This window comes from Arthrobacter sp. NtRootA1 (assembly GCF_019976975.1).
GTDB lineage: Bacteria > Actinomycetota > Actinomycetes > Actinomycetales > Micrococcaceae > Arthrobacter > Arthrobacter aromaticivorans.
This window is the reverse complement of the sequence record NZ_AP024630.1, coordinates 1,950,945-2,008,615: the sequence shown is the minus strand read 5'-3', so window position 1 is coordinate 2,008,615 and position 57,671 is coordinate 1,950,945. Positions and strand designations below refer to the sequence as shown.

Below are 57,671 nucleotides of genomic sequence, written 5' to 3'. Positions count from 1 at the left end.
GTAGATTGCATCACCTGCGACGACCAGCTCGATGGATGGCACCCAAAGTGCCGTGGTGCCGTCCGTGTCTGTGTGGCCCAAATGGATCGGCTCCAGCCTCTCTCCTTCCAGCTCCAACCCAACTTCGGGGACCACTTCTGCAACCAGTGATGCCGGAGGGACTAACCCTGGTAGTGCCGGGTCCCACACCGCCGCGCGGCCCTCGACTACCTCTGTGGCCATCTTTGCCAGAGTGCTCTCCGTCGCGTAAACGGCTGTGTCCGGAAAGGCTTTGAGAAGCTCCTCCACGCCGAGCCAGTGATCCCCATGGCCGTGGGTGATGTACACAAAGGCCAGTCGCTTGCCGGAATCCTTGATCCAGTTGCGAGTCCGTTCGATTTGGCCATAGGTGTATGGCGCATCCACGAGCACAGCGTCACGTTCACCGGTGATGAGAGTCAACGTCAGCGGAGACGTGACGAAAGACTCGCCGGACGGAAGCCGCCCATCCCCTGCCCTCGGAGTGCCATCCAGCACAAGCGTCTCGTAATGCAGTTGCGTCATCGACTTGCTCCTAGCTCAATTGATGAATCAAATTGTGACATAAGCATAGCATTTATGCTTGCATCATCGGGGGGCTTTGAATGTACCAGACTCCGATCCAAGGCGGACTCCGGTTCCTCCGGACGGCCATGGAAGGAGGACCTAGCTTGCCGCATTAACGGTACGAGAAGGCAGCCCTCATAGGGCTTGCCTTCTCGCCCTCGGAATCAGCTGGAAACGCTCGTCCTGCGGCGCCCCGACCACCGCAGTGCGGCAATAGCGATCGCGCCGAGTATCAACGGGAATCCGAGCGTGAAGTAGATCTGTCCGATACCCCAGCCAGCGGCAAGCATCGTGCCTCCGAAGAATCCGCTGACGATTGATCCGGCTTTCCCGAAACCGTGCATCCAGGACACGCCGGTGGCGCGGCTTTCGACAGGGAATACCTCGTCAGCAGTGCTGAAGGCGTTCATGCCGCTGTTCAGACCTACGACTGTGAAACCGATGATGGCGCTGACTCCGATGAGCACCCCTGCCGCAAGGCTCACCGACGCCATCACCCATACCGTTGTGGCGGCCAGCGTGAAGTACAACCCGATGACAAGGTGCCTCCCGAACTTCGACATGAGGTACCCGATCGATAGGGCGCCCACGACCCCGAGGATGCCCATCAGCGCAACCGCGAGTCCGGCGACGGCTGCGCTCGCTCCGATTGCGCTGGCGATCAAGGGCAGGTAATTGAGGAAGATGTAGACCACGCCTGCAGTGACGAAGTAGCAGAACCAGACGACGATTGCATCTCTGATGTAGCGGCGGGACAACAGCGTTCCGATGCTGCGTGGCTGAGATACCGTGGTCACGGGCGCTATGTGGGCGAGATCTGTAGTTTTGAAGTCAGGAACGATCTTGACGAGGACCTGATCCAAACGGGTCCGGTGTCCCCTCCGCGCCAGGAACGCGACCGACTCGGGCATTCCCCATGCCAGCAGTGGGACGAGAATCAGCGCGAGGATACCGCCGACGCCCAACAGCGCACGCCAGCCCAGTGCCGGAATAAGGGCGCCAGCAAGGGCACCCGTAACGACGGTACCGAGCGGGAAACCGGCGAAAGTGATGCCGACGATGTTCGTTCTGCGTCGGGACGGCATGATCTCGGCGACAAGGGTGATCACCAGGGGCATGACCGCTCCGAGGCCCAGACAGGCGATAGTCCGGGTAGTCCCGAGCATCAACTCATTGGTTGCCAGCGCACCACCGAGCGTCGCCAGACCGAACGCTGCGGCCCCCACAACAACGATGGGCTTGCGTCCGAGGCGGTCGGCGAGCGGGCCAGCGACCATTGCGCCGAGGGTCAGCGCGACCACGCCGACGGTCACGATGGTGGTGATGGTGGTCAGCGAGGTGCCCCACTCGGCGATGATCTGCGGGTAAACGAAACCCCACATCTGTACTTCGATGCCTTCGAGCATCATGGCGAGGAACGCGAGGACGAAAATAATTACGCGCCGCCGTCCGAATGGTGCGGCATCAAGGAGAGACTGGACGGAGGTGGGAGTGTCAGCATCAGGAGTGCCGATTTTCGCATCGGTATTGGACATGGGGGTATCACCAATCTCGGCGTTGAGCCGGTGAAGAGTCGTACGGCACCATTGCCGTACTCCACGTGGGTTTGAAGAACTTAAAACTGGTCCCCCCGCGCCTGGCGCGGGGGGACCTGGCGGCGAGCGGTGGTAGTGCCTGTTCCTCCTTCGGCGTCGAGACCGCTGTTGTGTCTAGTCCCCGGCGACGGCGCCTGAAGCAGACCAGGCGGCCGAGTCGACGGCGGCGAAGTCATCGCTACGGCCGTCGAGCCTGCGCATCCGTTGGCTACTGCGGCGCAGGAGTTCGTCGGGTTCCAGCGGAGGTACAAAGGTAGTGTCTGTGACGCTGAACTCTGCCGCGAGTCGACCGATGGGTGAGAGCGCTGGGATGTCTATGCGGCCGGACGGGAGATAGAGATCATCGCGCACGTAGAAGCTGACGACGTCGGCCCACACCACATTGCCGAGGCCGTCAGGGGAAGAGAATATTTGGAACACTTTGCATTCAAGCGCGATCGGCGCTTCAGCGAGGCGAGGCGGTACGACGGCGGATGAGGGCGTGGTCTCGAGTCCCAGGACTTCGAACTCGTCCACATCGGATGGGTAGTCGACAGCAGACAGCTGCACGTCTGCGGCTTGGGGGAAGGTCGCCATATTCGAGACGAACTCTCCGGTGTCGCGGATATTGATGAAGGTGTCTTTCAGGTTTACACCGTCCGCGCGGGGTTGGAACGTAAGGGAGACTCTCGGGGGTTTGCGCCCGACGACAGTGAAGAACGAGATCGGGGCCAGATTGCCGATGCCGTCTGTCGAAACGGTGCTGACCCAGGCGATGGGCCGAGGAATGACGCTTCCGATCAGCAGTTTGTAGTTCGAAGCGGCATCGAGGTCGTTGGGGTCAATGTTCATGTGGGGTTCCTCAGCATCCTTGGAAGTTCATTGCGGGACGCGGTGCGCCCGCTTGGAGGGCGGAACGGGCCGCCAGTAAGGCGCGCGAAGCGTCGTCAGTCTCGAACAGCGGCACACCGAGATCGACGAGTGCAGCGTCGGCGGCCGAAACGCCGCCGGTCTTCCACTCGCGCAGGAGTGTCTTGTGAACCCCATGGGCGCGGGTGGGGCCAGCGGCAAGACGGCGCGCGAAGGCTGTTGCCTCGGCGAGCAGTTCAGGTTCGGGGACAACTCTGTTGAGGAGCCCGGCGTCGTGCATGGTGGCAGCGCTGATCAACTCCGAGGTCATCGCCCACTCCATGGCCCGGGCGTAGCCGACGCGCTCGGCTACCCGATAGACGCCACCCAGCAGGGTCACGATTCCGATCGTCTGCTCCGGGTGCCCGAAACGTGCAGTGTCTGCGGCGAAGATGATGTCTCCGCGGATCGCGAGCTCAAGGCCGCCACCCAGGCAGTAGCCTTGGACTGCGATGACGACCGGGACATTGAGGGACTCGAACCGGTTCAGTACGGCGTTGCCGCGTCCGATGCTGGTCCTCAGCTCTGCCTGGGAGGCTTCCGGCCAGGTTGAGATCTCGCCGCCGAAGCAGAAGTCAGGGCCTTCGGAGGTGACCAGCACCGCGCGGGTGCCATTCTGGTCGAACTTGTCCAGGGCAGCAGAGAGGTCTTCGATGAGCTCGTCGTCGATGCGGTTTTGCGGTGGGTTGGAGAGGGTCAGTGTTGCTAGCCCATCTTCAAAGTCTGCGCGTAGGTGTGGCATGTTTGATCTCCTCAGGGGGTGGCGGCGTGGCCAAGATGCGTGCTGAACCACATGAGAGCTGCATCGCTGGATTCGTCAAACTGCACGTCGTAGGCGTCGAAATGACCGCCAGGCAGGAGCACCAGCTCCTTGGGCTGCAGGGCCCGCTCGTAGGCTGCCAGCTGGATGTCAGCCGGAATAACGGTTTCGGCAGTTTCCACAATCATCATGAGCGGTGTGGGCGAGACGCGTCCGATCCAAACGCCCGGCTCGTAGAGGCGGGATGCCCGGTTTGAACGGAGGGTGACAGTGTTGTTCATTTCGCCCGGGGGGACCACGTCACGGTGGAAGCGCACTGCGTCCGGGGAGGTGAACAGGGCAGCGGAACCAGGGCCGTCACCAATCGTATCCACATAGCGGGGCTCAGCGCCGGCAGCCCGCGCACGTTCATCCTCCAGTGCGGTAAGTTCAAATCCTTCGACCCGCTCGGGCGCTACCTTACGCTGCCACTGCTCAAACCCACTGATCGTGGGGACCTGCGCGACGGCGCACTTGATGCGCACATCGGTCGCGCCGAGAACGATACTGTGGCCACCGGCAAAGCTCGTCCCCCAGACGCCGATGCGTCCGGCGTCGACTTCCGGCCTTGTCTCCAAGTAGGTGATCGCGCGACGCCAGTCCGCAATCTGGCGCCATGGCTCGACGTCGTTGCGGGGAACACCGTCGCTGGCTCCAAACGAGCGATGGTCATGCACCATCACCACGAATCCGGCGTCCGCGAACTTGCGGGCGTACCGGTCCAGGCCCATTTCGCGAGTGCCGCCAAACCCATGCGCCATGGTGATCGCAGGTCGTGGGCCCGGTTGCTGGGGCAGGTAGAGCCAGGCGCGCAGCGTCAGGCCATCGTCGGTTAAGAACTCGACGTCGGTGCGTTCGGTCATGTTATTTACCTTCCGTATAAGTGAAGTAGTCAGGAGTAAGGACGCCGGCCAAGGTAGGCCCGACTTTGGAGGCGATCTGCATGACGGCACCCAGCGGACGGTGGTGGATAGCAATCTCGGCGATGAGCCCCGCTTCGTCACGCTTGAGGATGGTGATGCCCTTCATCGCGAAGCCCCCGAACGCGGCGGCCCGCCATTCGAGATAGGTGCGTTCGCCGTCCTGGACCTGGTGAACGAACTCAAGTGATTCGTAAACACCACTGACCGCTGCCATCACAGCCTTGATCTTGTCCTTACCCTGGACGGGTTTGGCCAGGGCACTGGCCTCCAGCCGGACGTCGAGCGCCAGGGCCGCGGCGAAGCCTTCTTCGCTCTTTTGTTCGAAAGCGCTCTGCCACGCCTGGGCGGGACGCTCGTTCGTGGATTCAGCGTTCACTGTGTCCGCAATCTTGGCCGCCACCACTGCCGGGTTTTCCACGTGCGGCCAGTGGCCGGCGTCGGGAATGCTGGCCTCGGTCGCGTCTTCAAAGCGAGGTGCGACGTACGAGGAGACGATTTCAGTGGTGACAAAGGGGTCGTTGGCTCCACGCAGAATGGTGACTGGACCCCGGTAGCCGCTCGGTCCACTACCGTCAGGATGCCCCTCGTTCCAAGCGGTTGCGGTCGCGGCGATGGTGGTGGGTGCTACGTTCAAGGCAACGGCGGAGAGGCGGTCCAGCTCCGCGTCCGGGAAGGACGTCGACAAGCTACGCCGAAACCCTTTTTGTCCTTCCAAGGAAAGATCGGGCTGCTGGAAAGGCGCGATCTGCTCCGCTGGCAACTGAGTGCCGGCGAGGGGAATCGGGTTGATAAGAACGAGGGCACGAACCCGATCACCCAAGCGCGCGGCGGCAAGCTCGGCGATCTGGCTGCCCATGCTGTGCCCGACCAGGACAACCTCACCGTCGACTGTGTTGAGCTGGGCTGTCAGATCATCTGCCCAGCGGTTCAAGGTGTAGGGCCCTGCGTCAGTGGTGCGGTCGCCCATTCCGGCAAGCGAAAGAGCTAGGGCGGGGATGGACCGCTCCTCGAGTCCGGTTCGGACATCGGCCCAGATTTCGCCGTCGTCCATGTAGCCGTGGACCAAAACGACTGTCTGCGGATGGCTGGCAGGGGTACTCATAATATGTCTCCTTTGACAATGGCGTTGCGTGAATCGAGTGCGGGTCGATGTGTGTCAGCTTCCATCCGCTCGTTCATGTGACATAAGCATAGGCTGCTTGCCCATGTCACGCAAGGCGATTTTGTGATGTCGCCTACAGAGGTCGCGGGGTTTATCGCAAGAAGAAGTTCAGAAGGGCATCGGCGCGCCTGCCGAAGGGTGCGCGCAGGAGATTGAGGGCACTCCAGCGGCCTTGTACAAAAATGCCCTTGGGGTGGCTGAGCGCCCGGAAACCTTCAATCCCGTGATACCTGCCCATGCCGCTGTCGCCGACACCACCGAAGGGAAGGTCATCCTGCGCCACGTGCATCAGGGTTCCGTTGACCGTGACGTTGCCGGACGTCGTGCGCTCCAGGACCTTGCGCCGGTCTGCGTCATCCCGGCCGAAGTAGTAAAGCGCGAGCGGGCGCGGCCGGTCGTTCACGTAGTCAATGGCTTCATCGATGGTCCCGTAGGAGAACACCGGGAGGATGGGGCCGAAAATTTCTTCCTCGGAGATCCGCATCTCATCGGTAACGCCCAGCACGATTGTGGGCGCGAGGGTATGGGGGCGGCGGGAGGCGTCGCCTGGCCGGTGCCCGACCTCGATAATCCGCGCCCCGCGAGCCCGCGCATCGTCGAGCAGCTCGAGAAGATCAGAATATTGCTGCTCATTGACGATTGAGGTGTAATCCTTGCTCGTCGGGCCATTAGGGTAGGCCGCCTTCACCAGCCGATCGTAGCTGCTAACAAAGGTGTCGACGTCGGTTGCGTGCACCATCGCGTAGTCAGGGGCAATGCACGTCTGCCCGCCGCTGAGTAGCTTCCCGAAAACTATGGAGGAAACCGTCGAGTCCTGGACGCGGCCCTTCGCGACGATCGTTGGCGACTTTCCGCCAAGTTCCAGCGTGACCGGGACAAGGTTCTCGCTCGCCGCCTTCATCACTGCCTTCCCGACCGCCGTGCTCCCGGTAAAGACCAGATGGTCGAATGGCAAGGACGAGAACGCCGCTCCGTCACCTGAGACCACAGCCACCTGGTCCTCCGGGAAGTTCTCGCCGATCATCGACTCCAGGAGGGCATTTGTCGCCGGGGTGAACTTCGAAGGCTTGAGCATTACACGGTTGCCGGCTGCGATCGCGGTGACCACGGGCATAAGCGAGAGGTTGACAGGGTAGTTCCATGGCGAGATGACCCCGACGACGCCGAGCGGCTGGTACTCGATGTAGTTGCTTCCTGCACGCATCGACAAACTGATGTGGCGACGCGTCGGTCGCATGAAACGGGGAAGACGCCTTAGGAGGTAGTCAATTCCTTGGACGACGCCGAGCACTTCCATCATTGCTGTCTCGTGTCGGGATCGATTGCCGAAGTCGGCGTTGATGGCGTCCTCGATGTCAGCGCGGCGGGAGATTAGCGCGGCCTTGAGCTTCCTCAGGTCGCTTCGCCTCGCAGCCAAAGACGGCGCGCCGGCGCGCAAGAATGCGGAGCGCTGAGTGCTAAGGAGCCCTGCAAAGAGTTCGCGGTCCGTGGGCGTGGTGGTCGCCGAGTTGAGTGTCATGGAAGTTCCTTCGAGCCGTTGATTAGTGTGTGGATGCCAGTTGCCGGCGTGCGAGGCCGCCCATTACCCGGGCGCCATGGCGGCGCGTGAGTACCTTGGTAAGGAGGGCGAGCGGCCGGCCGTTAGTGATGACTGAAGGGGGCGCGGAGCGCCGATCCAAGGTTGCGAGGGCCTTGTTGACGACAGCCTCAGGGGTCAGACGGCTCGAGCCGAAGTCGGCCGTTTGGCTGCCGGCAGCATCGAAGAACTCGGTGTCCATTGCGCCCGGGCAAACGGCGAGAACCCTCAACCCCGTGCCCTGGGCCTCCGCCCACAGGCCTTCGGTGAAGTTGAGGACGAACGCCTTTGTTGCGCCATACACGCTCATGTAGGGCGTCGGCTGAAAGCCGAGCAGGCTTGCAACGTTGATCAACACGCCGTTTTTGGCCGCGGCCAGCGGCTCGAAGTACGCGTGACTGAGGTCGACGAGTGCCCCGACGTTCAGCGCGATCATGTCCTGAAGTCGCTCAGGGTCCTCGCTCTCGAAGGAATTGTGAGTGCCGAAACCAGCATTGTTGACCAGCCCGGTTGCGTAGATGCCCCGGGACTCGAGTTCGGCACGGAGTTCGCGGCCGGCGTTGGGGCGACCCAGGTCCCGGGCCACGGTGGTCACGGTGACGCCGTGGATGCGGGTCAGTTCCTCTGCCAGGCCCTGAAGACGGTCGGCCCGTCGGGCGACAAGCACAAGATTCGAGCCGCGACCAGCTAGCTGACGCGCAAACTCGGCGCCAAGCCCGGAGCTTGCGCCGGTGACGATGGTGGTCTGTTTGGAATAGTCGATTTTGCTCATGCCATACATCGTACGCACATTTCTGCACTCCGTGCAACTGATTGCTCACCGTAAATACCTGTACAATGAGTGCATGGTCCAGAAGTTGTCGCCCATCCGTGAACAGACGCGCACTGTAGTGCGCTCCCTATTGGCCCGTACGGCCTTCGAACTTTTTTCCGCCAAGGGATACGACGCCACCACTGTCGACGAGGTTGCGGCGGCGGCCGGAGTTTCCCGCCGCACTTTGTTCAACTACTTCCGAACCAAGGAAGATCTTGCACTTAGCGGCCTGTCCGAACAGGGCGAAATGATCGCCGCCCGGTTCGCGCAGCGCCCGGCCCGCGAGGATGCCTGGACGTCCCTGCGCGCTGCATTTCATGTGCTCGAAGAGATCGAGTCCAGCCCCGATCGACGCCTGGAGGTAGTCACACTGCTCTTCGGCAACGAATCACTGCGCGCCGGACATGCCGAAAAGCAGGCCCGCTGGCAGGACCTCCTTTCCCCCTTGGTCGAACAGCGCCTGAAAGCCTCCGACCACCGGGCATTCGAGGCGCGAGCAATCACCGCTACGGCTATCACCTGCCTGCAAGTGGCGTTTCACGAATGGGTGCAGCTGCGTGGGCGGGTCGATGTATTCGACCTTTATGACCGCGCCCTGCGTGCGGTCCGCCCATCCGCCTGATTGCACCCCCGCGATAAAATCGCCATCGGCTACTGCTGATGACAGGAGCTTGTATACTATCCCTATGTCACTACTGGCCAGCCAGCGATACACAGACCGCGTCGTCGCGAGTCCCCTCGTCTTGGTCCAAGAGATCCTGAATACCCGTTCGGCCGGCAGGCCCCTTCAGCCGGACCTGCTGTCAAGCCCTTCATCGGCAAACGCCTGGCTAGCGGCCGCGCTGAAAGAATGGGCACGACTCTCCGGTATGAATGCCCCTGTTATCGAGGTTGATACCGCCGGACTCGTTCGCCTGCAGCAACTGCGTGACAACTTACAGTTCCACCTCAACGGAGCCGGCGTACCTCCGGACTGGGCCCCCCAGGACATACGCGGGTCCCTCGCGGTGACCATGGACAAGTCGGGGGCGGTGAAGATTGTACCCAAAGGCAAGGACGTCTCTTGGGTCATCTCGGCGGCTCTCTATGAGATTAGCCGCGAAGACCAGATGGATCGCTGGCGGCGATTGAAGCTGTGCAAGAACGAGAAATGCTCTGTCGCTTTCTATGACAACACGAACAACAACAACAGCGTCTGGCACGACCTGCAGATTTGCGGTAACGCCGCCAACCTGCGTGCATCCAGGCGTCGCCGGGCGGCGATGAGCGCGTAGCGAAGAACGCTGAAGGAAGTTTCTCCCCATTCAAAGAAACCCTTCCCAGGCGAGGATCGTCCTTGTCGGTTTCGGAAGATAACTGCAGACTTCCCCATGGATCAACCGGAGCTTGGCGGCACTCCATAAGGGAGATCGCCCCGGTCGGCGCTTTGCACGGCTGGAGCCCCGGCACGGAACACGGCGGCCAGGCGGATCTCCGTGCTTAAGCCCGTTGCGGTTATACGGCGCAGGAAAGGCAGGGATGCCGTATACGCCTCAGGAGCCGTTCGACCGTTTCTGAGCTCAATCGGGATTGATTCTGGCAGCCATTTTCAACTGCCGCAAGCTCATTCGGCTCCAGGTTTGTTTCGATGTGGACGATGGGCGTCCGGTTCGCAAGGAATTCGGGTGCGGGACACAGATTTTGGCCCGCGATCACTATCCCCTCGACTCTGTGTTCCAGGAACATGGTGACGGTCTTGCCGTGTTGTTCCGGGTCTTCGCTCCATTCCCCGATCAGCACGGCGAATCGATGCTGGGTGGCGGCCCGGACAACGGCGCTTGTAATAGAACCGAAAACCGGAAAGTTCTCGATGGGGACTGCAAGGCCGATAGTCATTGTTCGCCCGCCGGCAAGTGATCTCGCAACCTTGTTGTGCTGGTAACCCACTTGCCTGATGGCTTGCTCAACGCGCCTTCTGGTTGTCGGGTTGACCGGCACTATTCCGTTCACGACGCGCGATACCGTCGCCCCGGAGACCCCAGCGACGGCCGCGACGTCATTCATGGTTGCCATGGTTTCCTCGATTTGACGGCTTCGGCATGGCCTGTTCTAGGTGCGCTACCGCGGCTAGAGCCGCGACCTCCTGAACTGACAGCAACTGGAACTGATAGCTGCGGCTGACCACCCCAATTCCAAAGCAGTGGTTCCGTCAAGGCCCTTTCCCATTTAGGGGGTGAGGGTTTGTGCATGGACACGGTTCAGGGTGTCGAGTACTTCTTTGCGCCAGGCCCGGGCTGACTGCATGACCTTGGTAAACGCGGCCGAGCTATGGATGTGTCCGGGCTGCAGCGAAGACGTTGCGGGCACTCCCGCCTGGAGGAGACGTGCGGCATATCGTTCGCCGTCATCACGCAGCGGGTCGAACTCGGCGGACATGATATGTGCCGGGGGAAGACCTGCAAGGTCAGGGGCGAGCAGCGGCGATACGTACGGCTCGGTCGCTTGGTCAGAAGAGGTCAGGTAATGACTCCTTACCATGTGGAGGACATCCCGGGTCAGGTCGTAGCCTGTGCCAAAGGTTTCTTGGGACGGGCTTGAAAAGGTGAAGTCCAGAGCGGGGACTTCGAGCAGTTGGAATGCAATGGCTGGCCCACCCTCATTACGGACCTTCAGGGTAAGGGCGGCGGCCAGGTTCGCCCCCGCGGAGCCACCCCCAACAGTGATCAAGTCAGGCCGCACACCCAGTTCCTCCGCATGTGCGCCGACCCATTGCAGGGCCTCATAGCAGTCGTTAAGCCCGGTCGGGAAGGGATGTTCGGGTGCTTTGCGGTATTCGACTGCAACGACAACGCAATCGGCTTCGACGGCACGCTCCCGGCAGATGATGTCGATGACCTTCGTATGGATTGACCCTGCGATAAATCCACCGCCGTGGATATAGATGTGTGCCGGGTGTGGTCCGTCGCTGTGGGGGTGGAAGATGTCCAGGGCGATGCTGCCGCCCTGGACCGGGATGGTCACGGTGCTTTTGGACCGGACGTCCGGTCCCGGTTCACAAAGCTGATCGGCCATTGCGTCGGCGCCGGCGTTTCCCTCCGAGCGGTAGGCAGCGAAGTTGTCGATGTGCAGCGGCGTGGGTGGAAGTGCGGCAAGGAGGGGTTCGAGGAACGGATCCAGTGGCATTTGTTTAGCCTTTTCAGATTTGGATAGGTGGTTAGAGGCAGTCACGCAGGGCACGGCAGAGGTCTTCTGCGCGGTAATCAGGTTCGCCGCCTGGACGGATGGTTTGGTATCCGAAGGCCACGCCGAGTTCGGGGTTGGCAAAGCCGAGTTGGCCGCCGGCTCCGTCGTGGCCGAAGCTTCCCGGGCCTGCCATGGCTCGAGCGGATGAATCGATCATGAATCCCGTGCCCCACCGGTGGCCTGCGTCCACCCCGACGAACGGTGCACCTTCAGAGAGGGGAAGGCGGGCGTCACTGACGGTGTCCGGTCCCAGGAGCTGTACCCCGTCGACGTCGTTGATAGTGGCGGAGTAGAGCCGTGCCAAATCGTGTGCGGTCCCGACGAGGTTCCCCGCAGGCATTTCGTAGGACAGAAAGTCCGGATGGTTGGCTGTAGTGAACAGGTTCATCCCGTCGATGGCACCGTTCATTCCCATGATCCGTTTCACCAGGTCGAGGTCTGCGGGGGCTGCCACGGCAGACGCTTGATTCGGCAGTGGGTCGCTCAGCGGAGCGAAATCTGTCGCATCGGGATCCGCGCCGAAGGTCATCGACAGCCCGAGTGGGTCGGCGATCCGGTCGCGAAGCCATTCGCTAGGGCGTTTTCCCGTGGTGCGGCGGAGCAGTTCTCCGGCAAGCCACCCGATTGTGAGTGCGTGGTAGGCGAATGAGGTACCGGGAGTCCAGAGGGGTTTCTGAGCAGCGAGGGTTTCCGTGACTGGAGTCCAGGCACGGAGGTCCTCGATGGTGAGCCGTTCCTCCGGTGCGATCAGCCCGGCCTGATGGGCCAGCAGCTGGCGAACTGTGACGGTGTCTTTGCCGTGCACCGCGAACTCTGGCCAGTACTGCGCTACTGGGGCGTCGAGGGTGAGATGCCCTTCCTCAACGGCCATAAGCAGGCAGATGGTGGTGATGCCCTTACTGACCGAAAACAGGACGCTCCGGGTGTCGCGAGTGAAGGGTCCGCGCTCGGAGCTGCCGGCCCAGAGATCCAGAACGAGCTCGCCGTGCACATAGATGGTGCAAGCGGCTCCGGTGTCTCCGCGCTTGTCGAAGTTGGCATGAAATGTGTCGGCGACTCCGCGGAAGCCGGCGGCGACATACCCATCGGCGTGGATCGTTGTCATTGTTTAGCCTTTAGTCTCTTGGTTTGCTTTGCCCGGCGGTTAGAGGATGGCCTGGCGGGTACGGGCCGGGTTGTCCAGCCCGTACCAGGGGTAGGGGTTCAGACGGCGACGTGTTCATCGTCCACTGGTGCGTCCTCGTGGTCGAACTCGTTGACGACCCTGTCGCCGCGGAAGCCCCACCAACCGATCGCCACACCCGCTGCAGCAATTACTGCCATGCCAATGAAGAAGGTCTGGGGTGATGCGGCGATGAGTGCCGGGACGGGCGCCAGGAGGAGCGCGGGAACGACGCGGGCGACGGCGAAGATGAAGCCCTGTCCGGTGGATCGAAGCATGGTGGGGAAGGCTTCGTTAGCCCACACCCGGAAGATGGGTTCCCCGCAAAACACCCCGCCTATGCCGGCCAATAGAATGGTTGTGACCAAAGACGCCAAATTGATGCCGAAGACCAGGGGTACAAGGTAGCCCGCGACGAAAAGCACACCACCGGCGAGGAAGAAGGTAAGCCGGAAGCGGCCATCAACGATCCGCATAAAGAACAGTTGCACGAGAACGGCGACAGGAAGCAGCAGAAGGATGAATCCGGAGAAGGTTTCCACCGGCACTCCGCCAAAGTTGGCACCGATGTATGCAGCGTAGGAACCAAAGAGCTGGACGGGGACGCTTACGAGTGTGAAAAACGCGATGAGGATCAGGAACGGGAACCGCAGTGGTGCCCTGAGCAGATCCTTCAGATGCGTACGCTGTGCACGGACCGTCTGGACGCCCCGGCGATGCTCGTCACGCGCTGTCTGCCAGCTGGTCGACTCGGGAATGGTCAAACGCAGCAGCAGCACTATGAGGGCGACCACAACAATCAGTCCATAAATTGCTTGACCACCAAACCTTCCCATGCCGCCGGTCAACATGGCGACCAACACGACCGCGCCGATACCGACGCCCCAGAGCAGATTCGACATCACAAGGATCTTGCCACGGTTCTGATCCGTCGCGGCTTCCGCAATCGTGGCCAAGGACACCGGAATGTCAGCACCTACCGCCAATCCGAGCACGCTCAGCCCAGCCAACAAGACCCAGAAATCCGTGCCAAAAGTCGGTGCCAGCGAGCCCAGCACGATCAGCATCATCGTGACAATGAATACGCGGCGACGGCCGAACCGGTCCCCCAACCGGCCACCGAAAAGTGCTCCGATGGCGACGCCGAAGGTCAAAACGCTGGTCAGTACGCCGATCTCTGTGGGGGTCAAGCCTAAAGCTTGCTGATAAATGACCAAGGCAAATCCATTGCCTGTCAGCGCGGCACCATCCACGAAGGACGCCATTCCCGCCACCACTCCAACCCACCAGGGGTTCACGGCCCGCTTCTGCACCGCCGTTGATTCAGTCATTGTCTTCTCCTTTGAAGGGGCCAAGGGCCCGGAACCCGCGTCCCACGTCCAGTGGAAGCGCTGTAAATCAACGGTAATCCAAATTTGTCCACTATGGCAAGTATTCATGTTGGCAAACTTTCGCGCTAAGCTGGAAAAGTTGAATCGGCGTGCCAAACGCCGCCAAGGACCAAGGAGTGCCGGTGGCAACCACGAAGCAGCAGTCAGGTACGGGCCAGGCAAAAGCCAGAGGACCCTACGCGAACGGGCAACAGCGCCGCGATGAATTCGTGAGCCGCGCCTTTGAGGTCTTCGCTACCCAAGGCTTTCAGCGGCTGTCGCTCAGAAAGATCGCCGAAGAGCTCGGCGTAAGTCACGCGGCATTGAGCTACCACTTCCCTTCCAAGGAGGACCTGCTGCAGGCCGTGTTCGAACGGCAAAGCGAACACGACCGACCCATCCTGGAAAAAGCATTGGCCGAACGCGGCCTGCTCGACCTCCTCCCGGAACTCGTGCGCGAAAACGAGGCCATCCCCGGCCTGATCCAGCTGGATGCAACGATGCAAGCCGAAGGAATCCGCCCGGACCACCCGGCCCACGCCTTTACCCTCCAGCGAATCAACCAGTTCAACAGCGACATCCAGCGCGAGCTCGAACGTGAGCGCGACATGGGCAGGATCCGGCCCGACCTCAACCTTGAAATCACAGCGCGACAGCTCACCGCCATGCTCCGCGGGCTCCAAGTGCAGTGGCTGTACGACCCGACCATCGACATGGCCGCCCATGTCACCGAATTTCAGGCCCTGCTCCGCCCCTAACAGACGTAGTCACTACAGCCACCGCAAGCCTTCCAGTCCTTAAGCCAGCCCTACCGGTGCAGGAGATTCCCGAAGCTTCCTTGATTCGACATAGGCATGAGTGATATGACTGTGTCATAGGAGTCTCCTATTTTTTTGATTCGAGGAGTGCAATGGAGCAATCAACGCTTGACTATGCAGTACATATCGCTGGCGGGATGCCGACCACCAACCCGGATGTCCCGCCGGATCTGCAGGTCCGCGACTGGTCCCCTACAACGAGCACCTTGATTTTTGGCGAGCGCCAAGCGCTCCTTGTTGATCCGCTTTTTACCCGAGCCCAGTCCGCCCGCCTGCTTGCATGGCTCTCTGAATTGGGGAAGCCTCTCACGTCGGTCTACATCACCCACGGTCACGGCGACCATTGGTTCGGCTTGGGTGACTTACTCGGCCAATACCCCTCCGCCCGTGCCGTTGCCTTGCCGGAGGTGGTTGATGAGATGCGGCAGCAATCTTCCCCGGAGGTGCTTTCGTCTTTCTGGCGGCCGCTGGTTCCCGATCAGATCTCGTCCAACATCGTCTTGGCCAATCCCCTTGCCGATGGCGAAGAGTTGAGGGTTGATGGAACCCTGGTCCTTCCTATAAGGCTTGACCACACGGATGGGGATAACACAACCTGCCTGCATGTGCCCGATCTCCAGCTTGTGGTAGCGGGAGATGCCATCTACAACAACGTTCACCTCATGCTGGCTCAGTCCGACGCCGACGGACGAAAGTCCTGGCTAAGGGCGCTCGACACAGTCGAATCCCTGAAACCCCGCCGGATCGTCGCGGGTCACAAGGACCCCGCCTCGGACGATGATCCCCAGCACATCGAACTTACGCGACAATACATCCTCGACTTCGAAGCAGGCATTCGAAGCACCGCGACAACTCTCGCTCTGTACGAATTCATGATCGAACGCCACCCCGACCGCGTGAACCGCGGAGCACTGTGGGGATCCTGCAGAGCCCATAAGGGCCAATAGGGCAATTTCGCCTCGCATCAATGGCGGCAGTGCAAAAACTAGGCGACCTCAATTCATGCCACCATCCGTCACGAGAAAGTCCGGAGCCCGGTACCGCCTAGCTCGGCGGTACCGGGCTCCTGGGACGGCCGATGGACCTCCTGTCGAAGGTGGAGCCGACTTGGCTTCACCTTCTCAGGAGGTCCCCTTGCCGGCCAACCAGACCCGGCTCAACCCGCAGCCCGACAAGACGTCTTCACCTCCAGTGTCGAGGTCTCGGACGGAGCGGAGTGGCTCAGGAAAGTCGCACACCTGGTCGAACGGAGCATTCGTATTGCCCGACAGTAACGGTTGGTCGGCTACAAAGGCTCCGAAGAAACTGGTCTCCTTTTTATCGACCACGTTTTTTGGTTGCTGCCACGATAGTGCCGGCAGCAACCGAGAGGATGAATGCTGTGGCCAACGCCAAGATGACCCACACATAAACATCCCGGCCCGGTACATTTGATGCGGTGATCCATCGGACGCCGTAGTTGGCTGTCGCGGCAACCGGGAACGTAAAGACCCAGAACAGCGGGCCGAAGCGCACTTTGCGATACTCGCCGATGAGAAGAAGTTGCATCAGCAGCATGACCACGAGTACGCCCGTGAGCATCATCTGGGGAGCGCCCATGGGTCCCGGATGCGAAATCATCCACGCAAGGCTGCCGGTGGCTGGCGCGGAAAGGTATGCCGAGAGTCCGGGCCTGGCTGGTCCCGCGATTTCGCCCGCGGTCATCAGGCGGACAGTAACGATGGTACCTACGACAAGCCAGAAGAACGCGCCCACGCCAAAGGCCGCCAATGCTGCATCATGGGCGTTCGCACTTGAGAAACCGATGCTGGCAACGAAAGGTCCCGCCACGACCGGCAGTAGGTATCCGGGATGTATTGACTGCATCGGGACACCACCGGTGATCCACCGAACCAAGAGTTGCGTCACGACCACCGTGAGGGCGGCAATAAAGACCAGCGACATCCAGCCACCAAACCCTGGCAGGTGTTCGCTGTAATGGACCGAAAGGAGAATGCCCACTATCGGGATGAATGCGGCGAACGGACCCGACGCTTCGTGCCTTAGGTCGGCGCGGAAAGCGCCTTTGCGTCGCAACCCTCCAGTGATGTATATCGCCGTCAGGGTCAGCCAAATGGCTCCTGCTGATCCATAGAAAACCTCTTCGGGCCAGCGCGGAATCTCATAGAACGATCGGGCCGCCGACCAAACACCACCAAGTCCCGCCAGGCCCAACGGTATTCCGAACATGCTAAGAGGGAGCATGCCCGCCGCCCTGACCGGCGCGACGGAAGCCTCCGAAGGCCTAATTCCTGCAGCTGTGATCGACATCGTGTCCTCCTCGGAGCCTGGCACAGAGCAGGCATTTTCATTGTTTGCGCAGACGTCCCGGGAGTGGAGTGTTACGTCAGCAGGGGGTAAGCTCACGTTACAAGCTTTCTTTACGAAAGTAAATTAGCTTGCTTCAAGCAAGTAAACTCCAAGGAAGGAATCCGATGCCCCGCACCAATTGGTCGCAGGACAAATGCCCCATCGCGCGGGCGGCGGACGTATTGGCGGATCCGTGGACGTTGCTAGTACTCAGGGAGGTCTTCATGGGCAATAATCGCTTCGATGGCCTCAAGAAGGAACTGGCAATAGCAGACAACGTGCTCAGCGAGCGGCTGCGGCGTTTGGTCCACGCAGGGGTCCTGACCGCCGATCCCTATAGTGGCGGGGCACGACCCCGGAAAGAGTACCGCCTGACGCAGGCGGGATCAGATGCCTTGCCGGTTCTCCATTCACTCCTCGTATGGGCCCAAAAGTACACTCAGTCGCCCACTGGAAAATCCATGCATATCATCTGCACAAACTGCGGGTCTGACTCCGCTACCGGTGTTTGGTGCCAAACATGTCGGCAGGAGCTGGACGTCACCACAACGGGATGGCAACACCCCAGGTCGCCGTCAAACCTCGTACGGCTGGCTCCCACGGTGACCTGACGTTCGCAACTGTTACTGACCGGACATAACCGCCTGCCGATCCGCCTCAGCGAGCGAGCCCTTCACATTGCTTGGGAGGACCGACGTGCCGGACTTCAGGAACTTGCCAAATCAACCCGAGTTGTCGAAACAATAGGAGCCGCAGTGAACGAGCGCAATAAGTTGATCTCGTGGGCCGATCCCGCCCCCGGCGTGGATGCAATGCCGGGCATGAGTGGCCTCGAATACCTGCACTCGATGATGGGCCAAGAGCTGCCACCACCCCCAATGGGCCAGCTGCTAAATATGACACTGGTCGATGCGGCCCCAGGAACGGCAACCTTCACCTGCCACCCTGACGAATCCCACTACAACCCAATCGGATCCATCCATGGAGGGCTTTTATGCACCTTGCTCGATTCCGCATTGGGCTGCGCTGTGCAGACAACACTTCCAAAAGGCGTGGGCTACACCTCCATAGAGATCAAAGTGAACTACCTCCGCCCTGTTCGAGCTGACAGCGGTCCTTTGACCTGCGTAGGTGTCGTTTCCAAGCCCGGCAGCCGGGTTGCTTTCGCGGATGGCACTGTCACCGATATCAACGGCAAGCTGGTCGCAACTGCTACCGGGTCTCTTCTCGTCTTTCCGATCGACTAATGTCAGCGATTCGGCCCCGTGTGAGTCGAGATGGCGCAACGTCAATCATTCCGCTGATCGAGCCTACGAGTAGTGCCCCCACCCTTTTGGATGGGGGCACTACTCTGTGTGCTGGGTGCTTGGCAGTGTTAGCCGGTCACGAAGTTGAGGATCAGTCGAATGGACAGGGCGAGCACTGCGAGCAGGCCCACCACGCCAAAGAGGTTCTGCCACCACTTATTACGGAGCGGACCCATCAGGTTGCCGCGATTCGCCATCACCACGATCAAGGTCGCCAGCAGAGGTGCGACCAGGATTGTCAGCGCCTGGGCGATAACGATGACCTGCACCGGTGAGGTTTGGAAGATGACGGTGATGGTGAGGCCGAACGCGAGGATGATCGCGCTGATCAGTTTCTGCGTTCCGGAAGTGACGCCCTTGGTGCCGCGGCGGTTGAGTGCGTCCGAGAGCATCGTGCCACCAGCGGTGCAGTTTGCGGTCATCGCAGAAAAAGCGGCGCCGGTGAACCCGATGGCGAAGATCGCGGTGCCGACCGGACCGGCTAGGGGTTCGAAAATGCTGCCGAGTTGACCCATGGTCGCGGCGACTTGGCCCGTGGCCCCGAGTACGGAGGCTGCTACGACGATGACGAGTGATGTCATGATGCCGGGGGCGACGATGCCGGGGATCGTATCGACCATGGTGATGTCGCGGTAGTCTTCCTCACTGCGTGCACGTTCCTTCGTGCCGTATGAGGTGTAGAAGGCGGCGTTCACCGAGAAGTTGGTGCCGACCAAGGCGATGACCAGCAACCAAGCATCGCCAGGAACGACGGGCATCAGCCCGGATGCTGCAGCGGCCCAGTCAGGGTTCGCGATGAAGGCCGATGTGACGAAGGCAATCGCCATGATGCCAACCATCACGACGAGCACCTTCTCGATCACCCGATAGACATTACGGAACAGAAGAATCGTGGCGACGAGGGCGGTGCCGATGATCGTCCACATGACCGGCGATCCCCCAAGCAGCATTGACGCGCCCAGGCCCAGGCCCACGGCGTTACCGACCGAGAAGCACAAGGTAACCAGGAAGACGCCGATGCCGGCGATCACCCCGACCTTCTTTCCCAGGTGGTCCTTGATCGACTGGATGAGTGAGACGGGTGACTTGATGCCCAAACGCACGCTCATATCGGTGAGGAAGATCATCAGGATGGTGGATACGATGATCACCCAGATCAGGGTGTATTGGTAGCCGCTGCCAGCTTGCACGGCGGTGGCGAGGTTGCCCGGTCCGAACTGCCAGGCACCGGCGACGAAGGCGGGGCCGATGAGGGCAAGTTGAGTCCAGAATGATCGACGGGTCTTACGGGCCTCGACGCTGGCCTGAACGTTGCTGGTGGTCTGATGCCCACTCAGGGCTGGCTTGTTCGAGGTGCTTGGCGTCTTCGTGTGCTCAGTCACGGCGCGCCCTCCTTCCACGGGACTATTCTCCCGCTCAGTCTTCTTTGACTTTTTCATATCCGACCTCAGTGTCGGGGTGGGCGGCTACCGAAGTGGCCCTTTGCTTGCGTATAGACGCGAGCAGTGGTCGAACCAGGGTGTGCGCGGTGCAAATTTGGCCGCGCACACCCTGCGGTTGGTCAGGCGCTGACGGCGACCTTGCCGATGTTTGCGGCAGCGAAAGCCTCCGCGATCTCGGCATCGGCGCCCTGGGGCAGGGGCAGGAGCGGGGTACGAACTGTGGCGTGGTCCAGGATGCCCCGGTTCACCAGGCCCCACTTCAACGCGACTGTGCCTTCCATGTGGGAGCCGCGGTGGTACACGTTCTTGGTCACCGGGAGCAGCCGCTCGTGGATGGCGTGGGCGCGGGGGTAGTCTTGGGCCTTGCCGGCCTCGATGAGATCGACGAGCAGTTCGGGGGCGATGTTGCCGTACCCGACCAGCAGACCGTCGACGTCGAACATTGTCGGGAGCAGGTATTCGTCATGGCAGGACAGGATCTGTAGCTCGGGGAACGCGGCCCGGAGGGCGGGGATCTCGGTGTACCAACGGCGCATGTTCCGGACACCGTTCTTCGTGGCGAACACGCCTTCCTGGCCGGCGATCTCCAGCTGGGTGTCAAGGTTGTAGCTCGCCTTGGTGTTGTCTGGGTACTGGAAGAGGATCAGCGGCAGACCCGATTCTTCGTAGATTTCCTTGTAGCGCGACTGGGGTGCGCCGTCCTGGTATCCGAAGCGCAGCCACCCGTGAGAGGGGTAGACCAGACCGGCCGACGCCCCTGCTTCGACGGCCTTCTTTGCCTCGAGAGCCGCTGTCTTGTTGCCCTCCTTCGTGATGCCGGCCACCACAGGGACGCGGCCATCGGTTGAAGCAACGAATGCGCGGATGACGTCCAGTTGCTCCTCTTCAGTAAGGAACGTACCTTCGCCGGCGTGGCCCAGGACGACAAGGCTCTTCACGCCCTCGATCGACCCGAGCCACGAACCCAACCGTTGGATCGCAGCGAAGTCGATAGCGCCGTCTTCGGTGAACGGGGTGACAGGTGCGGGGCTGAGCCCGCGGAGATCAAGAGACATCGTTTCCTCCATTGGTTCGGTGTTCTTTCAGCAGTGGGAACGTTCGCGGGAACGTTTGCAGGAACGATTGCAAGTATGTGTCGCGGAATGGGATGATGTCAAGGATGAATCTGAAAAGCGTCCCAAGCGGGCGTCAGTTCAAGAGCGAAGCGAGGACGCGCATGGAGTTGGGACCGACAGGGCGTCACTTCGTGACGTTGCGGGATGTGGCTGAGGCATCCGGTGTCAGTATCTCCACCGTCAGTCGCGTCCTTGACGACCGGACCCCACCCTCGCGCTCCGAGACCGCACAGAGGGTGCGCCAAGTCGCCGAAGCACTCGGCTACCGTCGCAACATATTTGCCTCAAACCTCCGCCGCGGCGCGACGGCAACAATAGGGGTGCTGGTCCCCCGACTGACTGATGCCGTCATGGCACTGATGTTTGAGGCTCTGGAGCGCGCCGCGCGTCGACAAGGATACTTCGCAGTCGTCGCTACTTGCGGTGATGACCCCGCCGAGGAAAGCCGCGCCACCGAGACCCTGCTCGATCGAAATGTGGACGGGCTCATCCTCGCAACCGCGCGCCTGGACGACGCCCTGCCCGCATCCCTACGCCAGCGCAGCATCCCGCATGTGCTTGTCCTGCGCACCGACCGAGTCAGCCCCTCATCCCTCGGTGACGACGAAGCTGGCGGCTACCTCGCCACGCGACACCTTATCGACCTCGGACACCGGGACATCGCCATCGTTACCGGTCCCTGGTTCACATCCAGCGGGCAGGACCGACAGCACGGCGCCCAACGAGCGCTCCTTGAGGCCGGAATTGAGCTTCCTCCAAACCGCGTCATCTCAACCGGATATGGCGTTGATGATGGCATCGAAGCCGGACGCCAGATTCTCGGCAGCGACGAGCGTCCTACCGCCATTTTCGCCGCAAACGACAACCTCGCGATCGGCGTAGTCAGCGCAGCACGTGCCCTCGGCGTGATTCCGGGCGAGCACCTATCGGTCGTCGGCTATAACGACATCCCGCTCGCCTCGAGGCTGCCAACGCCGCTGACCAGTGTGCACACGCCGTTCGATCAGATCGCAAGCGCAGCCTTCGACCTGCTACTTGGAGAAACTGAACCCGGAACAGTCCGAACGACGCTGCCGACCCTCATCCCCCGCGCATCCACCGCGCCGCCTCGCTGAGCGCCAGCCTCGCTTGCGTTCGTCCCGGTTGAGACTGGTTTTGCTGCCGGGTCAATCCAAAAGGTACTGCCCGGTGAGCGGAGATAATTTATGTCCCGGGCACGTTCTCGCGCGGATTGGTGACGACGTCCGGGCTGAGGCCGCAGGTCAGCAACTCGCCAACGTGACCCGGAACTTAGCCGAAGACGTGGACGATGGTGCGGGATATCCCGGTGTGTTCGACGACTCCTGGGATGGGGAAGGTCTCGCTGCGTTGGGGGATGAGTGGCGGGTGGAGCAGGGTGCCCCCTCCGGCAGCCTCGTCGCCGTTAATCCGCCGTGCGCTAACCCAGGTGCCCGCTACGAGGGTGCCCTCTTCCATGTGGAGGACCTCGACGTCCTTGTGTTCGGCTACAGCAAGAAAGCGGGCGTTGAAGCCGCGGCCTGCGGCAATGAATTCGTGGGCTCCGATCTGGAGGACGATCCCGTAAGCCCGGGTGCCTTCGTTGGTCTCCCCGAACGGCGCGGCGCGTTCAACCTTGAGGAGCAGATCACCAAAGCGATGCACCATTGAAGGCGCATCATCTTGCAGATGAAAGCCGTGGGTGGAGAGACTGCTGCAAAGGAGTGGCTCAACCGCAGCCAGCAATTCATAGACGTCCTTGAGGTGCCTGATGTGGCTGTCTTCGGCAGAATCAACTCCAAAGGGAGCAACACCTATCGCGTGATGCTCTCCGACTATGGCCATGACATCGCCTGCGCCATGCTCGTCGCGCCTCATTTCTGGCACGAACAGACCACCAGAGGACTGCAGATAGTCCGAGCAGATTTTCGTGACGTCCCCGAAGTAGATGTCCGGGGTCAGCAGATCAAGGCTCGGTGCCAGAGCACGCCAGATCCCAGCAACGTGCGGCAGGGGCCCACCGCTGGGGTAAATGCCCGGGATTTGACCGCCGGACAGGTCCATGCCCGGGATGACGATGTCGCTGTCGAGCCAGGTATTTGTGAAGAAAGGCAGGGACGTTTCGGCGCGGCCGGCCGCGGCCACCGTTTCCACGTAACGTGCCATGCCGGCGGCCATGAAGGCTTCCTGGACGTGGATACTGTTTCCGAATGCAGTCTCCCAACTGGTGGCATTCCCGGAGAAATCGGGCAGTCTGGCCAGACCACCGTTCGCGGACAAGTCGATGATTGCCAGATCGACAGGGCTTTCCCATGCCTTGGTTGCGGCAGCGGAGAAGTCACGTGGGGTTCCCAGAACGCCGGTTTCGTTTTCCACCTGAACCATGATCACCGTCCGGTGTCCGCGGTCGATGTCCTCCACCGTCCGCATCAACTCACGGAAGGCGGCAGCATCAGCCTCAGCGGTTTCCGAAGCAAACGGGCTAAGCGTAGACATCAGCTTTCCGTTGCTGTCAACGCAACGGGCAAAGCGTCCGCGGTCCGTGCGGACCCAGGCTGGAACGTAGAACGACGCCCCGTTCTTGTAGCCGCCAAACCATAGAAGCACCACCCGCAGACCGGCGTTCCTGGCCTGCTCAACGATTGCCGTCACGAGTTCCCTGTCGAAAACTCCCTCCGCCGGTTCGAACTGGGCCCAGTTGACGGGCACGAGGGCGGTGTTCGCTCCCAGCCGCACCACCGATTCCAATCCCTTGCTGACTCCGGGAACGTGAGTCGCGGTTGAATTGTGCAGCTCCGCGCCGCGCACAAGGAAGGGTTCTCCGTCCACGAAGAGACGGGCCGGCATGCCGGACAAGGACGGGACAGCTGCCATCTGGCTCAGCGTGTCCTGCACGAGGATGTGCTCCATTACAAACCTCCGAAAGCTTAGGTTTTTAAAACTATAGCGGTTGCACGGTTTTTAAGTTAGCGTGTTTTCTGTTGGACACTAGTCCTGATGCAAAGGAGCATTTTGATGGCAATAACTTCGCCGGCGCCAAACCAGTCCCAGACAGCACGGCCCACTCATCGGCTGGGGCGCCTGGGCCCCCTTCTTTTCCTCGCACACGTTGGCTGGATGCTTCCGCTTGCGGCCACGGGAACCCTGATCCCTGCCCTGATGATCGAAATCAACGAGGCCCAGAAGGTTGCGCTGTACGGCACCCTGGCCGTGGCAGGATCAGTTGCATCCATGCTGGCAACGATTGTGTTCGGGGCCCTCTCGGACCGGACCCGCAGCCGCTTCGGGCGGCGCAACCCGTGGATTGCCACGGGAGGCATCTTGTTGGGTGTGGCGGCCACATTGATGTCGTTCACGGGCAACTTTGCTCTCTTGGTGGCGCTGTGGGTTATCTTCCAGATTGGGCTGGCCGTCGTTCTCGCGCCACTGTTCGCTGTCTTGCCGGAGCGGGTCCGCCCGGAGAACCTGGGGAAGGCATCCACCCTGATCGGACTGGGCCAACTGTTGGCCCAGAGCGCAGGAGCGGTTGTCGGTGGCGCTTTTGTCACCGTCCCCAGAGAAGGCCTGCGGTGGCTGCCATGGCTCATTGCGATAGCGATGGTTGTCTTTGTCTTGCTTTCCAAGGAACAGGACAACCGCTCCGTCGCCCGGGAACCTCTCTCCCTCATCGCGCTGCTGCGCGGTTTCGTACCTCCGAAAGACCGTGACTTCCTGCTGGCACTGGGCGGCCGCTTCCTCCTCATGCTCTCGTTCATGATGGTGCTGCTGTACCAGCTCTTCGTCCTGACTGACTACATCGGCCTGGATATGAAAGAGGCCGGCGCGGTCATCGGCACCGGCGGGTTGGTCATGGCGGCCGCTTCCGGGTTGGGGACACTTATAGCCGGCCCGTTGTCCGACAGGATCAAGCGCCGCAAGCCCATCGTCATCGCCGCTTCCTTAGTCTTCGCCGCCGCTGAACTGCCGCTCGTCTTCAGCGCCGAACTCCCTGCCTTTTATGCCTTCCTGGCAGTCGGTGGTTTTGCTTACGGCATGTACATCGCCGTTGACCAGGCGCTGCTCGCCCAGGTGCTGCCGGATGCTGAAAACCAAGGCAAAGACATGGGAATCCTGAATATCGCCAACACAGGGCCGCAGATCATCGCGCCCATCGTCGCAGGCGTGATCGTTTCGGCCATCGGGTTTCAGCTCGTCTTCGGCATAGCAGTTGTTTTGGCTGTCGTCGCGGGGCTCGTTCTCATCCCTATCCGACGCGTCAAGTGAGGGGCCAAGGGAGAACCGTTGTGGGGCTTTCCGTTCCCCGGCGTAGCATTGCCGGGGTGACCAGTTCCCCCTCACGCCCCTCCAGGCGCAGTGCCCCCCGTGGGGCGTACGCCAAGACCGAAGCCCGCCGTAAACAAATCATTGAAGCCGCCACGGAAGTGTTCGCGACCAATGGATACAACGGAGGATCTCTGCGCCAAATCTCAAAGGATCTGTCGTTGAGCTTCACCACCGTCCTGCACCACTTTCCCAGCAAGGAACTCCTGCTCCAGGCCGTCCTGGAGCACGCAGACCAGACCCTGTTGGAAGAATTTGAAGAGCGTCGCGGCGCCGAAGGACTGGCCAGGGCAGTAACTTGGGTGGCCGGGGTGAATCTTGGACACCCGCAGTTGCTACGCCTTCTGGCGGTGCTGAGCGCCGAAGCGTCATCCCCGGGCCACCCGGCCCATGACTGGTTCAAGACACGCTACTCAACCATCAGGCAAGCCTTTGCGAAAAGCATCCGTGATGACCAGGCCAGCGGGCGCATCGATGCCGCCTGCGATCCAGACATTGCAGCGGCAACAATTGTCGCCAGCTGGGACGGGCTGCAGCTTCAATGGCTCATTGACCCGGGCTTCGAGATGATCCCACTCCTTCAGCGCGCGATCGAGAACGCCTTGGGCCAGAGCAAGACCACGTAGCCCCTCCACGCAGCCAACGGCCAACACCTTCGCTCCCGGCAATCCAAGCAAAGCAGGCGCCCGGGCCCAGAGGAATGCGCCCCGATCCTGTAAATTCCGGGAAACAACACACGCCCAACAGGAAAGCCTGCAGGCCGCGACTTCGGCGCGGCAACCCCCGGGACCAGATCGTCATGGCCAGCCCCGCCAGCGCCGCCCCCCAAGGACGGCCGGCCCATCCGGGCCCCCTCCCCTAACCCCTAATTCCACCGCCAACGAGAACAAGGACTCTTATGCCACAGCTCCGCCCAGGCTTCCTTTGGGGAGCCTCCACTGCCCCGCACCAGATCGAGGGCAACAACGTCAGCAGCGACTGGTGGGCCCGCGAAGGCCTTATGCCCGGCATGGAGCCGAGCGGCGACGCCGTCGACAGCTACCACCGCTACCCCGAGGACATGCGCCTGCTCGCGGACGCCGGACTCACCGCCTACCGCTTCGGCATCGAATGGGCGCGCATCGAGCCCCGCCCGGGTCAGATCTCGCGCGCTGAACTCGCGCACTACCGGCGCATGATCGACACCGCGCTCGGGCTCGGCCTCACCCCGGTGGTCACGCTGCAGCACTTCACCACCCCGCAGTGGTTCGCGGAGGAGGGCGGCTGGATGAGCGAGGCCGCCGTCGACCGGTTCCGCAGCTACACCGAGACAGTGTCCTCGATCCTCGACGGCGTCCCCTATGTGTGCACAATCAACGAACCAAATATGCTCGCATTAATTGGCACCATGATAGCGGCGATGGAGTCGGGTGCGGCCGCTGAGTGGCAGAGCCCCACGGTCGAAGGAATCGAGGACCGCGCCCAGCCCCTGCTTCCCGCGCCTGATCCAGAAATAGGCCGCCGCCTGGCCCAGGCGCACTCCGCCGCCCGTGAGGTTCTCCGACAGCGGACGAACGCGGCTGTCGGCTGGACTGTCGCCAACCAGGCCTTCTACGCCTCACCCGAAAACCAGGCGAAGCTGCAGGAAGAGCGGTGCGTCCGTGAGGACTTCTACCTCGAAGCCGCCCACGGCGACGACTTCATCGGCGTCCAGTCTTACGCCACCCAAGAAGTCGGCCCGGACGGCCCCATCCCCCACGCCGCAAGCCCCGACAACACCCTCGTGGGAACACCGGTGCAACCATGGGCGCTCGGCGATGCTGTGCGGCATACCTGGGAGGTCACCGGCGGCGTGCCGATCCTCGTCACAGAAAACGGCATCGCAACAGCCGACGACGAGCGCCGCGTCGAGTACACGCGCGGTGCCCTCGAGGGTCTCTACGCCGCCATCGACGACGGCGTGGACGTGCGAGGCTATCTGCACTGGACCCTGCTGGACAACTACGAATGGGGCCACTGGGAGCCCACCTTCGGCCTGATTGCCGTTAGCCGGGAGACGTTCGAACGGACGCCCAAGCCGAGCCTCGCCTGGCTCGGCAACGTCGCCCGGTTCGAGGGCGCACTCGACGCGGCAAGTGATCGTGTCCCGGCTCAATAGCCCCAGCAGCCGAAACGTCCTCCGGGCCTCGCTGCGTTGAGGCTCGGGGTTCTCATGACTTGCGACCCAGGCACCGTGCCGTTTCCACCACCCGGCCCCTGTTTTTAAGTACGCCCTAGTCTGACGTCAGGTGGTTGCCGGAACGGCGTCAGGTTAGGGTGCCAAAGAGGCTTTCTGGGCAGCACTTGGTGGGTAGTCTTAGAGTTCAATCTGACAATTCTGGCAGGCGTACGGACAGGCATCTGCATGTATTGCAATGCGGTCGGACGATGAACCGTGTCGCCGAAAAGCAAAGTTTCTCTGGGGAAACGACACGGCAAGCAGGGCTCAAACTTGTTCGAATCCAGCGACTGACGGGTGCCCACATCTAGTTCACGGGCGAGTTTTGCCCGCGTGGCTGTCTTGCCAGCCTCCCCGGGGTTGGGTCTCGAGGATGACCAACCAGTCGTTGCGACGGGCGTGTTCGGCGAAGACGTTGGGCAGGGCGGTCGTTCCAACTCCTCGAAGCCTGGAAAGCACCATGCCCATATCCCCCACCGTGTTGGACTTTGACCAGGCGACCAACAGGTCTAAGGCATCGATCTCACTGTCGCGACCCACAAGCCCGGGCGCGCTGACACCGGAGCCCGGGTTGAAGGGATTCGTTGCTGGGTCCCTGCGACCAGAAATCACGGTCTATAACGACTTATAACCAAGGTTTGTTATAAGTCTTTATCTTTCGTTAGCGATCCTCGGTGGTGCTGGCGGGGTGCCTGGCCTTGGATCTTCACTCCATCCGATTCCCTGCCAATCCGGGGATGGGTAAACGGTGGTGTCACAGCTTGTGGCACTGTTGGCAGCTTCATCTCACGTGGTGTTTCTGGGGTTGGTCTTATTTCGTGCGGTCGTCCAAGGCGCACGGCCAATTGCGCAGCAGCTTGTTGCGCAAATGCAGGAGATTGGTGTCCTTCAAGCACTCTCTGCCAATCAGACTTTTGAGCGACAGAGTAGTTGGCCCTTGCCCGCCTTCCCTCTAAACTCCAGAAACGTCAAGGGGCGCTTGCATTGCCACGAGCAAGAGACCACAGCAGCGATCGCCCCTCTCAGAGGCCCCACCTTCCTTCACACCTCTGGCATCCAAGGCCCGGTGCTCCGAATATGAAGCCAATCGTCATGCACGCGGACCATGACTTCACCATGAACGTTCGTGAACAAGAAGAATTCGACCGCATCCAACAACGCGGGCACGGAGACCTGCCTAGACCGCGTCGACCGACTCACCACCGAACTCAGGTCTCAATCGACAGAACTCGAGCGCCTCCACGCCATCTACGACGAACTCGATGCACGGAACGGGCTCCTCCACAACGAAGTACTCCGACTGAAAAGAGCCCAGCGCACGAACGTCCAAAACCTCGCACACGTGGCGGCAGCCCTGGTTCACGTGTCGAAAGTGAAGGGCGTGGCCCTCGACCCAACCACCATCGGCATCCTCCGCCGTCGGGGCTGGCTGCCCCGCAAGACCAGAAGCGGGGCGCTTCGTGCATGACCATGTCCATCGCCCGGCTGTCCGTGAAGTCCGGGCTGAAGTACCTCTTCCAGTCGACAATGCTCGACGACGCCCGCCCCACTCCTGAAGACACGATCAGCTACTACCTGGCCACCGGCACACCGCAGGGTCGCTGGATTGGTCGCGGGCTCGACGGCATCAACCGAACACCCGGACAGACAGTCACGGAATCCGACGCGAGGTCAATCTTCCAAGGCGCCCAGCACCCCGATACAGCAACGCCCCTCGGCCGCGCTTACGGCGAAGCCACCATCACCGAAAAGAACCGCGGACAAACCACGAACCGCGCCGTTGCCGGTTTCGATCTCACCTTCAGCGTCCCCAAATCAGTCTCGGCACTCTGGGCCCTCAGCCCACGCCAACTCCAAGAGCAAATCCTCCAAACCCACCAGGAAGCAGTGGAAGCAACGCTCCGCTGGTTGGAGGACTTGGTCATCAACACACGCGCCGGCCGAAACGGCATCGCTCACCTCGGAACACGAGGAGTCATCGCAGCGGCCTTCGACCATTGGGAATCACGAGCCGGCGACCCGCAACTCCACACACACGTCGTGATCGCTAACCGTGTCCAGCGCATCACCGACGGCGCCTGGACGACACTCGACTCGCGAAGCCTCTTCAAGGCGGTCGTCGCCGCCAGCGAACACTACAACGGCCTGCTCTTCGACGCCCTGCGACGAAACCTCGGAACCGGCACGGACATCCGCTCACCAGCCCGCAACACCCACAACCCAAGCCAACAACTGACAGGCATCGACGACGCCCTCATCCGCGAATTCTCCAACCGCTCGCGACTCATCGACGTCGAGACCGACCGACTGGTCAACGAATGGACCGCCGAACACGGCACCCGCCCATCGGCAACCACCACCGTCAAGTTGCGGCAACAAACGACTCTTTCCACAAGAACTCCCAAAGAGGTCACCCCCACTCCCCTACGTCAGCTATCTGCCAGTTGGCGGGATCGTTCACGGACCAAAGGCTTCGACCCCGAGCGGGTCGTCGCCACTACCATCCACCGATCGCACAACCGCCCCTTCCGCGTAGCTGACTTCGCCCCTGACTGGATTGCCGCCGTCGGGCATTTGACCCGTGCGCGCGTCGCCGCCAAGCGGTCCACTTGGAATCACTGGAACCTGATCGCAGAAGCCGAGCGCGTGTCCGCTGAGATCCGTTGCGCCTCGCCGGAGGACCGTAACGCGATGATCGACGCCATCGCCACAGCTGCGGAGCTCCAGTCGGTGCCGCTCAACGAATACCGCTACAGCCTCCCTGCCGAGGCTGCCGACGATCTCCGTTTTGCGAACCGGAGCGTCTTCGATTTTCACGGATCGCGCCTCTACACGGATGAGGCGACTCTCTCCTTCGAGGACCAGATCCTTGCGGCAAGGAACGACGACGGCGGCCCGGCTGTCTGCCCGGATGTCGCCATGGCGTCACTCGCCTCGTACAGAAAAGATGCGTCAGAACTGTACGAAGACCAACGGGCTGCCGCAGCCGAAGTCCTGCTGAGCGCCCATCGACTGGACGCCATCGTTGGCCCCGCAGGCACGGGCAAGACCACAACCCTCGGCGCAATCAAAGCAGCTTGGGAAGCGCAGTTCGGTGCAGGCAGCGTGGTCGGATTGGCTCCCGCGGCCGCGAGCGCCGAGGTTCTTGGCTCGGAGTTGGCGATGGCTGCTGAGAATGTCTCTAAGTGGCTTTACGAGTCCGTGGGTAGCGGAGCAGCGCAAAGGAGTTCGGCCTTCTTTGACGCAGAGTCCCGGCTCACCTCGCACGGGACGACGAACGCTACGAAGTCTCTTCTTGAGCAACGGGTCATGCGGTTGGCGGCGGAGCAGACTCAATGGACCTTCAGGGCGAATCAGCTTGTGGTGGTCGATGAAGCGTCTATGGTTTCCACCCAGCAATTGGCGGCGATCGTGGCACAAGCTAGACACGCTCAGGCGAAGATGTTGTTGGTCGGCGATCCAGCGCAGCTTGATTCCATCGACGCTGGCGGCGTTCTTGGCTGGCTCGACAGGCAGGGTAAGGCGGAAAGGTTGAGTTCGATCTGGCGCTTCCAGCACGCCTGGGAGGCGTCGGCTTCTGTAGGTCTTCGTGCAGGTGACATCTCCGTGCTCGCGGACTACGAGCATCACGGTCGGATCAGTCACGGCACCTATCTGGACATGATGGACCGTGCGTATGCCGCTTGGCACGCCGATGTCCTTTCAGGGCACACTTCGGTCCTGATTGCTCCCGACAACGAGACAGTTAACATGCTGAACGAACGTGCCCAGGCTGACAGGGTGATCCTGGGCGTCGCCGATGCAGAACATACACTCATGCTCAGGGATGGGCTGCAGGCGGGTCGCGGTGACATTGTCATTGCCCGTCGGAATGATCGAACCCTTGTGGACGACCAAGGCGCATTCATCCGTAACGGAACTCAGCTTGAGGTGCTGAGCGTCAGCGTGCGTCACCGATCCTTGCATGCTCGTCGGACGGATACCGGCGCAACGCTCGAACTCGGCGCCTCGTATCTGGAGTCATCCGTAGAACTTGGCTATGCCACCACGGCCCACCGATCTCAAGGCATCACGGTGGACTCCGCCCACGTCGTCGTCACACCGGGCCGGCTCACCCGTGAACTCCTCTACGTCAGCATGACCCGTGGCCGATTCTCCAACACGGCCTATGTCAGCGAGAACGACCCCGACGAAGACGAAATCCTCGACCCGAGCGCTCGATCCAACTGGCGGGCGATACTAGGCGAAGTCCTCGCCGCGGAAGGCGCCGAGCGAACCGCCCACGAGGTCCGCGACCATGAACGCTCCCACGCGGACAGCCTTGAGCGACTCAACCGCGAGTACGACTACCTGGCCCAAATAGCCGCGAGCGCCGATTTGGCGAGAACTCTCGAGCCCCTTTCGCCCGGCCTGGCTGACACACTACGAGCCTCGCCCGCATGGGGAGCGGCAGTAGCTGCATGGCGCCGGGCGACAAACACCAATCGCCCAGGAGCGCATCGCGTACTCTCCGAATCTCTCGGGTCAGGTGCCACGGCCAATGACCTCACAGCAGTGATCCACTCACGCCTTCGCCGCTACTGCCCCGCGATACCCCACACAACCATCGATCCCATGACAGAACAGCTCGTCATCGAACGTGACGACTTGGAAAAGGCTCTGGATCAAGTCCGACGGCGGATTGGGAACCGTACAGATCTCGTCGCCAAGGCTGCACTACTTGAGGAACCAGAGTGGAAGACAGCCCTTTTGGACGAACTTGGAGCTCAAGTGGATTCGTACTCGATTGCGGCCCTGGTTAGCGACGTTGCAGTCTACAGAGACCGTTGGGGTCTCCACGACTCCCCTCTCCCTCTCGGTGCATCTCCAGCCGATTGGGAGTGGGAACAGCGCTCGCAATGGGAACACCTCCAAGAGGTAGTCCAAAGAGCGGCCCAGCCACTCCTAGCGACGCCAGCCATCATCGACTTCAACAAAATGCAAGCCCAGCAAAGCCTTACCAGCACGGGTTGGCAGCTTTAAACTGGGAAGTGGAGAAAAGGCATGCAAGTAAATCCAGTAATCAAACCGAAAGTTGCGACACCTGCCCTGATCGTCATAAGCGCGGTGACGCTGGCACTTGCTATCACGCTGGCTGCAATGACTTCTTCGTTTCCCACCACCGGCTGGGTCCTAATAGTAGTCGCAGCCTCAGGTCCCATCCTGTCCTTCGTCTGGTACAGGCGCATACACGACAACCGCGCGTGGAAGACTGCAAGCCAGGCGCAATGGCAGGTACTGGAATCCTTGAAGAACACCGCCACAACCACCACGGAGGTGGCCGTCCTCAGTGTTGACTCCCCTCAGCCGACCGGAGCCTGGATCACCATCCGCTGGAATCGTTTCGGCTACGTCCAGCCTGCGTGGATCGAAGCACTCCCCGAACCGATCTGGCCTGGCTCCGTACTGCTAATCCGACCGGACCCTGAACAGGTGCGCCCCGGCACCCCGTGGCCAGCAACTTACTCGATTGCAGCCGACCACGTCCTCACGTGGGCGCCACAGCTCTGATCGGTAGGAGCTACCCGCAACCGTGAGGTACGCGTATCCATTAGCTCCACACAAAGGCAGTGCGTGCTTCAGAGCGGCCGCCCTCGCCACGACTCTTGGTCCACCCTCTTGATCTGCCCGGCCGGGAACCATTCGACGTGATAGACCCGTCGGTCATCCACCCACTCCACCAACCCAAACGACCTCGTGTACTTGATGGCCCGACCATAGATTTCGCCCACGCGGACCAACGGCTGCTTACCGAGGTCGAGCTCAATGATCTTGCCGTCGTCCGGTTTGGGGTGATTGTCGTCGGCCTCGATCTGGGCCATCATGCGTGCGAAAGCGATGGAGTCTTGCTTCGGTCTCATGGATCAAGATTAGAACATATATTCGAATGCGTGGATTCGACCCAAGACGCCGAGCTGCCCACGTCGCCACCATGCGACGTGGGCAGCGAGTTGCAGGAGCGGATCAGGCAGACATCTCACTCCCCGGCGTCCTGCCAAAAGGGGACGAAACCACCGGGCTTTTGGTCGTCACGTTGTATACGGGCCAGCCAGTCTTGGTCGTTGCCTCCGGACCGGTCGCCTCCACCGCGGCTTCTGGTTCCGTGACGGCACGTGCAGAGCGCTGATAGGTGGCCGTCCCAAACCGAAGGTCAGGACCAATCGTGTCAGCAATGATGCGTCGTGCCTCCCGGCGCTCGCCGTCCTTGTCGTACGACCTGAATTCCAGTTCGCCCGAGACGGTCACAGGATCTCCCTTCTTGAGCGATGTGGCCGCGTTTTCCGCCAGCATGCGAAAGGCCGAGACGTTGTGGAAGACCGGCTCCCCGTCACGCCACGTGCCGTCCGGATTCTGGATGCGTTGGTTCACTGCGACCCGAATCTTAGCGTGCGGAGTTCCGGACTCCCCGATCGTGAGCTCAGGGTCCGCGACAAGATTGCCAGCGATGGTGATGGGAATCTTTGTGTTCATGTTCGATCTACCTTCCTTCGCCGACAGGCCTCTCCCATCGGACATGTGATTGGTTTCAGGGACCGGCCAGCTCCGGGCCGGACATTGAGGCGCCCGGTCCAGGCACGCCAGCGTAGGTGGAAGAAGCCGTCACAAGCGGCGAAGCGCTTGCAGCCGCGAACTTGCCGCCAAACCCCGGGGGATCCGAAACAGCAAGGATGTCCTTCGTTGCCGCCGTCACCCGCCCCAGCACGGACTTGGCGATGTCCACGCGCGACGTGGGAGCACGCCCCTCTTGCAGCTCCTTCTCGGTTCTGATGACCGCGTCAGCCCACCCAGCCAGATACGTGGCCGACTGCGGCCCGCGGTCAATGCCATGAGCACGAAGGACTGTATAGGCCACCGATTCGGCCTCCACTTCGGCCAGGCCGCGATGGTTCGCGCTGCTGCCATAGAGCCGGCCAACACTGTCCTCCGGACCATGCAACAGGACGTGCCCTAGTTCGTGGGCAAGGACCGCCACCCGCTCCTCGCTGCTCATCCAAAGACCAACCTGGATCCGACGGGCATCGAAGTCCGTGTAGCCACTCGTATAGCCGTATTGGACGCCTGACACCTCAACCCTGAAGCTGCGTTCCTTCGCGACATCACACAGGGACCGCCAAAGGTCGTCCAAGCTTTCCCCTGATTCAATGCCCCCGCGCGGTACCAGGATCGGCGTTCCCTCGGTTTGGGTAACGTCGAAGACGGCCTGCCCCCGCCAACCCGTGACGACGTTCTTCCTGCCAAGGCTTACCGCATCGACCGGAGCGGCCTGGGTCACAGGCAGCAGCTTCCGCTGACCATCGGCCATTTTCAGCTCCTGCATGGACGCAGTCCGTGGTGCGATCACCCAGAGTGCATGCTCGCCACGCAGCACGGTCCGCCCGTGACGCGCCCACTCTTTGTAGCCGGCAACGAGCGTCGGTTCGTCGGCGCCACGCTGCGCCATCTGCGCCATCAGCAGGGCGACGTTGCCCCCTGAGTAACGCCACAAAGTGGCCGAGGCGTCGAGCAACACCTGCCATCGAGCCGGCGACTCTATAGCTTGCTCAAGGGCAGTGTGAAGGCCTTCGGTGAGACTCGCTATGCGCTCTTCAGGTGACATTCGAACGCTCGGCGGAAGGCCGGCGTCGTCCGTCCCGCCAGGCAGGTGAGCGTTCGATTCAGGTGCAGCGGCCATGACAGCCATCCTTCGTACTTCTGAGTCAGCCCTGAGAAGGGATCTCCTATCCATTTCCTGCCCGGGCAAGGACGTCATGACCTGATCAGGATCCAAACTGATGGGCGCTCAATTTCCAGTCATCGAAAGCCGGTTCCGCTGGTACAACTCTGGTGACCGGCTCCTTGTGGCTCTGCAGCCCGACACACCCTGCGGTTCTGGTGTGGGTTCGGAGACGCTCGACGGCGTGTGGGAGCCTTTCGTGGAAGGCCAACGGACCAAAGCCCGAGTCATCGGGAGTGAAAGAAGCCATCTCGGCCCGCTGCAGCGCGTAGAGCTCGGCCGCCACTTCCGAATGCCTCCACCAGCAATCCGGAACAACAGAGGTGGTCAGCTGATAGGTGGCGACGAACCATCGAACCCATTCAAAGAGGCTCTGCCACACAACTTCAGCCTGTTCCGGTGACATATCCCGCCATCGGCGAGTTACGCCCACCGTGCGAGGCGACGGCTGAAACGACGAACGGAACAACTCCGCCGTCAGTTCATCGTCAAGGTCAGAGACGCGGCCAACTTCGAAGTCGGAGTCGTCCGCCTGAGTGTTCATGAGTCAGCCTCGCTGTTCGATTCCTGACGATTCAGGTGACCCGCAGCCAACTCCCGCTCCGTCTCAACTTTCGAACGGCCCAGTTCAGCCGCGTCCTTGCGTTTGTGCCAGTCGCGCAGGTCCAGCAGAATCGGCCTTGTTCGCCGACCGAGCATGAGAGCAGTACCAACCGGAAGTCGACGGATCTCGTCCAGACGGATCACCGGAGTATCCCGGATCTGTTCTCCGTCCTGGCGCCCTTGAGCGGACCAAGACCGGGTGTTCATGATGAGGCTGCGCTCGCCGAGCAGAGACGCCAGCGAGCGCAGGTCACGTTCGTCGGACCCTCCGCCGAAGATGACCTTGATGATGGCGGAGTCCCAAATCGTGGCTGCCTCCTCGATCGACCATCCACTGCGGGCTTGCGACAAAGACTGCAGGACCACCAACGTAGAAATCCCAATCCCTCCGCCATCAGAGAGCACAACTGGAAGCCCGGGCCAGGGAGACAGGTTAGCTATCTCATCAAGGATCAAAGACAACGGCGGATCCAGTCGCCCGCCGGCCGAGACGAACGCCATTTCGCGAGCAGCATTGTCGATGTCGTCGATCAATGCCGAGAGATATGGACCAGCTGCAGCAGCTCCGGAGCGGGTGCCAATCAGGTACAGAGTCCCTCGCTGCCTAATGAAGGCCTTCGGGTCGAACTCCTGGGCTTCGTCCTGCGGATTCAGCGCCGCCAATACTCGTGGCGAGGACAACGGGGCAACCGCTGCAGAGACTCCGATCCACGAGTTCGAGGTATTGCGCGGATCGTCCTCCAGTATCCCCATTAAGTCTGCCTGCCAACCGAGTGCAGCTCCCGTGCGGCCGAGAACGTCCAAAGCCTCGCGTGCCAGCACCGGGCTGGAGGACCAACGGCGGAATGCGGCAATACCTTCCCCCGACAGAGCCGCCGCATGGAGGAGACACTGCAAGACGATCAGCGAGCGCTTCTGCCACGCTGCGTTCTCACCCTTCATCTCGGTATCCGCCGTAATGACGAGGGCTCGACGCGTTGCGATATCAGGATCCCCACACCCACGGACAGGCGACCATCGAAGCGTGGACGGCAGCCCCGACATGCCTTGCGGATCGAAGACCGTCACAGGCCGCCCGTCGCTCATCCGGGCGCGCATGGTCACTACCAGGTTGTCGGCACGGGTTGACGTTGTGACCACCGCACCTGGCGCGTCGAGGATCGCGTTGATGACCACATACAGGCCCTTGCCTGACCTAGGCGCGCCCTGAATAACCATCGACTCCTCCGTCGAGACGTGGATGGTCACTCCCCGCGAACGCCCAAGCGTCCACGAGACGTCTTGGATACTCGGTCGACTCAGCCCGGGACGGATGTACAGACCGCGGCGTCGAACGGCTCGGGAGCCAAAGTCGCGAACAATCTCCGCCCTTCCAGCCACGCCGTCCCTGCTCAGAATGTCCTGCCGGAGCCACGCACCGGATTGTTTCCACATCCTCCAGCCCAGCACTCCTCCGACGGCGAGCGCCGCAACCACGGCAAGCACGCCACCCACGATCCACCAGACTGCAGCCAGGTCAGGCGCACACTCCCGCGAGATCCAGTCAACGCGGCCAACCACCAGCCCGACGCCCGCCACCGGATTGAAGAACGACGGCGGCCTGCCGCCACACTGCCGAGGCGTTACCACAGAGGCGGCGGCCTGGACGAGAAAGCAAAAGACCACATAGCCGGCAATCGCCCACAGACCTACCGACACCATCGGATTCGTACTCCCTGATCGAGTCCTCACAGGTGCATCCGATCATCGGTACCAAAGACCTCGAGTTCGTCGGTCGTCACTCTGTTCGCCACGATGAACGACCGATTCCCTACCTTCCAGAGCCCGACACCCTTGGGCAGGTTCTCGACATGATCGCATTCGGCTTCCGTGAGGCCCAGAGCCTCCTTGGTCAGCCGCATGGCGTCGTGCTTCTGCCGGTAGATGATGCGAGTGTCCGCCTCCGTCAGCAGCCCCAGCGCTTTCTGCCGGTGGCCACTGGTGCTGTCGCCGATCTCGTTGAGGTCCGCCACCTTGTGCATGATCAGCAGATTGGCAATTCCGTAGGTGCGCGCAAGCCGCCATTGCTCGCTCATCTTCGCCAACATGTAGGGATCGGCGAGCATCCGCCAACCCTCGTCGTACACCACGAGCCGCTTGCCGCCGTCGGGGTTTGTCACCGCTGCCTCAAGCCAGGTGGCGCTGCAGGCGGCAGCCAAAGACAACGCCTGCTCCGAGGCGCCGATCAGAGCCGACGTGTCCATCACCATCATTGGCGCGTCGGCATCGAACGCGACCGTCGAGGGAGCATCGAACATGCCTTCCAAATCACCCGAGACTGTCCTTCGCAGCGAGTGGCTGACGGCTACGCCCCCGTCCCTACCAACCAAAGCCAACGTCTCCGGGGATGGCCGCAGCAGGTGATCCAGCACCATGGGGAGCGTGGGCGTCGAGTTCTCCGCAGTCGTTTCCATCAGCGCCATGTCCAAAGCCGTATGTTCAACCGGATGCAGCGGAGTGCCCTGCCGCATGAGAGAGACCAATGCCACGATCAGTTGCCGACGCCGCTGCCGGACGACAGCCTTCCACTGGGTGTCCGACAGTGAACTGGGCCGTGGGCCGGCGTCCAGAGGATTCACACGAGCCGTTCTACCAGGACCGACGGAAATGACCTTGCCGCCCACAGCATTGGCAACGGAAACCCACTCACCCTTGGGGTCCGAGGCAACGGCAGCCTTTCTACCCAAGGTTATGGAGCGCGCAACCAGCGACTTGCCGCACATCGACTTGCCAGTCCCCACCGTGCCGATGACGACGATCGATGGACCACTAATGATCCCCTTGTCGTAAAGGATCCACGGATCGTAGGAGAAGGCGCCTGAGCCAAAGACATCCGTTCCGATGTAGGTTCCTTCATGGCCCAGGCCGGACTCCGTTATGAACGGGTAGGCAGCCGCGAACGTCATGGTCGATGCTCGATGCGGCGCGGGCCGCAAGCGATGGGGACCCCACAAGGAACTGACTTCCCGACTCCCCCAGTCACCACCAAGGCTCTCGCGGTCCGGCTGTCCCGCCGTGTTGTCCGCGTCGCTATGGAACAGCCGCCTTCTCGGTAGCGTCGTGTCCCTAGCGGCCGCCCGCTTGGCGGCCTTCCGCTCGGACCGAGTGCCCGACGGCGTGTAGGTCACCTCTTGGTTCTTGAGGCTCATCGCAATCCCCGCCCCAGGGGAAGTCCACCTGCAATGAACGCAGCCCATTGCTGACCAGCGAGCAATCGCAGCTCAACGAAGGCGCCTGCGGCCGCTGATTCGAGTTCATGTCGATGCCGGGCAAGGTCTTCCAAAGACTCGGCGGTTATGGTGACGAAGGCCGTGGGTCTGACATCGCCGTGTCCTGCGACGATCTCCTCTTCCCGCTGAGAAACCTCTTCTTCCTCAGCACGTTGCTCCCGCGTCGTCGGACGATCGAAACGCGCATTGATCCGCCGTCGTGTTTCGTGAGCCTCCTGGGCGGAGCGAATGTCGCGCAGAGCTTCGATCGTCGGCACAGTGCGAATGACCTGGGTAACGGTGTGCCTGAAGTCGCCTACGTAGACGAGCGGATGCAGGAAGCCCGGATAGACCTTTTGGCGCGGCCACTCAGCCACCCAGAACGTTTGATGGAACCCGGAGTCCGTTCGCAGGTATGTCCAGTGTTCTTCGACGGCCATAGGGCCAGAACTGTGACGAAGTGGCTGCCCCTCGTCTCGAGACTGATGCTCCGCTTTGGAGGATTCACGCGCGAGGGCCTCGGGGTCGAAGGCTCCACGTAGGACGCCAAGCAGTTTGGACTCCGAAAGCCATTCATCAACCCTGACACCATGAGTTGCCAGCGAGGTCGTGATCGCACCAACCTCAAGACGCAGCAGCCGTTCGAGCCCGTTCTTCCCGCCGCCCACTTCTTTGATCCGTCGTCGCGACTTGGATGTGTCCACGACCAGTGACAGCAGCACATCGTGGCTCATCGCCGAGCCGGCCGCAGAGATTAGATCTTGATAGGCAACTTGCCCCCACGAGCTGCGCTCGCCGTCGGCAACTGTGACAGTTCGATCGTAGAAATCTTGAAGCGCGGACGACGGGTACGGGACCGTGTAGTCCTGGACAGCGATCCTGGCGATGTCCGATCGTTGGGCGAGCCCCGCTTGCACCCTGGACCACGCCTGCGCGGCCCAAGCTTTGTCATCGTCGTCCAGCAATGCGAAAGAGCGCGTGCTGCACCGAAGCACGACGATGGCTTCTTTGCCCGGGGCGTCGAGGATCGCACATTCCCCACGGGAAAGTGGCTGAACCTTGAGGTTTCCTAAACCGCCGGGAAGGGCAAGCTTTCCAGCCCTTACCGGGCGCTCTGGCCGAGCCAAGTAGCGAGTCTGCCCTAGAAGACTGCGCACGAAGAACAAGACGATGAGGCTGCCCCAGATCGGATACGGAATCCGCGAGTACTGCAGCACCCCGATAAGGACTAGAGCCACCCACACCGGTGCTGTCACTATGAGGCCGCTGGGACCGCCCGCAGCCGAGGCAATGATCGCCACGAGAATGCCTGTGGCTACCAGCGCAAGCTGATACCACTTCAACCCCATGAAGATTCCGCGGCGTTCATACCTGGGAAATTTGACGGGTTCCAGAGCCTGCGATTCATCACTCATTGGACTTGTCCGGAGGTAGTGGCCTGTAGGTGTCCTTGTGCTTGATCGGCGGTAGTTCGGTCGATGGCAAGGCACTGTTCGGAGCCCTGACTTCAGGTGCCCGCGTTGTTGGTTGGGTGCCCGGGGACGCTACCCTGCCCGGGCCAGCTCCAGCACGGTTCGTGCTCGTGCTCGTACTCACGTCGTGGTCAGTGACCACCTGCCCCCTTACGACTGAGCTGCTGGAGCTGGAGTTTGAACTACCCGACGACGACCCGTCCATGAGGGTGACGTCGCCGCCCGAGCGGTGTACCGGCGTCGTACTTGTCAGGCTCCGTGGCAGCGGAAGGGAAGGCGGGAGAGCTCTGGTGGGGATATCCCGTCGGCTCGAGGGAATAGGACGCGCAATTGAGGAACGGGCCACCATGGACGCGATCGTCAGGCGACCGCCGAGCTGCCGGCTGAATTGTCGCGTTGCAACACTGTTGCTCCGCGACAGGACGTGGCCGCCGCCCGCGGTTTGAGCCGCTGCGGCCAGTTCCCCGCCCGCGAAGCTGACAAGACGAAGCGCCATCAATGGTGCTCCACAGGCCAGGACCATCCCGACCGTTCCGGCCGCCAGCCCAGCGAAGGACTTCGAATCGGCAAACAGTTTGATGGCGGTTGCCAGGACAGTTGCCGCCAGAGGTTTAGCAAGGAGAAGGGCGACGACGATTTCGCACCAGCGCCCGGCCCATACCTTGGATTTCTCCCAGGGAAGCATCATGAGGGCGACGGGCGCCACTGCGGCAAGGACTGCCAGCGCGAACGTCCGGAAAATCATCGAGCACATGAGGATGAACGCCAGGATCCACACCACGACGACGGCCATGACCGTGACCATCGCACCTCCAACTGCACCGCCCTGGTTGCCGGGCGCGAGGGAGACGACATTCCATTCTCGGTCTGAGCCCTGAGGGGCCCGTTCAAAGCCAAACAACCGCATGAAGACGACGTAAGGGTCTGTACCGATCGATCCCAGGAGCGCAGCGGAAGCTTGGTCGCTGGCCCTCGTCAGTTGCCGAATAATGTAAACGGCGGCCGCCACGAGCGGAACGGCTGCCCCTGCCCCGATCAGTGCACGCAGGAGTCGCCGAGGTTGTTGGCTGAGCAGCCCTGACAGAAGTTGGATGGTCATCACCACGACCAGCGGGGTCATCATGACTACGACCCACCAGTTGGTGAGTCCCCCGATGGCCGTCCACTGGGAGTCGTCGACGTCGGAGACGGTGAAGGCACCCGTAATGAAGCCCCACATCCACGAGGCGATGTTCTGCAGGACGTTGGCAAAGATGGATGTGATGGAACCTTGGATGCCGTCGTTCGCTTGAGATACGAGGCCGCATCCTGGCGGCCACCAGCCATTGAGGTCGCAGTCGACTGGCATGACGGCTCAGAATCCGAGCGGGAATGCCGTCTGTGACCAGAGGATGTAACCGTTGATTCCGCCCAGGATCGCCGCGACCGGGCCCGTCCAGAGCAGTATCACTCCACCGCCGGAAGCGAGCCGCGACGATTGACTAAGCTTGCCGGCCAGGAGCATCGCGGCTCCGATGATCGCCACGATGGCGATGACGATGAACGCGCCGACGAGGATGCCCCCGCCGATCTGCTTCAACGACTCAAGAAAAGGGAAATTCGCGTTTGGTGTGATCCCGGGATCCACCGCTGCCAGAAACATCTGGTGCTCCATCCAGTCGTCTTCCAATGGAATGAGCTGATTGGGCTCACGACTTCATGGATGGGGCGGGTGGCAACGACATGACGCACACAACAACCCAAGGTACTGGCCGAGGGTGAAGGACTACCTCCGCCCCACGGCAATCGATGCCCTAGTTCCTAAGCCGGCGTACACCGCGCCGCCCCGGGCTAGGCGACCGGGCGCAGAGCGACAGTTGCTGTTGATGTCTGTTGCACGAGGCCGTGATCGAATGGTAGAAATTGAGCGATCTCCCGAGAATTGTCCCTCGTTAGCCGGATTTAGTGTGTCGAGGGACTTGCCTGTTGCCACGGACGACAATTGTGACCACGTGCCGGGGCGCCGCGTTGGGAATAGCCACCGCATCGACCCAAACGGACTCCCTAAGAGAAGGAACTCCCTGTGCGTGGTCGGTTAGGTCCAATATTAGGGCAATAGACAGCCTAGGTCCTGCTGCGGAATAGGCAGCGGCCTGTCCCCCATAGTTCGACGCAACTGACTGCCGTGACGAGTCTTTCAACTCGCGCTTCACTTCGACCACAAATCGATGTTCTTGGGCGATGGTGATGTCAGCTCGCCCGGAAGCAATGTCTCTTTCCTCCATTCGAATGTGTGGTCGAAGAGAAGAGCTGGATAGCCAAGAGTACGCGTCTTTTTGCAGGAAGTCCTCAGTAAACGGCTTCCCGTCAGACGGGGGAAAGAGGTATCTAATCTCGTCCTTCCAGCTCTCCCGACTTGCGTCGACTCGGTCAGCAGCAAAACGGAGGAGGTTGGTAAGAATGTCGAGAAACTCTTCGCGGACCGTCTCAATTCTCACGAAGTCCTCGCAAGTAGCGAGTTCAGCGACCACCTTGGAAATCAAGTCATCGACGATTGGATCCGACTCACGAGAGAGAGCCCGTGCCCGGGCTTCAGCCTTTTTGTTTAGCAGTGCTAAGGCAGTGGGCGCCCGCTCGGCAAGCTCAATGAAACCATCGGCTTCCGGTGACCCGAACTCAAGGCCAAGCTCGCTAGCAAGTGACGGTGCCACCGACCAAAGTTTTCCCGGCGTATCACTTCCATTGGTCGCTGAGGAACTCGTGGCCGCCAATATGGCCTCCGCTGCATCCCTTTCTAGCGGGAGTAATTCGTCGGCATGGAGTACATCCTTCAAGTGCCCAAGAAGGCCCTCCCGCCGGATGAATGCTGCCTCAATTGTGGGTTCAAGGACTTTCCGTATGCCCTCCGGGGAGATCACGGTTAGGGAGCGGGAGGCCTGATAGGCGGCCAGAACCGACTGCAAAGTATCGATCGGCTTGATCCATGATGGCTTTCCGAGAGGCGCGATGACTTGCTGCAAGCTGGCGCTGAGACGGTACCACTCGATTTCAGCTTGCGCTCTTGGCGCGGCCCACTCACCTAGCCGTGCTCGAGTCGAAAACGCGGTCCTTCGCCAGAGTGCGACATGCAGTTCTTCCCAGCTTTCGGACGCTGATGCCGGAAGCCTGGGCGAAGAGATAAATGCCAAAACAATGTCCAGAGCGGCGCGAATAAGCGTGGCGTCGTCTCTCCCCTCCTCGCGACGTTCTACACCATAGAAGGCGTCCCGTGCATGCGCCAACTTTCCCACGATCTCCTCTAGCGTGCTTGCCTCCAAGGCGTTCCGAAGCGCCAACTGTCCAAGCTCGAACATTGCATCGCTTTTCGATACCTCATGGGTGACGAGGGATTGAAGTACCGGATCCAGTTCATCAGCATTCCACTGCTCCTTGGCCATACCTGCTAAACGGGGCAGTCTCTCGAGCAACTCATCGCTATCGGTTTCCACGTCGATAGAGCAGAATAATCCCAGTGCCTTGAATTTTGCGGCTGCCGATACGAGCCCCATGCGTGTGAGCGTTTGGAGATACGCATATGCTTGGAGACCGCCGTTATTACGAACTTGTTCGAATCGGGATTCCAAGCCATTAGCGATCGCCCGTTCTTGAAGTTTGATGAGGTACGGTGACGATAACGCGACATCGGACGCCTCCGCGAAAACTAACCGGACTAATCGAGGTAGTGCGTTAGCCGCCTCCTGTAACAACGTCGGAGCATGAACATCGTGTGCGCGAGCTGCAGCTTCTGCCAAGGCAATGAACTCAGGCGCACAATCTCGGGCGCACAAAGTAAGCACATCTTGATCCGCAAAGTCCGTTGGTTCCACCGACTGGTACAGTTCGTCGCCGAAGCTGACAAGAGCGTCCAGATCTGCCGGATCTGGGACAGCCTCTCGTTTAAGGGCCTTTTCCATACGCATTTGGTCATACCTCTCTGGTTTCCGCGCAGACATCAAGCCATACCTGGAGAACAAGTCAGGAGCAACGCATCACCACAGCGGGCCGCCATCAAGTCTTGAGTAGATCGATTCATCCGGCAGATGTCCCAAGACGGCGTCTGGCTCCGCGGAGGCGATAACAACCTGCAAACCGGGTAGTTCGTCTTTCAAACCGTCGAGTTCCTTGAGCAAAGTCGTCTCATCTTCGGTGGCAAGCTCGTCAGCTCCGGGCGAGTCCAGCAAAACCAGCCCCGGATGTGATCCAACTCCCGACTTTTGGCCGACTCTAAGAAGGGCGATTACTACGGCGACTCGCAAACGGAGTCGTTCACCACCACTGAGCTTCTTGAACGGCGTAGGCACCCCGGCGGTTATGACCTGCATGCCGCCGTTCCGATTCAGCTCGACGGAGTCCAAGTTGTCGATGCCGAATTCCCGACCCATCTTTGCGATTTGAGCGTTCAGATCCGCAAAGATGTCCAGCGCGGCCTTATGGGTGATCTGGTTGAGTGCCTCGCAGGTGGCGTCGACGACGCGTAGTGTCTCGGGAGTCTCATCTGCGTATGCGGTTGATGGCATCGACTCAAGTCGCCCCTCGAGGCGGGCCAACTCCAGTTTGAGAGCCTCTCGTTCGGCACGTTCTTGCGAGGCACTCGCTAATGTCAGCTCATTCGTGAGGTTCTGGAGAGTATCGCGCAACGCCTGCTCGTGCTGATTTGCGTTTTCTAGGCTTTGTTGCGCCGCTGCCTCTGCGGCTTTCAGTGCCACCAGGGAGTCTTCGGTCTCCTCCGGTTCTAACTCCTCAGCTGACTCTGGTTGCACCGGTGGCAGTTCACGAGCACAAACCGAGCACTCGTGTTCATCGACTTCGCGTTGTTGGCGACTGACCCCAATGGACTGTTCACAGCGCGGGCAGTGCTTTGGGGAAAGGCCATGGAAGAGCAATTCAGCTAGAGCTGTTTCGCGTTGATTGTTGACCCGCAGTTCCTCTGCTTGACGTATTTCTTTCGCTTCATCGAACGTTATTTGCGTAGCTCGTCGCTCCGCAGAAGCTGTTCGCCAGATCGCTTCCGCGTCCCGTACATCGCCGATGATGGCCGCATATGATCTTGCACTTGTCGTCGGAAGCGCCGCAAGTTGCGCTTCCACAGCACGGAACGATTCGAGTGTGGTTTGGCGGTCCGAAGCCCTCGCCGCCGCGTCCTCGGACAGCCGTCTCCGCTGGTTTGCTTGGTCCTGCTGAAGTACCTTTTTTAGAGTCGTTAGTCGGATCTGCTCACCCATCAGGGGGACGTTGCAGAACATCTGCAGAATTCTCGCCGGAAGCGCAGCAAAAACGGTGTCCCCAAAAAGGATGTCGGATCCGGCCCGCGGAAGATATAAACCTCCGAAGTAGGCCGGCCAAGTGTTCTCCCGCGCATCTCCATCTGCACTCCCCTTGCGCTTTTGAAAATTAAAGATTGGATCGAGGCCTAAGGATGCCATCATCAGCTGATCTTGAAATTCCTTGAAATCCTCTGTTGAAAGGTCTTCGGCCAGGACATGAACTCCACCTGCAGGAACCGGCTCCCCGTCGAGGAAAGAAGCCAGCGCCTCTGCTTCGTTTGCACGGTAGACGTCTGCGCGATGACCTTCTTCACTCCGACGAAGGCGAACCGCCATAGGCTGTCCGTTAATGGCGTATTCCAAAACTATTCTCTCGAACCATGGCCGCACGTCGTCCCGGAGGCTCCTCGGGCTACCGCGCAGCGCCCAGGTAATGAGCTCAAGGACTGACGACTTCCCACGAAGGTTTGCGTCAGTAATAAGCGCCGTCACTCCGTACTGGAAGGTAAAAATGGCCTCAAATGGCCCGTCCCATTTCGTATTGACTCGTTGCCCACTGAACGACAACCTGCGAATGTCGATCGATCGTCGCGGCGGAGCTGTTGGAAAAAGCGAAACCCCTTGCGCGCTTAGAATCGTCTCCACTCGATCCACAGGAAGCCTAATTTTTTCGCTGATCTGTTCGACAATCTGGGACGCTGTGGGGATCAATTGTTTTCCTCTCTTGTGCGCCGAATGAAATCTAAGCGTTCGCGCGCCTTCTGGGCGATGCTGGGAATTCTCATTCCGTGCGGGGTTTCCAAGTACTCCTCGACGATGTATTGACGATCTTTCAGCTGCGTTGCTCCTTGCCCGTCAGACAGGGCAACAACGAGGGCAGCGCGGGCTGAATACCATCCAAGATCGGCATAATCTGAAGCTATCTTTGCGGCAAGCTCACGCCCCGTTCCCAGAAGGAAGTAGTCGGTTCGGGTGATATGGCCAATCCGCCCCTTCTTCCGCCGCACCACTAGATCTGCCTGCCGCAGAACGGAGAGCGCGTCTTCCAGGTCCTCATATGCTCCGAATAGGTAGCGGAGCATGGGATATCTTCGCAGTTCCGGTTCCTCACTATCGAGAATTTCGGCGGCCATCTCAAACAGCGTTTGATCGTGGTGTAGTTCGTAATCGTTGAGCAGTTCCATCGCTAAGTAGTCTGGGTTCCTAACCCAGAAATCTAACTTCTGCAGCCGAACTTGGGATCGAACGACCCCCACAGCTGACTCCAGTGCAGAATCGTCGGCAAGATCCGAGGGTGTGGTCGGTTCGGCCGCTTTGTCGATCAGCATTAGGATCCGGACAACATCTTGCATGCGTGTCGTTGGACCAGCCATCAATCTCCCCCGCTAAGTTTTTCCGCGAGCCCCTTACGGACCACCACCCCTAAATGAAATCACAAGATTGGTACGAACCTCGGCCATTTGCCCTTTATGTAGCAGCTCAGAGCCTGTAGCTTTCCGGATTGCTCTCGACGACTCGAGTTATACGAGCTTCCCGCCCGGTGTGCTGAGAGGAAAGTCTGCGCAGGAGTACTATCCGGCAGCATGTGGAGCCGTTTCATATGGGCGGGGAATCACGTAGATTGTGTTGTCCCTACGGCCTATACCGTGAACGTTTCGTGCCACGACACCACCCGGTTCAGCACCAACCTCGGTCCCTGTGTTGTCAGCTGAAGCGCATCTGCGTGTGGCCAAGGGTGGTCCTGGTGATCAGCCATCCGTCTTCCGATGGTAGATTCCTCGAGCAGCGGATTGACAGTTTCGTTCTCTACCTAGCCCAGCAACACGAAGAATGCAGAACCGGGGTTCCAATCAATTGGATGTAGCAGCGTCCCAGCAGACGGATTCAGCGCACTGTACATGAGCCCGTCCCCTGCGTAAATGCCGACGTGTCCCCAGTTATACGGACCTTGGGGATTCTGCACAACCAGGTCGCCGATTTGTGGGGAGTCCGTGATCCGCCCTACCCGCCACTGCTCCACCCGCGGAAGCTCAATGCCGACCTGTCGGTATATCCACTGAACGTATCCGGAGCAATCCCATGCCTTGAACGCTGTGCCGCCCCAAACGTATGCGCCGCCGACCCCCATCTTGGTGAAGCGAAGAATTTCCTGGCGGATCTGGCTTGATTCTTCAGCTGGGACGACGTCCGAGCCCGCGGCGGGAGCGTCCGTGCAAACACGAGCAGGCGCAACCCCGCTAAGGGCATCCACGATCGCTGAAGCTTGCGGCTCCCACCGGTCATACAGCTCTGGGAAGACCGCAACCTGCACCGCCTGTGCAGCCTGTCCTTTGCCCATGGAAGCCCACCCGGGGATATCCAACAACCCCCGCGGGCTTCCGTGATTCGGCCCCGACATCCCTCCATAAAAAGCTCTAGCGTTGTAGGTGACATCCATCAGCTCCTGCACACTCCCCCATCCGGCGGCAGGACGCTGCTGGGCCGAGCCGACGGAGTCGTGATCGCTACCAACGCCGTCGTGCGGAAAGTTGAAGGACTCTGGCACGTTGATATTGGCCAACATCCGCAAGCTAGACTCTTGCAAGGACATCATGATGGCGATGACCAGTGCCTCTCGAGGCAAGCCGAGTCCTTTGCCGACCGAGACGTAGCCCTCGGCGACATTCACTTGGGCCGCCGAAAGCCCTGCGACTCCTACGCCGGTTGGCAGGTCGAGCACATCGGGGCCGCCACCAGCACCGGCCTCAGCGCCAGCGAAACAGGCGACGGCCGCCGTCGGACGATCCCCCACCAAAACAACCACCACCGCGCTGGCAACCACAGCAAATGCGAGCACGACCACCGCAAGGAAGGCTCCGACCAGCCTAAAGAGCGTGTGTCGTCGGCCGAGAATGACGGCAAGCCCGAGATGAGGCATCAGTAAACGATCCGGTCGGATGACGCGTAGAACGCGACCATCACGCAACGATCAGCAGGTGCTGTCGGAGCAGGAGGACAGTTAACCATGACACTGACGGGTGCGGAGTACGAGCTGGTACTTGCCGAGGTGTGGTCCTCGACCGAGAGTCGCACAGTGCAGACATGCAACCCCGGCCACGGAGCGGGCCGTTCGCGCACCTTGACCAGCTGTTCGTCGCACGTCAACGACTCCGATTTCGCCTCACGAAAGGCGCCTTGGCCCGCCAAAGACACGAAGGATCCAGCGTTTACGCCAGTTGCCTCGAACTCTTGAACCAGAACGGTCCAGGGATTGGAACCATCCGGAAGCAAGACCCAAAGAGTGCGCATCCTGCCGTAGACCTCTGAGTAGGTCGAGGTCCTGGTATCCCAAGTGTAGATAGCCTCGGCAGCAGCAGCGGCAACTGCCCGAAAGTCCGTCGGCCCGGGGGCAGGTGAAACAGACGGCTTCCTCGTTCCCGAGGGTTTCGCTGAGGGACGTGTGGCGGACGGAGATGTGGTCGGCGCAGGATCCGACGAAGCATCTAGAGTAGCCACTGGCGGCGCCCCTGTGGCTGGCCCTTTGGACGGCAGTGCGATTAGCAGAGCCAATGAGCCAACAAAGAAAATGATCGCCAGGCCAAAGACCCATCGACCTAAACGTGTCCGCACCCCACTTGCCTTGCGAATGCTCATGATCACCACCTAAGAGGCATTGGATGTCAGCTGCGGAGCAAAGGCATCCGCCGATTAGAAGGAGGCCGACCTGCGGACTACGCGCCAAGCGGTTTGGTAGAGCCGTCGCGCGGTGCCGATCTGCACAGCAACATAGCGATCGGTGACGCCCAGGTCCCGGGCCAGCCGAGCAATCGCTGTTTGCCGTTCTGATCCGTGGATGTCGGGAAGAACTATCGCGTTGGCGACCTCACGCAGGAGGACACTTGGGAGGCACTCAACCGCACGCTGACAGAGTTGGCCAATATCGCCAATGCTGCCCGGGGTGACATCGAGTGCCAGGCTGACTGTCTTCGCCGTCTGGCGCACAGCAGTCACGGCGTTCCATCGACGACGGTCGTGAGGCGTTGGGAGCGCATATTGGCGAGGCGCGGTGAGGCTTTCAACGGCCATCCGCCACGTTGGCGTTGACACAGCTTCTCGAGTCAACTGCAGGACCATAACCGCCCACTCATGGTCGATGATCTCCTGGTTTTCGGGATTCTCCTGCGCGATGAGGATCGCTGAAAGCCGGCCCCAGGAACCCAAGACCTCGTCGCCCGTGGGGTCGAGCAACAGAGGCAAGGTCTTGTGGTTGAGCTCGCGGCGGGCGTGGGCGGCGCAGATGTTCGACGTCACGCCCTGGACCCATGCTTCAAAGGGGACACCAGGCAACGCGCGGTAGCTCCCCCGTGCTACTCCATTCCAGACAGCCACACGGATGTCCTGCAGGACGTCGTCGACATCGCATGCGCGTCCGATATGAGCCAAGTGAGAAACGACGTAGCGCCGCACCCCTTCAACCGCTCCCATCATCTGGTCAACGGACACGGACAGCCTCGGTTCCGGCGGACCAGTGAGCGAGATGTCCACCGTTCCGGGGCGTGACTGCAGGTGTTCGGCTTGCTCGATGTTGTCGCTTAGGCTCACGGCCCTCACCGCTTCAAATAGCTACTGTCCTCTAACGTCCGCCGCGCCGCGGCCACGTTGTCGTGGCCGAGCCAACTCAGACCACCAACGAAAGCATCTAAAATTTATTGTCGAAGATACTTTAAGTATCGTCAAGAGTGCACTTCTTACTTTTTTCATGTTGTTGGGCAAGAATTGAGCCATGCCACGGATTACGCAACCTCACGACGACGCCTGGTCACCCGACGTCGAGGCAGCCGTGGCCACCTTTGGAAATAGGGCAAGGAACGAAATACTGAGGTTCCTCACGGCTTTCGGCCCCGCGACACGCGGCGACATCGTGGATTCCGTCAGCGCTGGCGAACCCAGTGTGGCAAAGCATCTGGTCGCCCTGGAGCAGGTGGGGGCGATCGTCGTCGACGTTCCAGCCGGGCGCCGCCACGGCCGTTCTCCGCGGTACTCAGCGAATCCCGCTCGCATCAAGGAGCTGCTGGACGCTCACCTTCGCTATGTCCTGGAGGAATAGCTGCCGCCCTTTCTCCATGTGGGTGGAGATCGATGTCTTTGTTCAGATACTCGGAGATAGCGCGCAACGTCTCCGGGGAGACATCCCCCAGCGCCCTGACGGCAAATGACTTCACTCGGGCCGCCCTCAACGACTTCACAAACTCCAACTGTGAATCGATGCGTTCGGGAATATCGCTTTCCACACCGTTCAGCAGATAGGAAGGATCGACGTCGAACATCTCACAGATGGCGGTGAGCAACTGAGGATCGCTGACCAAGCGTCCCGTCCCATCCTTCATGTAGAACCACCTGGCCCGTGAGATTTTGACGCCCCTAGCCTGGAGTCCGGCCTCAACTTCTCTGAAGGTAACCGGCGATCCCCTCTCGGCAACAACGACGTCCAACAGGAGGTTCAATCGCCGCGCGAGCGTTGCCTGCGGTGGCTCGCCGTTGCGGCTAGCGTCCTTCGCCGGCATGCTCCACCTTTCGATTGCCTGTCTGACCGAGACCATGGCTCCTTCGCCATCAGTATTCCGCGAGCGCCGTACCGACACAATCATTTGCAGTTTGAATCTGTTGTGCGGAGGACCGCAGGCGTATCCTGTCGTTGTAGACCCGTCTACAGCTTCCAACCTTCTCACCCCGAGCCGTGGTTTGCATGTCGACATCCATCCTGATGAACCGAACACGCACCCAGATACTCCGCTTCTTGATAAGGAGCGGGCCGGCCACCCGTACCGTCTTGGCTTCAGAGCTCCAGACTTCGAAGGCCACCATTCGACGTCATCTCATGCTCCTCGAGTTAGCCGGCCTCGTTCATGACTTGGACGGTGAGCGCTTCGCTGCTCGGCCCGCGCTTATTGAGAGCCAGCTCATCGATTTGGCCGACCAATACTCCGTGCAAATGCCTCCTACGACTCCACCGCTTGTTCAGGACTAGCGTCAGCCAACGCGAGGCGGAACCAGTCCTCAACGGAGTGCTCCCACTTGTCGGGGTCGAAATTCCACTCGAGGGAGTGGCCCACGGACTCAAACTCCACCAAGCTGACGAGGTCGGGCCGCACCGTCGCAGCCCTCTTGGATGCTTCAAACGGGGTGGTGTCATCCTTCCTGCCATGGAGGATCAGGATCGGCTTCCTCAGCTCCCCCGCCCGCGCTAGCCAATCCAGGGCATCCAGGTGTATCGGTTCGGCGAGACCGGTCACCCACCGAAGCGCTTTCGACTGAAGGATGGCGAACCCCAACTGCACGAGCGGACGTGGCAGCCCGGCGGCCTTGGCGTTCGCGAGCAACGTTGAACGCCAGTCAAAGACGGGGGCGTCGAGAACCATCCCTACTATTCGAGGAGCGTGCGCTGAAAGGGCTGCCGCTTGTAGGGCTAAGGCCGCACCCAATGACCACCCGAAGATCACGATGCGCTCAGCGCCTTCGGCAACGGCATAATGGATAGCCGCTTCGACGTCGCACCACTCGGTTTCGCCGAGTCGGTACCGCTTATCGGACGACGGCGGTGCGTCGCCGTCGTTTCGGAACGAGACAACCAGCGAGGTCAGTCCCAGACGTCTGGCGACTGGTATGCCTCGAAGACAACCAGCTCTCCTGCCCCCCATTCCGTGGATATGGATCGCCCACATCCGAGCCCTGTCAGAAGGAGGCGAGTCGAACCTCCAGGCCGGAGCCACGCCGTCGTCGACGGTAATCTCAACGTTTCGGTATGGCAGGCCTAGTTGTTCGGGTTCGGAGTAGACGTAACCACTCCAGATCCCTGCCGCCGCTTGTGCAAGGTTTCCGGAGTCCACGCGCTCCACCACGCGGGTGAGTGAGCCTCTGTCCGGGCTCAATTCAACCACTGCTCCCAAACACGCATGCCCGGTCCCCTTCGCAAACCATAGACTGTGCCGTCCAGGGGCCTTGGTGTGCGTGGTTGCCGGCAGTTCAATGAGAAGTTGCCCATCTCTGCCGGGGTACACGGACCGAATGGAAAGGTCCTCGAGACGGCTGCATTTGGGCACGACTACTCGGCGCGCAAAGTACGCAGATCCGCAAAGACCCGCCAGCAACGCGACCAATCCCACGGTCAGCCCGGCGTCGACAGCCAGACGCCTATAAGCCAGCGACACCGTTCCCGCCCTTCTGCTTCTTCCGGTCGTCAATCACCTGACGGAGCTTCTCCAGCGTTTCTGGAGAGATCCCCTGCAGCTGTCGGGCGGCAAAATTGCGCACACGGGACTCACGCAAGGCCCGAAGAAGCTCCAACTGCGCATCCACTAGCCGCGGAATCTCCCCGGCTTCGTCAAGGAGGTAGTCTCGGTCCACACCGAAGAACTCAGCTAGATTTCTTAGCAACGCGGCATCAGTAGCCAGTGAACTATCGCCGCTGCGCATGTACGCCCAACGGGATCGCGACAGCGGGGTCCCCCGCTGACTCATGTGCCTACTGATCTTTGGATAGGTCAGAGACTCTTCTCCACCTGCTTCGTAAAGATCTAGGAGCAAGTTGAGCTTCCGGGCCAACCTTGACTGCGGCGACTCGGAGACGTTGGCACCCTCCGTCATAGCGCCCGCTCCCCTCTTTGCTTACGCGCCTTTGTTTCCCGCTCAATTGGTCCAGCCAGATAATTCTCCGCAGCACTCAAGACTCTCAGCTCGCGGATATCCAAAGAACTGGCTAATCCTGGCTCCACGAGGAGAGCGTCCTGCACCTCCACTAGCATCCGATGGAGTTTTAGTGCCGGAGCCTGCTGTGCTAGGTCTTCAACTCCAAGCTGTAGACGAACGTCCTGCCGCAACCCGGCCGTCTTGTCCCAGACTACTCCGAGGCCACGAACCAAATCGTCCTCAGTCGCCGCGTCCTTAAGGCGAAGAATGCGCCGCGCAACAGGAGGGATTGCCAGGCCCACACACAGGAAGGCCAGTGCTGCAACCACGGTCGCGTCGTAAGCAGGCGATACTGCGCGCATGGCGTCGAGCCGCCCCTGCAGATGCAGGGTGTCCATGACCAGCACTAGCGATACGAGCAGAACCGCTAGCGCGCAGCCGACACCGATGAACGTGAATGCCAGACGGTAGTAGGGCCTCGACATGCCGGGTCGGAATCGGAAGCACGTAGCTCCGGTGACACTGACCACATAACCGATGTAAACGAACTGGATGGCTGAGTACAAGGCAGCTGGGAACTGATCGCCGTAGTCCAGCATGAAACGCGTCGAGCTTCCATGCGTGGAGATGAAGCTGAAGCTGAATGCGAGCCCCACAATCACGGTGCCCAGGAGAACAGTGCCAGGCGTGTGTCGCCGCCAGCCAATATCGTTCGGGGTCGCTGCCCGGATAATTGCCCTTGAGAGGAAGTAGATGCCAACGACCATGGAGACATTTGCCAAAAGGTCTACGTAGTTTCGGCCGCCGATTGCTGCGTCAAGACTCGAGTAGACCGGGTCGACGTTCAGCGTGAGTGCCACAGCAATCGTGATGGCCGCAATCAACACGCTGTGGTCCGTCCGACGGCGCACTCCGGGAAGTAGGCAAACGACCAGCAGCCAAATCAAGGCCGCGACCGTAATCTGGATCATCCGAATACCCTCTCGAACGACCTCGGTTCCCTGGCGCTGTTCCTGATCGCTGCCGCGAAGAGGTCCGCGAGTGATTCCGCAGCCGCCTCGAGCTCATCACTAAAGCTGGTTCGTGCCAGAACACGGCGGACTAAACCTGCCGGAAGGTTCGGGAACAGAACGCCGACGTAATCCACCGGAACGACGAGTTCATCGTGCCGTAAGACCATATGCCCCAGTTCGTGCAGCACGAACTGCTGCCGGTGCAGCCCAGACGGGCTGACTGCGTGCAGGATGACTTCGACTTCGTCCGTCGAAAGCCACAATCCGCACACGGACCCGCCGTTCAGAAATCCCGCCGCCGCAATTTCGATGGGACGTTGCCGGACACCTTCGACCACACTGACGAGGCGCTCCAAGCTCAGGTGAGTCGGTAGCGCCAAGGAGTCAAAGGCACTCGCGGCGCGTTGGGCTGGCGATTGTCCAGAGTGATATGGGTTGCATTGCATGGGCATTCCCGGTCATGCTCGTCCCGGTTCGATGATGGCCGAACGCTACTGCCAATGGCCAAGCACGAACCCTTAGGACCCATTGAACTCCCTGCCTTTGGACATGTCCAGAGACGCCCGATAGTCATCGCCGAACTTCAACAATCATGTCATTGGAGACCCGGGCAACTGCTCCTGAGGCACGGAGCAAATTACCTATGTCGGACCCTCAGACAGTAGATCCGTGGAGTTCCGGCGAAGAAGCCCGCGCGCACGTGAACGTCGGACGAACCATCAGCACTGGCCAATCGCTGGACCACAAATGGAACTACCATCCTGGAGAACAGCCCGGCAAGCGGCGCGGTGGAAACATGCTAAGGCAATATTGGGGTGATTCCCTCATTGGCTACCTAATGATGAACAACTTCGTACTGGGTGTAACGCCCAAGCGCAGGGATAGCCCTGATTGCCTACGTCGAACTAACGTAATGCTGCGCTCAGGCCATGGTGCTCGCCGATGACTACTGCCCACATAGGGAACAAATCTGACTCGGCGTTCCCGCTCGTCGCCGATCGAGCGTACTCTCGACCGCGGCATTGTTTCTGACCTCGGTTTCACGATGCGAAAGTGAATCAGGCAGACTCTCCAAAGCCTGCTGCCATTCGACGGTCATGCGTCCGTGCTGATCCCCATCGCTTGGTGGAGTATCCGAACCGCCGCGCGACGGGCGGCGAAGCTGTTCCTGGTTGTCCGTTTTCCGGAAACCGAGCCACTGGGCGTGACAACTCCTGCGCTGGTCCAATCCGTATTGTCCCAGGCGAGCAGGTCTGCACCGTCACCTGACTGGATCCTTCGGAAGGTTACTTCCGGGTCGAGGCGCTGTGCGTACATAGTCGACATCGTGCCGATCATGCCGTAAATCGCGACGGCGCTGGAACTAATAGTGCTGCGGCGCTGGTCCTGTCGTGCCGGGGTTGAGAGCTTTCCGAATTCGGGGCGGACCTTCACAAGAGAGTCCCACGCACTGACGAGCCATGCTGCCTGTGCTTCGAGGTCGGCAGCAGTTACGGGCCCGCCGCTCCATAACGTCTCGATCGCTCCGCTGATAGTGTTGTAGGCACAGAGCTTGTGGGAACTGGCCGACACCGAGTTGGAAAGGACTTCCACGTTGTCTTGGCCTAAGTGTTCGCTGCCATTAACCAAACGTCGCGCTAACTCCTGTTCCTTTGTTTCGGAGTATGCATATTTGGCTGTCGAATCATTAACCTTGTCACCCCGGGTGTTGTAGATCGTGGCAACCTTCTTGGCCATGGTGTCATCGAGCATCCAGATCCTCACCTGGAACCGGGTAGATAAATCAAAGCTTCCAAGCTGATTGTCTGCTGCCGCCAGGATGGATTTGATCCGCGAAAGGGAATCAACCGCGCAATCAAGGACTCCGGACGTGATAGTCAGGTTCGTTTGCCCTGCCTCATCGTCGTACCATGTAGTCACATCCGACTTGCTGGGGTCTAGCCTCACGGATATGTTGCCAATGATCGCGTCGTTGGCGAGGAGTTCGCTGGTCCACTTGTTGACCTTCGCTTTCGTCTTACCGCGAAGGTTTGCCTGCATATGTGCTGGCCGAATATTACCCGTGAGCGCAAGGAGTCCACTGCGGTACAGGTCGACGATGAAAGCGCCCGTCATCTGACACTCCACATGCACGCCGCCAGCATCATCTACCTCGGCGATGTTGTATATCTCCAGGGGCAGCGTGAGCCCTTCGGTTTCCACTTGGACAGACATCCTGATCATTCCTTCTTCAGTTACCGAGTTCCCCACCCCAAAATTACGTCTACTACGTGTATTTATCAATAGCCACGTGTAGTTCATGATCTGTACGTGCCCCTTGTGGCAACAATGTCCCCACCGGAGGCCCCCTAGAGCTGTTAGGGGGCGTGTTAGTCCGCCGCTTTCTGGACAATCACATACAACGTAACGAGGCTGCCGTTCAGCCTCCAGGTCCCCGGGATTCAGCGAAATTTCACTACAGGAAGCGCCAGAACAGACGTTCCTGATAGGTGACACCTTGTGCCGGTCCCCGAACCGGCTCTGGGAAACTGGCCCTCCATTAGACTTCTGTTGCCCGGACGTAGAACGGACTCGCCTGAGGAAGGGGGCCAGCCAATCAACTGCGGATAGACGGCCGCTGCTGATCCGCTGGCAAAGCGCTGGCAGTCTGATGGCGATGAGCGCTGGTGTGCGACAAAGGCCCGAACCAAGACTTTGACAGTCGACGTGCTTGCGGGCCAGGTGCGACGATGTTGGCTGCGGGCGAACAGAGCCCGCTTCGTCACGGGAGCCCATTTAGGATTTGGGCATGACATACCCCGCGAACGTTCTCAGCGTGATGATCGCTTCCCCTTCCGACTTGCCGCAGGCCCGTGACGCTGTCGAAGAGGCCATCAGAAGCTGGAACGTAGCGCACTCCCGCAACCGCCAGATTGTTCTGCTGCCGTGGCGTTGGGAGGACAATGCGGTTCCCACCCTGGGAAATCGGCCACAGGCGCTCATCAACGCCCAGGG

General features: G+C 60.7%; 51 protein-coding genes (2 of these 51 cut by a window edge). 15 read left to right on the top strand and 36 right to left on the bottom strand.

Features of this window, described 5'->3' with window-relative positions; genetic code table 11:
* The 8 genes from LDN90_RS09195 to LDN90_RS09160 all read right to left on the bottom strand — a co-directional run.
* A protein-coding gene (locus tag LDN90_RS09195) for an MBL fold metallo-hydrolase (protein WP_223948758.1) crosses the window boundary here: on the bottom strand, window positions 1–543 show its 5' portion. Its footprint begins 300 nt before the window's first position; 543 of the gene's 843 nt are visible here — the first part of the coding sequence; the start codon lies at window positions 541–543; its stop codon lies off the left edge, out of view.
* Between the two features lie 206 nt (window positions 544–749).
* A complete protein-coding gene (locus tag LDN90_RS09190; RefSeq protein WP_223948757.1) occupies window positions 750–2,120 on the bottom strand; it encodes an MFS transporter in 1,371 nt (456 codons plus the stop codon).
* Window positions 2,121–2,294: 174 nt separating this feature from the next.
* Window positions 2,295–3,011 carry a flavin reductase family protein gene (locus LDN90_RS09185; RefSeq protein WP_223948756.1) on the bottom strand — a complete coding sequence of 239 codons (717 nt, stop codon included), beginning with the start codon at window positions 3,009–3,011 and terminating at the stop codon, window positions 2,295–2,297.
* 10 nt (window positions 3,012–3,021) lie between these two features.
* Window positions 3,022–3,810: an enoyl-CoA hydratase/isomerase family protein gene (locus LDN90_RS09180; RefSeq protein WP_223948755.1), complete on the bottom strand. Its 789-nt coding sequence runs from the start codon at window positions 3,808–3,810 to the stop codon at window positions 3,022–3,024.
* Between the two features lie 11 nt (window positions 3,811–3,821).
* Complete coding sequence (locus LDN90_RS09175) at window positions 3,822–4,730, bottom strand: alpha/beta fold hydrolase (RefSeq protein WP_223948754.1); 909 nt, start codon at window positions 4,728–4,730, stop codon at window positions 3,822–3,824.
* Between the two features lies 1 nt (window position 4,731).
* Window positions 4,732–5,892 carry an alpha/beta fold hydrolase gene (locus LDN90_RS09170; RefSeq protein ID WP_223948753.1) on the bottom strand — a complete coding sequence of 387 codons (1,161 nt, stop codon included), beginning with the start codon at window positions 5,890–5,892 and terminating at the stop codon, window positions 4,732–4,734.
* 151 nt (window positions 5,893–6,043) lie between these two features.
* Window positions 6,044–7,471, bottom strand: a complete 1,428-nt coding sequence (locus tag LDN90_RS09165) for a coniferyl aldehyde dehydrogenase (RefSeq protein ID WP_223948752.1) — start codon at window positions 7,469–7,471, stop codon at window positions 6,044–6,046.
* Window positions 7,472–7,493: 22 nt separating this feature from the next.
* Window positions 7,494–8,300: an SDR family oxidoreductase gene (locus tag LDN90_RS09160; protein WP_223948751.1), complete on the bottom strand. Its 807-nt coding sequence runs from the start codon at window positions 8,298–8,300 to the stop codon at window positions 7,494–7,496.
* Between the two features lie 73 nt (window positions 8,301–8,373).
* Between LDN90_RS09160 and LDN90_RS09155 the strand changes: the two genes are divergently transcribed.
* Complete coding sequence (locus LDN90_RS09155; protein WP_223948750.1) at window positions 8,374–8,964, top strand: TetR/AcrR family transcriptional regulator; 591 nt, start codon at window positions 8,374–8,376, stop codon at window positions 8,962–8,964.
* A 64-nt stretch (window positions 8,965–9,028) separates the two neighbouring features.
* Complete coding sequence (locus LDN90_RS09150; protein ID WP_223948749.1) at window positions 9,029–9,616, top strand: CGNR zinc finger domain-containing protein; 588 nt, start codon at window positions 9,029–9,031, stop codon at window positions 9,614–9,616.
* A 220-nt stretch (window positions 9,617–9,836) separates the two neighbouring features.
* Here the strand turns inward: LDN90_RS09150 and LDN90_RS09145 are convergent, their stop codons facing one another.
* The 4 genes from LDN90_RS09145 to LDN90_RS09130 all read right to left on the bottom strand — a co-directional run bounded on the left by LDN90_RS09145 (window position 9,837) and on the right by LDN90_RS09130 (window position 14,057).
* Entirely contained in the window at window positions 9,837–10,394 is a 558-nt protein-coding gene (locus tag LDN90_RS09145) for a LacI family DNA-binding transcriptional regulator (RefSeq protein WP_223948748.1), read from the bottom strand.
* 153 nt (window positions 10,395–10,547) lie between these two features.
* Window positions 10,548–11,504: an alpha/beta hydrolase gene (locus LDN90_RS09140; RefSeq protein ID WP_223948747.1), complete on the bottom strand. Its 957-nt coding sequence runs from the start codon at window positions 11,502–11,504 to the stop codon at window positions 10,548–10,550.
* Between the two features lie 31 nt (window positions 11,505–11,535).
* Window positions 11,536–12,669: a serine hydrolase domain-containing protein gene (locus tag LDN90_RS09135; protein WP_223948746.1), complete on the bottom strand. Its 1,134-nt coding sequence runs from the start codon at window positions 12,667–12,669 to the stop codon at window positions 11,536–11,538.
* A gap of 98 nt (window positions 12,670–12,767) precedes the next feature.
* Window positions 12,768–14,057 (bottom strand): MFS transporter, encoded by a 1,290-nt coding sequence (locus tag LDN90_RS09130; protein WP_223948745.1) that lies wholly within the window; start codon window positions 14,055–14,057, stop codon window positions 12,768–12,770.
* Between the two features lie 182 nt (window positions 14,058–14,239).
* Between LDN90_RS09130 and LDN90_RS09125 the strand changes: the two genes are divergently transcribed.
* Both LDN90_RS09125 and LDN90_RS09120 read left to right on the top strand, forming a co-directional pair.
* Window positions 14,240–14,854 (top strand): TetR/AcrR family transcriptional regulator, encoded by a 615-nt coding sequence (locus tag LDN90_RS09125; protein ID WP_223948744.1) that lies wholly within the window; start codon window positions 14,240–14,242, stop codon window positions 14,852–14,854.
* A gap of 152 nt (window positions 14,855–15,006) precedes the next feature.
* The gene (locus tag LDN90_RS09120; protein ID WP_223948743.1) at window positions 15,007–15,861 is read left to right on the top strand and encodes an MBL fold metallo-hydrolase; all 855 of its coding nucleotides are present in this window, start codon (window positions 15,007–15,009) and stop codon (window positions 15,859–15,861) included.
* Window positions 15,862–16,231: 370 nt separating this feature from the next.
* Here LDN90_RS09120 and LDN90_RS09115 read toward each other — a convergent pair whose 3' ends face one another.
* A complete protein-coding gene (locus tag LDN90_RS09115) occupies window positions 16,232–17,224 on the bottom strand; it encodes a TDT family transporter (protein ID WP_223948742.1) in 993 nt (330 codons plus the stop codon).
* Window positions 17,225–17,388: 164 nt separating this feature from the next.
* Between LDN90_RS09115 and LDN90_RS09110 the strand changes: the two genes are divergently transcribed.
* Both LDN90_RS09110 and LDN90_RS09105 read left to right on the top strand, forming a co-directional pair.
* Window positions 17,389–17,874 (top strand): helix-turn-helix domain-containing protein, encoded by a 486-nt coding sequence (locus tag LDN90_RS09110; RefSeq protein WP_223948741.1) that lies wholly within the window; start codon window positions 17,389–17,391, stop codon window positions 17,872–17,874.
* A gap of 144 nt (window positions 17,875–18,018) precedes the next feature.
* Window positions 18,019–18,510 (top strand): PaaI family thioesterase, encoded by a 492-nt coding sequence (locus tag LDN90_RS09105; protein ID WP_223948740.1) that lies wholly within the window; start codon window positions 18,019–18,021, stop codon window positions 18,508–18,510.
* A gap of 128 nt (window positions 18,511–18,638) precedes the next feature.
* Here LDN90_RS09105 and LDN90_RS09100 read toward each other — a convergent pair whose 3' ends face one another.
* Together LDN90_RS09100 and LDN90_RS09095 are read right to left on the bottom strand one after the other, a co-directional pair.
* The gene (locus LDN90_RS09100; protein WP_223948739.1) at window positions 18,639–19,952 is read right to left on the bottom strand and encodes an Nramp family divalent metal transporter; all 1,314 of its coding nucleotides are present in this window, start codon (window positions 19,950–19,952) and stop codon (window positions 18,639–18,641) included.
* Window positions 19,953–20,131: 179 nt separating this feature from the next.
* A complete protein-coding gene (locus LDN90_RS09095; RefSeq protein WP_223948738.1) occupies window positions 20,132–21,067 on the bottom strand; it encodes a dihydrodipicolinate synthase family protein in 936 nt (311 codons plus the stop codon).
* Between the two features lie 161 nt (window positions 21,068–21,228).
* Here LDN90_RS09095 and LDN90_RS09090 point away from each other — a divergent pair, with 161 nt between their 5' ends.
* A complete protein-coding gene (locus LDN90_RS09090) occupies window positions 21,229–22,242 on the top strand; it encodes a LacI family DNA-binding transcriptional regulator (RefSeq protein ID WP_223948737.1) in 1,014 nt (337 codons plus the stop codon).
* Window positions 22,243–22,417: 175 nt separating this feature from the next.
* On the opposite strand, the gene LDN90_RS09085 is transcribed toward LDN90_RS09090, so the two are convergent.
* On the bottom strand, window positions 22,418–24,034 hold the full coding sequence (locus LDN90_RS09085) for a DUF5597 domain-containing protein (protein WP_223948736.1): 1,617 nt from the start codon (window positions 24,032–24,034) through the stop codon (window positions 22,418–22,420).
* 105 nt (window positions 24,035–24,139) lie between these two features.
* Between LDN90_RS09085 and LDN90_RS09080 the strand changes: the two genes are divergently transcribed.
* The 6 genes from LDN90_RS09080 to LDN90_RS09055 all read left to right on the top strand — a co-directional run bounded on the left by LDN90_RS09080 (window position 24,140) and on the right by LDN90_RS09055 (window position 33,191).
* Window positions 24,140–25,387, top strand: coding sequence for an MFS transporter (locus tag LDN90_RS09080; protein ID WP_223948735.1), 1,248 nt, complete (start codon window positions 24,140–24,142; stop codon window positions 25,385–25,387).
* 56 nt (window positions 25,388–25,443) lie between these two features.
* Window positions 25,444–26,070 carry a TetR/AcrR family transcriptional regulator gene (locus tag LDN90_RS09075; RefSeq protein ID WP_223948734.1) on the top strand — a complete coding sequence of 209 codons (627 nt, stop codon included), beginning with the start codon at window positions 25,444–25,446 and terminating at the stop codon, window positions 26,068–26,070.
* A gap of 272 nt (window positions 26,071–26,342) precedes the next feature.
* On the top strand, window positions 26,343–27,581 hold the full coding sequence (locus tag LDN90_RS09070) for a family 1 glycosylhydrolase (RefSeq protein WP_223948733.1): 1,239 nt from the start codon (window positions 26,343–26,345) through the stop codon (window positions 27,579–27,581).
* 1,186 nt (window positions 27,582–28,767) lie between these two features.
* Window positions 28,768–29,109 carry a hypothetical protein gene (locus LDN90_RS09065; RefSeq protein ID WP_223948732.1) on the top strand — a complete coding sequence of 114 codons (342 nt, stop codon included), beginning with the start codon at window positions 28,768–28,770 and terminating at the stop codon, window positions 29,107–29,109.
* On the top strand, window positions 29,106–32,663 hold the full coding sequence (mobF, locus tag LDN90_RS09060; RefSeq protein ID WP_223948731.1) for a MobF family relaxase: 3,558 nt from the start codon (window positions 29,106–29,108) through the stop codon (window positions 32,661–32,663). The genes LDN90_RS09065 and mobF overlap by 4 nt, the downstream gene beginning before the upstream one ends.
* A 117-nt stretch (window positions 32,664–32,780) precedes the next feature.
* Window positions 32,781–33,191, top strand: coding sequence for a hypothetical protein (locus tag LDN90_RS09055; protein ID WP_223948730.1), 411 nt, complete (start codon window positions 32,781–32,783; stop codon window positions 33,189–33,191).
* A 68-nt stretch (window positions 33,192–33,259) separates the two neighbouring features.
* On the opposite strand, the gene LDN90_RS09050 is transcribed toward LDN90_RS09055, so the two are convergent.
* The 14 genes from LDN90_RS09050 to LDN90_RS08985 all read right to left on the bottom strand — a co-directional run bounded on the left by LDN90_RS09050 (window position 33,260) and on the right by LDN90_RS08985 (window position 50,580).
* Complete coding sequence (locus LDN90_RS09050) at window positions 33,260–33,541, bottom strand: hypothetical protein (RefSeq protein ID WP_223948729.1); 282 nt, start codon at window positions 33,539–33,541, stop codon at window positions 33,260–33,262.
* Between the two features lie 103 nt (window positions 33,542–33,644).
* Window positions 33,645–34,151, bottom strand: coding sequence for a single-stranded DNA-binding protein (locus tag LDN90_RS09045; protein ID WP_223948728.1), 507 nt, complete (start codon window positions 34,149–34,151; stop codon window positions 33,645–33,647).
* Between the two features lie 55 nt (window positions 34,152–34,206).
* Window positions 34,207–35,352, bottom strand: coding sequence for an ArdC-like ssDNA-binding domain-containing protein (locus tag LDN90_RS09040; RefSeq protein WP_223948727.1), 1,146 nt, complete (start codon window positions 35,350–35,352; stop codon window positions 34,207–34,209).
* A gap of 85 nt (window positions 35,353–35,437) precedes the next feature.
* Window positions 35,438–35,938, bottom strand: a complete 501-nt coding sequence (locus LDN90_RS09035) for a hypothetical protein (protein WP_223948726.1) — start codon at window positions 35,936–35,938, stop codon at window positions 35,438–35,440.
* Entirely contained in the window at window positions 35,935–37,698 is a 1,764-nt protein-coding gene (locus tag LDN90_RS09030) for a TraM recognition domain-containing protein (RefSeq protein ID WP_223948725.1), read from the bottom strand. Before LDN90_RS09030 ends, LDN90_RS09035 begins: the two co-directional genes overlap by 4 nt.
* A 26-nt stretch (window positions 37,699–37,724) precedes the next feature.
* Window positions 37,725–39,185, bottom strand: a complete 1,461-nt coding sequence (locus tag LDN90_RS09025) for an ATP-binding protein (protein WP_223948724.1) — start codon at window positions 39,183–39,185, stop codon at window positions 37,725–37,727.
* Window positions 39,182–40,660 carry an SCO6880 family protein gene (locus LDN90_RS09020; protein WP_223948723.1) on the bottom strand — a complete coding sequence of 493 codons (1,479 nt, stop codon included), beginning with the start codon at window positions 40,658–40,660 and terminating at the stop codon, window positions 39,182–39,184. The genes LDN90_RS09025 and LDN90_RS09020 overlap by 4 nt, the downstream gene beginning before the upstream one ends.
* On the bottom strand, window positions 40,653–42,065 hold the full coding sequence (locus LDN90_RS09015; RefSeq protein ID WP_223948722.1) for a type IV secretion system protein: 1,413 nt from the start codon (window positions 42,063–42,065) through the stop codon (window positions 40,653–40,655). Before LDN90_RS09015 ends, LDN90_RS09020 begins: the two co-directional genes overlap by 8 nt.
* Before the next feature lie 6 nt (window positions 42,066–42,071).
* On the bottom strand, window positions 42,072–42,359 hold the full coding sequence (locus tag LDN90_RS09010) for a hypothetical protein (protein ID WP_157372120.1): 288 nt from the start codon (window positions 42,357–42,359) through the stop codon (window positions 42,072–42,074).
* A 289-nt stretch (window positions 42,360–42,648) separates the two neighbouring features.
* Window positions 42,649–44,655 carry a hypothetical protein gene (locus LDN90_RS09005; protein ID WP_223948721.1) on the bottom strand — a complete coding sequence of 669 codons (2,007 nt, stop codon included), beginning with the start codon at window positions 44,653–44,655 and terminating at the stop codon, window positions 42,649–42,651.
* Window positions 44,656–44,724: 69 nt separating this feature from the next.
* Window positions 44,725–46,710: a hypothetical protein gene (locus LDN90_RS09000; protein WP_223948720.1), complete on the bottom strand. Its 1,986-nt coding sequence runs from the start codon at window positions 46,708–46,710 to the stop codon at window positions 44,725–44,727.
* Window positions 46,707–47,327, bottom strand: coding sequence for a hypothetical protein (locus tag LDN90_RS08995; RefSeq protein WP_223948719.1), 621 nt, complete (start codon window positions 47,325–47,327; stop codon window positions 46,707–46,709). Before LDN90_RS08995 ends, LDN90_RS09000 begins: the two co-directional genes overlap by 4 nt.
* 482 nt (window positions 47,328–47,809) lie before the next feature.
* Window positions 47,810–48,916, bottom strand: a complete 1,107-nt coding sequence (locus LDN90_RS08990) for an NlpC/P60 family protein (RefSeq protein WP_223948718.1) — start codon at window positions 48,914–48,916, stop codon at window positions 47,810–47,812.
* 770 nt (window positions 48,917–49,686) lie between these two features.
* The gene (locus LDN90_RS08985; protein ID WP_223948717.1) at window positions 49,687–50,580 is read right to left on the bottom strand and encodes a sigma factor; all 894 of its coding nucleotides are present in this window, start codon (window positions 50,578–50,580) and stop codon (window positions 49,687–49,689) included.
* Window positions 50,581–50,761: 181 nt separating this feature from the next.
* Between LDN90_RS08985 and LDN90_RS08980 the strand changes: the two genes are divergently transcribed.
* The gene (locus tag LDN90_RS08980; protein ID WP_223948716.1) at window positions 50,762–51,085 is read left to right on the top strand and encodes a helix-turn-helix transcriptional regulator; all 324 of its coding nucleotides are present in this window, start codon (window positions 50,762–50,764) and stop codon (window positions 51,083–51,085) included.
* Here LDN90_RS08980 and LDN90_RS08975 read toward each other — a convergent pair.
* The 6 genes from LDN90_RS08975 to LDN90_RS08945 all read right to left on the bottom strand — a co-directional run bounded on the left by LDN90_RS08975 (window position 51,039) and on the right by LDN90_RS08945 (window position 56,891).
* A complete protein-coding gene (locus LDN90_RS08975; RefSeq protein WP_223948715.1) occupies window positions 51,039–51,542 on the bottom strand; it encodes a hypothetical protein in 504 nt (167 codons plus the stop codon). The genes LDN90_RS08980 and LDN90_RS08975 overlap by 47 nt on opposite strands.
* A gap of 435 nt (window positions 51,543–51,977) precedes the next feature.
* A complete protein-coding gene (locus LDN90_RS08965) occupies window positions 51,978–52,916 on the bottom strand; it encodes an alpha/beta fold hydrolase (RefSeq protein ID WP_223948713.1) in 939 nt (312 codons plus the stop codon).
* A 253-nt stretch (window positions 52,917–53,169) separates the two neighbouring features.
* A complete protein-coding gene (locus LDN90_RS08960; RefSeq protein ID WP_223948712.1) occupies window positions 53,170–53,496 on the bottom strand; it encodes a hypothetical protein in 327 nt (108 codons plus the stop codon).
* A 122-nt stretch (window positions 53,497–53,618) separates the two neighbouring features.
* Window positions 53,619–54,635: a hypothetical protein gene (locus LDN90_RS08955; RefSeq protein WP_223948711.1), complete on the bottom strand. Its 1,017-nt coding sequence runs from the start codon at window positions 54,633–54,635 to the stop codon at window positions 53,619–53,621.
* Window positions 54,632–55,123, bottom strand: coding sequence for a hypothetical protein (locus LDN90_RS08950; RefSeq protein WP_223948710.1), 492 nt, complete (start codon window positions 55,121–55,123; stop codon window positions 54,632–54,634). The genes LDN90_RS08955 and LDN90_RS08950 overlap by 4 nt, the downstream gene beginning before the upstream one ends.
* Before the next feature lie 649 nt (window positions 55,124–55,772).
* Window positions 55,773–56,891 (bottom strand): DNA sulfur modification protein DndB, encoded by a 1,119-nt coding sequence (locus tag LDN90_RS08945; RefSeq protein ID WP_223948709.1) that lies wholly within the window; start codon window positions 56,889–56,891, stop codon window positions 55,773–55,775.
* A gap of 574 nt (window positions 56,892–57,465) precedes the next feature.
* Between LDN90_RS08945 and LDN90_RS08940 the strand changes: the two genes are divergently transcribed.
* Window positions 57,466–57,671, top strand: partial view of a DUF4062 domain-containing protein gene (locus tag LDN90_RS08940; RefSeq protein ID WP_223948708.1) — the start only. The gene runs 652 nt beyond the window's last position; the window shows 206 of its 858 coding nt (coding positions 1–206); its start codon is at window positions 57,466–57,468; its stop codon lies beyond the right edge, outside the window.

Bases quoted from the DNA above. Each gene is read 5' to 3' on its own strand.
- LDN90_RS09010 (WP_157372120.1), bottom strand. From the start codon at position 42,359: ATGTTTCTGGCAGCGGTGGATCCCGGGATCACACCAAACGCGAATTTC.
- LDN90_RS09190 (WP_223948757.1), bottom strand. From the start codon at position 2,120: ATGTCCAATACCGATGCGAAAATCGGCACTCCTGATGCTGACACTCCC.
- LDN90_RS09120 (WP_223948743.1), top strand. From the start codon at position 15,007: ATGGAGCAATCAACGCTTGACTATGCAGTACATATCGCTGGCGGGATG.
- LDN90_RS09095 (WP_223948738.1), bottom strand. From the start codon at position 21,067: ATGTCTCTTGATCTCCGCGGGCTCAGCCCCGCACCTGTCACCCCGTTC.
- LDN90_RS09085 (WP_223948736.1), bottom strand. From the start codon at position 24,034: ATGGAGCACATCCTCGTGCAGGACACGCTGAGCCAGATGGCAGCTGTC.
- LDN90_RS09005 (WP_223948721.1), bottom strand. From the start codon at position 44,655: ATGCGTATGGAAAAGGCCCTTAAACGAGAGGCTGTCCCAGATCCGGCA.
- LDN90_RS09025 (WP_223948724.1), bottom strand. From the start codon at position 39,185: ATGAGCCTCAAGAACCAAGAGGTGACCTACACGCCGTCGGGCACTCGG.
- LDN90_RS09090 (WP_223948737.1), top strand. From the start codon at position 21,229: ATGGAGTTGGGACCGACAGGGCGTCACTTCGTGACGTTGCGGGATGTG.
- LDN90_RS09055 (WP_223948730.1), top strand. From the start codon at position 32,781: ATGACTTCTTCGTTTCCCACCACCGGCTGGGTCCTAATAGTAGTCGCA.
- LDN90_RS09185 (WP_223948756.1), bottom strand. From the start codon at position 3,011: ATGAACATTGACCCCAACGACCTCGATGCCGCTTCGAACTACAAACTG.
- LDN90_RS08980 (WP_223948716.1), top strand. From the start codon at position 50,762: ATGCCACGGATTACGCAACCTCACGACGACGCCTGGTCACCCGACGTC.
- LDN90_RS09130 (WP_223948745.1), bottom strand. From the start codon at position 14,057: ATGACTGAATCAACGGCGGTGCAGAAGCGGGCCGTGAACCCCTGGTGG.
- LDN90_RS09070 (WP_223948733.1), top strand. From the start codon at position 26,343: ATGCCACAGCTCCGCCCAGGCTTCCTTTGGGGAGCCTCCACTGCCCCG.
- LDN90_RS09015 (WP_223948722.1), bottom strand. From the start codon at position 42,065: ATGCCAGTCGACTGCGACCTCAATGGCTGGTGGCCGCCAGGATGCGGC.
- LDN90_RS09155 (WP_223948750.1), top strand. From the start codon at position 8,374: ATGGTCCAGAAGTTGTCGCCCATCCGTGAACAGACGCGCACTGTAGTG.
- LDN90_RS09045 (WP_223948728.1), bottom strand. From the start codon at position 34,151: ATGAACACAAAGATTCCCATCACCATCGCTGGCAATCTTGTCGCGGAC.
- LDN90_RS09030 (WP_223948725.1), bottom strand. From the start codon at position 37,698: ATGGTGTCGGTAGGTCTGTGGGCGATTGCCGGCTATGTGGTCTTTTGC.
- LDN90_RS09080 (WP_223948735.1), top strand. From the start codon at position 24,140: ATGGCAATAACTTCGCCGGCGCCAAACCAGTCCCAGACAGCACGGCCC.
- LDN90_RS08995 (WP_223948719.1), bottom strand. From the start codon at position 47,327: ATGCTGATCGACAAAGCGGCCGAACCGACCACACCCTCGGATCTTGCC.
- LDN90_RS08955 (WP_223948711.1), bottom strand. From the start codon at position 54,635: ATGATCCAGATTACGGTCGCGGCCTTGATTTGGCTGCTGGTCGTTTGC.
- LDN90_RS09160 (WP_223948751.1), bottom strand. From the start codon at position 8,300: ATGAGCAAAATCGACTATTCCAAACAGACCACCATCGTCACCGGCGCA.
- LDN90_RS09145 (WP_223948748.1), bottom strand. From the start codon at position 10,394: ATGGCAACCATGAATGACGTCGCGGCCGTCGCTGGGGTCTCCGGGGCG.
- LDN90_RS09140 (WP_223948747.1), bottom strand. From the start codon at position 11,504: ATGCCACTGGATCCGTTCCTCGAACCCCTCCTTGCCGCACTTCCACCC.
- LDN90_RS08950 (WP_223948710.1), bottom strand. From the start codon at position 55,123: ATGCAATGCAACCCATATCACTCTGGACAATCGCCAGCCCAACGCGCC.
- LDN90_RS09150 (WP_223948749.1), top strand. From the start codon at position 9,029: ATGTCACTACTGGCCAGCCAGCGATACACAGACCGCGTCGTCGCGAGT.
- LDN90_RS09175 (WP_223948754.1), bottom strand. From the start codon at position 4,730: ATGACCGAACGCACCGACGTCGAGTTCTTAACCGACGATGGCCTGACG.
- LDN90_RS09035 (WP_223948726.1), bottom strand. From the start codon at position 35,938: ATGAACACTCAGGCGGACGACTCCGACTTCGAAGTTGGCCGCGTCTCT.
- LDN90_RS09115 (WP_223948742.1), bottom strand. From the start codon at position 17,224: ATGTCGATCACAGCTGCAGGAATTAGGCCTTCGGAGGCTTCCGTCGCG.
- LDN90_RS08960 (WP_223948712.1), bottom strand. From the start codon at position 53,496: ATGAGTCAGCGGGGGACCCCGCTGTCGCGATCCCGTTGGGCGTACATG.
- LDN90_RS08975 (WP_223948715.1), bottom strand. From the start codon at position 51,542: ATGCCGGCGAAGGACGCTAGCCGCAACGGCGAGCCACCGCAGGCAACG.
- LDN90_RS09020 (WP_223948723.1), bottom strand. From the start codon at position 40,660: ATGAGTGATGAATCGCAGGCTCTGGAACCCGTCAAATTTCCCAGGTAT.
- LDN90_RS09110 (WP_223948741.1), top strand. From the start codon at position 17,389: ATGCCCCGCACCAATTGGTCGCAGGACAAATGCCCCATCGCGCGGGCG.
- LDN90_RS08990 (WP_223948718.1), bottom strand. From the start codon at position 48,916: ATGCCTCATCTCGGGCTTGCCGTCATTCTCGGCCGACGACACACGCTC.
- mobF (WP_223948731.1), top strand. From the start codon at position 29,106: ATGACCATGTCCATCGCCCGGCTGTCCGTGAAGTCCGGGCTGAAGTAC.
- LDN90_RS08945 (WP_223948709.1), bottom strand. From the start codon at position 56,891: ATGTCTGTCCAAGTGGAAACCGAAGGGCTCACGCTGCCCCTGGAGATA.
- LDN90_RS09050 (WP_223948729.1), bottom strand. From the start codon at position 33,541: ATGAGACCGAAGCAAGACTCCATCGCTTTCGCACGCATGATGGCCCAG.
- LDN90_RS09135 (WP_223948746.1), bottom strand. From the start codon at position 12,669: ATGACAACGATCCACGCCGATGGGTATGTCGCCGCCGGCTTCCGCGGA.
- LDN90_RS09165 (WP_223948752.1), bottom strand. From the start codon at position 7,471: ATGACACTCAACTCGGCGACCACCACGCCCACGGACCGCGAACTCTTT.
- LDN90_RS09040 (WP_223948727.1), bottom strand. From the start codon at position 35,352: ATGGCCGCTGCACCTGAATCGAACGCTCACCTGCCTGGCGGGACGGAC.
- LDN90_RS09180 (WP_223948755.1), bottom strand. From the start codon at position 3,810: ATGCCACACCTACGCGCAGACTTTGAAGATGGGCTAGCAACACTGACC.
- LDN90_RS09170 (WP_223948753.1), bottom strand. From the start codon at position 5,892: ATGAGTACCCCTGCCAGCCATCCGCAGACAGTCGTTTTGGTCCACGGC.